The sequence below is a fragment of the Streptomyces sp. NPDC002324 genome (assembly GCF_053593335.1).
In genome coordinates this window covers 57245-112448 of sequence record NZ_JBSFCF010000029.1, presented here as the reverse complement: position 1 = coordinate 112448, position 55204 = coordinate 57245, and the positions used below count along the sequence as shown (strand labels likewise).

The 55204-nt window shown below is 64.1% G+C and carries 58 protein-coding genes, 12 tRNA genes and 2 pseudogenes (2 of these 72 cut by a window edge); 31 read left to right on the top strand and 41 right to left on the bottom strand.

Annotated elements, in window-relative coordinates:
• From ACWCRJ_RS31165 to ACWCRJ_RS31005, 33 genes are all read right to left on the bottom strand, one after another.
• On the bottom strand, positions 1-908 hold the 5' portion of the coding sequence (locus ACWCRJ_RS31165; protein ID WP_450942429.1) for a peptidoglycan-binding protein. The gene continues 4 nt to the left of window position 1, outside the view; the window shows 908 of its 912 coding nt (coding positions 1-908); the start codon lies at positions 906-908; the stop codon falls past the left edge of the window.
• On the bottom strand, positions 901-1194 hold the full coding sequence (locus tag ACWCRJ_RS31160; RefSeq protein WP_450942428.1) for a hypothetical protein: 294 nt from the start codon (positions 1192-1194) through the stop codon (positions 901-903). The genes ACWCRJ_RS31165 and ACWCRJ_RS31160 overlap by 8 nt, the downstream gene beginning before the upstream one ends.
• A gap of 70 nt (positions 1195-1264) precedes the next feature.
• Positions 1265-3418: a glycosyl hydrolase family 28-related protein gene (locus ACWCRJ_RS31155; protein WP_450942427.1), complete on the bottom strand. Its 2154-nt coding sequence runs from the start codon at positions 3416-3418 to the stop codon at positions 1265-1267.
• A 245-nt stretch (positions 3419-3663) separates the two neighbouring features.
• Complete coding sequence (locus ACWCRJ_RS31150) at positions 3664-4731, bottom strand: hypothetical protein (RefSeq protein WP_450942426.1); 1068 nt, start codon at positions 4729-4731, stop codon at positions 3664-3666.
• A gap of 6 nt (positions 4732-4737) precedes the next feature.
• Positions 4738-5970: a siphovirus ReqiPepy6 Gp37-like family protein gene (locus ACWCRJ_RS31145; RefSeq protein WP_450942425.1), complete on the bottom strand. Its 1233-nt coding sequence runs from the start codon at positions 5968-5970 to the stop codon at positions 4738-4740.
• Positions 5971-5996: 26 nt separating this feature from the next.
• Positions 5997-6902 carry a phage tail domain-containing protein gene (locus ACWCRJ_RS31140; RefSeq protein WP_450942424.1) on the bottom strand — a complete coding sequence of 302 codons (906 nt, stop codon included), beginning with the start codon at positions 6900-6902 and terminating at the stop codon, positions 5997-5999.
• 102 nt (positions 6903-7004) lie between these two features.
• Positions 7005-11645, bottom strand: a complete 4641-nt coding sequence (locus ACWCRJ_RS31135; protein ID WP_450942423.1) for a transglycosylase SLT domain-containing protein — start codon at positions 11643-11645, stop codon at positions 7005-7007.
• A gap of 8 nt (positions 11646-11653) precedes the next feature.
• On the bottom strand, positions 11654-11893 hold the full coding sequence (locus ACWCRJ_RS31130; protein ID WP_450942422.1) for a hypothetical protein: 240 nt from the start codon (positions 11891-11893) through the stop codon (positions 11654-11656).
• Between the two features lie 173 nt (positions 11894-12066).
• Positions 12067-12372: a hypothetical protein gene (locus tag ACWCRJ_RS31125; protein WP_450942421.1), complete on the bottom strand. Its 306-nt coding sequence runs from the start codon at positions 12370-12372 to the stop codon at positions 12067-12069.
• 69 nt (positions 12373-12441) lie between these two features.
• The gene (locus ACWCRJ_RS31120) at positions 12442-13032 is read right to left on the bottom strand and encodes a phage tail tube protein (RefSeq protein ID WP_450942420.1); all 591 of its coding nucleotides are present in this window, start codon (positions 13030-13032) and stop codon (positions 12442-12444) included.
• 56 nt (positions 13033-13088) lie between these two features.
• The gene (locus ACWCRJ_RS31115) at positions 13089-13475 is read right to left on the bottom strand and encodes a hypothetical protein (RefSeq protein ID WP_450942419.1); all 387 of its coding nucleotides are present in this window, start codon (positions 13473-13475) and stop codon (positions 13089-13091) included.
• Positions 13472-13834 (bottom strand): hypothetical protein, encoded by a 363-nt coding sequence (locus tag ACWCRJ_RS31110; protein ID WP_450942418.1) that lies wholly within the window; start codon positions 13832-13834, stop codon positions 13472-13474. The genes ACWCRJ_RS31115 and ACWCRJ_RS31110 overlap by 4 nt, the downstream gene beginning before the upstream one ends.
• The gene (locus tag ACWCRJ_RS31105; RefSeq protein ID WP_450942417.1) at positions 13831-14148 is read right to left on the bottom strand and encodes a hypothetical protein; all 318 of its coding nucleotides are present in this window, start codon (positions 14146-14148) and stop codon (positions 13831-13833) included. Before ACWCRJ_RS31105 ends, ACWCRJ_RS31110 begins: the two co-directional genes overlap by 4 nt.
• Positions 14141-14713, bottom strand: a complete 573-nt coding sequence (locus ACWCRJ_RS31100; RefSeq protein WP_450942416.1) for a phage gp6-like head-tail connector protein — start codon at positions 14711-14713, stop codon at positions 14141-14143. The genes ACWCRJ_RS31105 and ACWCRJ_RS31100 overlap by 8 nt, the downstream gene beginning before the upstream one ends.
• Positions 14714-14748: 35 nt before the next feature.
• Positions 14749-15789: a hypothetical protein gene (locus ACWCRJ_RS31095; protein ID WP_450942415.1), complete on the bottom strand. Its 1041-nt coding sequence runs from the start codon at positions 15787-15789 to the stop codon at positions 14749-14751.
• Positions 15790-15806: 17 nt separating this feature from the next.
• Positions 15807-16400: a hypothetical protein gene (locus tag ACWCRJ_RS31090; RefSeq protein ID WP_450942414.1), complete on the bottom strand. Its 594-nt coding sequence runs from the start codon at positions 16398-16400 to the stop codon at positions 15807-15809.
• Between the two features lie 68 nt (positions 16401-16468).
• The gene (locus tag ACWCRJ_RS31085) at positions 16469-17893 is read right to left on the bottom strand and encodes a phage portal protein (RefSeq protein WP_450942413.1); all 1425 of its coding nucleotides are present in this window, start codon (positions 17891-17893) and stop codon (positions 16469-16471) included.
• A 3-nt stretch (positions 17894-17896) separates the two neighbouring features.
• Positions 17897-19459, bottom strand: a complete 1563-nt coding sequence (locus ACWCRJ_RS31080) for a hypothetical protein (RefSeq protein WP_450942412.1) — start codon at positions 19457-19459, stop codon at positions 17897-17899.
• 14 nt (positions 19460-19473) lie between these two features.
• Positions 19474-19899: a phage terminase small subunit gene (locus ACWCRJ_RS31075; protein WP_450942411.1), complete on the bottom strand. Its 426-nt coding sequence runs from the start codon at positions 19897-19899 to the stop codon at positions 19474-19476.
• Entirely contained in the window at positions 19896-20057 is a 162-nt protein-coding gene (locus tag ACWCRJ_RS31070; protein WP_450942410.1) for a hypothetical protein, read from the bottom strand. Before ACWCRJ_RS31070 ends, ACWCRJ_RS31075 begins: the two co-directional genes overlap by 4 nt.
• Before the next feature lie 57 nt (positions 20058-20114).
• Positions 20115-20190: transfer RNA gene (locus tag ACWCRJ_RS31065), tRNA-Pro, on the bottom strand.
• 153 nt (positions 20191-20343) lie between these two features.
• A tRNA-Trp gene (locus tag ACWCRJ_RS31060) sits at positions 20344-20416 on the bottom strand.
• 63 nt (positions 20417-20479) lie between these two features.
• Positions 20480-20552 (bottom strand) — tRNA-Lys (locus tag ACWCRJ_RS31055).
• A gap of 4 nt (positions 20553-20556) precedes the next feature.
• Positions 20557-20629, bottom strand: a tRNA-Met gene (locus ACWCRJ_RS31050).
• 4 nt (positions 20630-20633) lie between these two features.
• Positions 20634-20705, bottom strand: a tRNA-Gln gene (locus ACWCRJ_RS31045).
• 1 nt (position 20706) lies between these two features.
• Positions 20707-20781: transfer RNA gene (locus tag ACWCRJ_RS31040), tRNA-Asn, on the bottom strand.
• A 5-nt stretch (positions 20782-20786) separates the two neighbouring features.
• Positions 20787-20859: transfer RNA gene (locus ACWCRJ_RS31035), tRNA-Val, on the bottom strand.
• A 1-nt stretch (position 20860) separates the two neighbouring features.
• Positions 20861-20931 (bottom strand) — tRNA-Ala (locus ACWCRJ_RS31030).
• Positions 20932-21013: 82 nt separating this feature from the next.
• Positions 21014-21086: transfer RNA gene (locus tag ACWCRJ_RS31025), tRNA-Asp, on the bottom strand.
• Positions 21087-21090: 4 nt separating this feature from the next.
• Positions 21091-21163: transfer RNA gene (locus ACWCRJ_RS31020), tRNA-Glu, on the bottom strand.
• Between the two features lie 57 nt (positions 21164-21220).
• A tRNA-Ile gene (locus ACWCRJ_RS31015) sits at positions 21221-21295 on the bottom strand.
• An 89-nt stretch (positions 21296-21384) separates the two neighbouring features.
• Positions 21385-21458, bottom strand: a tRNA-Phe gene (locus ACWCRJ_RS31010).
• Entirely contained in the window at positions 21459-21800 is a 342-nt protein-coding gene (locus ACWCRJ_RS31005) for an HNH endonuclease (protein WP_450942409.1), read from the bottom strand. It abuts the tRNA gene before it with no gap.
• 485 nt (positions 21801-22285) lie between these two features.
• Between ACWCRJ_RS31005 and ACWCRJ_RS31000 the strand changes: the two genes are divergently transcribed.
• The 23 genes and pseudogenes from ACWCRJ_RS31000 to ACWCRJ_RS30890 all read left to right on the top strand — a co-directional run bounded on the left by ACWCRJ_RS31000 (position 22286) and on the right by ACWCRJ_RS30890 (position 37437).
• Complete coding sequence (locus tag ACWCRJ_RS31000; RefSeq protein ID WP_450942408.1) at positions 22286-22777, top strand: hypothetical protein; 492 nt, start codon at positions 22286-22288, stop codon at positions 22775-22777.
• Positions 22778-23342: 565 nt separating this feature from the next.
• Positions 23343-24140 carry a RecB family exonuclease gene (locus ACWCRJ_RS30995; protein WP_450942407.1) on the top strand — a complete coding sequence of 266 codons (798 nt, stop codon included), beginning with the start codon at positions 23343-23345 and terminating at the stop codon, positions 24138-24140.
• Positions 24141-24271: 131 nt separating this feature from the next.
• Entirely contained in the window at positions 24272-25105 is an 834-nt protein-coding gene (locus ACWCRJ_RS30990; RefSeq protein WP_450942406.1) for an AAA family ATPase, read from the top strand.
• 37 nt (positions 25106-25142) lie between these two features.
• Entirely contained in the window at positions 25143-25490 is a 348-nt protein-coding gene (locus ACWCRJ_RS30985) for a hypothetical protein (RefSeq protein ID WP_450942405.1), read from the top strand.
• Positions 25490-25924 carry an endonuclease VII domain-containing protein gene (locus ACWCRJ_RS30980; protein WP_450942404.1) on the top strand — a complete coding sequence of 145 codons (435 nt, stop codon included), beginning with the start codon at positions 25490-25492 and terminating at the stop codon, positions 25922-25924. The genes ACWCRJ_RS30985 and ACWCRJ_RS30980 overlap by 1 nt, the downstream gene beginning before the upstream one ends.
• A complete protein-coding gene (locus ACWCRJ_RS30975) occupies positions 25917-26198 on the top strand; it encodes a hypothetical protein (protein ID WP_450942403.1) in 282 nt (93 codons plus the stop codon). The genes ACWCRJ_RS30980 and ACWCRJ_RS30975 overlap by 8 nt, the downstream gene beginning before the upstream one ends.
• 48 nt (positions 26199-26246) lie before the next feature.
• Positions 26247-26555, top strand: a complete 309-nt coding sequence (locus tag ACWCRJ_RS30970; RefSeq protein WP_450942402.1) for a hypothetical protein — start codon at positions 26247-26249, stop codon at positions 26553-26555.
• A gap of 123 nt (positions 26556-26678) precedes the next feature.
• Positions 26679-26888 (top strand): annotated as a pseudogene (locus ACWCRJ_RS30965) (hypothetical protein); the annotation flags it as partial.
• A gap of 16 nt (positions 26889-26904) precedes the next feature.
• Positions 26905-27603 (top strand): topoisomerase, encoded by a 699-nt coding sequence (locus tag ACWCRJ_RS30960; protein ID WP_450942401.1) that lies wholly within the window; start codon positions 26905-26907, stop codon positions 27601-27603.
• Positions 27600-28010: a DUF3310 domain-containing protein gene (locus ACWCRJ_RS30955; RefSeq protein ID WP_450942400.1), complete on the top strand. Its 411-nt coding sequence runs from the start codon at positions 27600-27602 to the stop codon at positions 28008-28010. The genes ACWCRJ_RS30960 and ACWCRJ_RS30955 overlap by 4 nt, the downstream gene beginning before the upstream one ends.
• A complete protein-coding gene (locus ACWCRJ_RS30950; RefSeq protein WP_450942399.1) occupies positions 28007-28273 on the top strand; it encodes a hypothetical protein in 267 nt (88 codons plus the stop codon). Before ACWCRJ_RS30955 ends, ACWCRJ_RS30950 begins: the two co-directional genes overlap by 4 nt.
• Position 28274: 1 nt before the next feature.
• On the top strand, positions 28275-28652 hold the full coding sequence (locus ACWCRJ_RS30945; protein WP_450942398.1) for a hypothetical protein: 378 nt from the start codon (positions 28275-28277) through the stop codon (positions 28650-28652).
• Entirely contained in the window at positions 28649-29458 is an 810-nt protein-coding gene (locus ACWCRJ_RS30940; RefSeq protein ID WP_450942397.1) for a metallophosphoesterase, read from the top strand. The genes ACWCRJ_RS30945 and ACWCRJ_RS30940 overlap by 4 nt, the downstream gene beginning before the upstream one ends.
• The gene (locus tag ACWCRJ_RS30935; RefSeq protein WP_450942396.1) at positions 29455-30006 is read left to right on the top strand and encodes a hypothetical protein; all 552 of its coding nucleotides are present in this window, start codon (positions 29455-29457) and stop codon (positions 30004-30006) included. The genes ACWCRJ_RS30940 and ACWCRJ_RS30935 overlap by 4 nt, the downstream gene beginning before the upstream one ends.
• On the top strand, positions 30003-31997 hold the full coding sequence (gene nrdJ / locus ACWCRJ_RS30930) for a ribonucleoside-triphosphate reductase, adenosylcobalamin-dependent (protein WP_450942395.1): 1995 nt from the start codon (positions 30003-30005) through the stop codon (positions 31995-31997). Before ACWCRJ_RS30935 ends, nrdJ begins: the two co-directional genes overlap by 4 nt.
• Positions 31998-32059: 62 nt before the next feature.
• The gene (locus ACWCRJ_RS30925) at positions 32060-32578 is read left to right on the top strand and encodes a hypothetical protein (protein ID WP_450942394.1); all 519 of its coding nucleotides are present in this window, start codon (positions 32060-32062) and stop codon (positions 32576-32578) included.
• A gap of 73 nt (positions 32579-32651) precedes the next feature.
• Positions 32652-33359, top strand: coding sequence for an FAD-dependent thymidylate synthase (thyX, locus tag ACWCRJ_RS30920; protein ID WP_450942393.1), 708 nt, complete (start codon positions 32652-32654; stop codon positions 33357-33359).
• A 237-nt stretch (positions 33360-33596) separates the two neighbouring features.
• Positions 33597-34004 carry a hypothetical protein gene (locus ACWCRJ_RS30915; protein WP_450942392.1) on the top strand — a complete coding sequence of 136 codons (408 nt, stop codon included), beginning with the start codon at positions 33597-33599 and terminating at the stop codon, positions 34002-34004.
• 14 nt (positions 34005-34018) lie between these two features.
• Positions 34019-35827, top strand: a complete 1809-nt coding sequence (locus ACWCRJ_RS30910; RefSeq protein ID WP_450942391.1) for a DNA polymerase — start codon at positions 34019-34021, stop codon at positions 35825-35827.
• A gap of 9 nt (positions 35828-35836) precedes the next feature.
• On the top strand, positions 35837-36115 hold the full coding sequence (locus ACWCRJ_RS30905) for a hypothetical protein (RefSeq protein ID WP_450942390.1): 279 nt from the start codon (positions 35837-35839) through the stop codon (positions 36113-36115).
• Positions 36112-36483 (top strand): SLOG family protein, encoded by a 372-nt coding sequence (locus ACWCRJ_RS30900; RefSeq protein WP_450942456.1) that lies wholly within the window; start codon positions 36112-36114, stop codon positions 36481-36483. The genes ACWCRJ_RS30905 and ACWCRJ_RS30900 overlap by 4 nt, the downstream gene beginning before the upstream one ends.
• 326 nt (positions 36484-36809) lie before the next feature.
• Positions 36810-36983, top strand: a complete 174-nt coding sequence (locus tag ACWCRJ_RS30895) for a hypothetical protein (protein WP_450942458.1) — start codon at positions 36810-36812, stop codon at positions 36981-36983.
• A complete protein-coding gene (locus ACWCRJ_RS30890; RefSeq protein ID WP_450942455.1) occupies positions 36931-37437 on the top strand; it encodes a deoxycytidylate deaminase in 507 nt (168 codons plus the stop codon). Before ACWCRJ_RS30895 ends, ACWCRJ_RS30890 begins: the two co-directional genes overlap by 53 nt.
• Before the next feature lie 62 nt (positions 37438-37499).
• Here ACWCRJ_RS30890 and ACWCRJ_RS30885 read toward each other — a convergent pair whose 3' ends face one another.
• Positions 37500-39146, bottom strand: a complete 1647-nt coding sequence (locus ACWCRJ_RS30885; protein ID WP_450942389.1) for a recombinase family protein — start codon at positions 39144-39146, stop codon at positions 37500-37502.
• 68 nt (positions 39147-39214) lie between these two features.
• On the opposite strand from ACWCRJ_RS30885, the pseudogene ACWCRJ_RS30880 reads away from it, so the two are divergent.
• A pseudogene (locus tag ACWCRJ_RS30880) lies at positions 39215-39703 on the top strand (CBS domain-containing protein); the annotation flags it as partial.
• Positions 39704-40336: 633 nt separating this feature from the next.
• On the opposite strand, the gene ACWCRJ_RS30875 reads toward ACWCRJ_RS30880, so the two are convergent.
• Complete coding sequence (locus ACWCRJ_RS30875) at positions 40337-40780, bottom strand: hypothetical protein (RefSeq protein ID WP_450942454.1); 444 nt, start codon at positions 40778-40780, stop codon at positions 40337-40339.
• A gap of 296 nt (positions 40781-41076) precedes the next feature.
• On the opposite strand from ACWCRJ_RS30875, the gene ACWCRJ_RS30870 reads away from it, so the two are divergent.
• The 3 genes from ACWCRJ_RS30870 to ACWCRJ_RS30860 all read left to right on the top strand — a co-directional run bounded on the left by ACWCRJ_RS30870 (position 41077) and on the right by ACWCRJ_RS30860 (position 44228).
• Entirely contained in the window at positions 41077-42687 is a 1611-nt protein-coding gene (locus ACWCRJ_RS30870; RefSeq protein ID WP_450942388.1) for an aromatic amino acid ammonia-lyase, read from the top strand.
• Complete coding sequence (locus ACWCRJ_RS30865) at positions 42687-43547, top strand: MurR/RpiR family transcriptional regulator (protein WP_450942387.1); 861 nt, start codon at positions 42687-42689, stop codon at positions 43545-43547. Before ACWCRJ_RS30870 ends, ACWCRJ_RS30865 begins: the two co-directional genes overlap by 1 nt.
• Positions 43548-43661: 114 nt before the next feature.
• Positions 43662-44228, top strand: a complete 567-nt coding sequence (locus tag ACWCRJ_RS30860) for a hypothetical protein (protein ID WP_450942386.1) — start codon at positions 43662-43664, stop codon at positions 44226-44228.
• Between the two features lie 86 nt (positions 44229-44314).
• On the opposite strand, the gene ACWCRJ_RS30855 is transcribed toward ACWCRJ_RS30860, so the two are convergent.
• From ACWCRJ_RS30855 to ACWCRJ_RS30830, 6 genes are all read right to left on the bottom strand, one after another.
• A complete protein-coding gene (locus ACWCRJ_RS30855) occupies positions 44315-45040 on the bottom strand; it encodes a lipoprotein (RefSeq protein ID WP_450942385.1) in 726 nt (241 codons plus the stop codon).
• 182 nt (positions 45041-45222) lie between these two features.
• Entirely contained in the window at positions 45223-45597 is a 375-nt protein-coding gene (locus tag ACWCRJ_RS30850; protein WP_037692964.1) for a roadblock/LC7 domain-containing protein, read from the bottom strand.
• A 14-nt stretch (positions 45598-45611) separates the two neighbouring features.
• Positions 45612-46214, bottom strand: a complete 603-nt coding sequence (locus ACWCRJ_RS30845) for a roadblock/LC7 domain-containing protein (RefSeq protein ID WP_450942384.1) — start codon at positions 46212-46214, stop codon at positions 45612-45614.
• A gap of 37 nt (positions 46215-46251) precedes the next feature.
• On the bottom strand, positions 46252-47310 hold the full coding sequence (locus ACWCRJ_RS30840) for a hypothetical protein (RefSeq protein WP_450942383.1): 1059 nt from the start codon (positions 47308-47310) through the stop codon (positions 46252-46254).
• Positions 47307-47705: a hypothetical protein gene (locus ACWCRJ_RS30835; RefSeq protein WP_037692967.1), complete on the bottom strand. Its 399-nt coding sequence runs from the start codon at positions 47703-47705 to the stop codon at positions 47307-47309. The genes ACWCRJ_RS30840 and ACWCRJ_RS30835 overlap by 4 nt, the downstream gene beginning before the upstream one ends.
• A 382-nt stretch (positions 47706-48087) precedes the next feature.
• Positions 48088-49581: a diaminopimelate decarboxylase gene (locus tag ACWCRJ_RS30830; RefSeq protein ID WP_450942382.1), complete on the bottom strand. Its 1494-nt coding sequence runs from the start codon at positions 49579-49581 to the stop codon at positions 48088-48090.
• A 156-nt stretch (positions 49582-49737) separates the two neighbouring features.
• Between ACWCRJ_RS30830 and hutU the strand changes: the two genes are divergently transcribed.
• The 4 genes in view from hutU to hutI are tightly spaced (each overlapping or abutting the next) and all read left to right on the top strand, a layout consistent with a single transcriptional unit that may run on beyond the window.
• On the top strand, positions 49738-51402 hold the full coding sequence (gene hutU / locus ACWCRJ_RS30825; protein WP_450942381.1) for a urocanate hydratase: 1665 nt from the start codon (positions 49738-49740) through the stop codon (positions 51400-51402).
• The gene (locus ACWCRJ_RS30820) at positions 51399-52703 is read left to right on the top strand and encodes an allantoate amidohydrolase (RefSeq protein WP_450942380.1); all 1305 of its coding nucleotides are present in this window, start codon (positions 51399-51401) and stop codon (positions 52701-52703) included. Before hutU ends, ACWCRJ_RS30820 begins: the two co-directional genes overlap by 4 nt.
• Positions 52700-54049 (top strand): formimidoylglutamate deiminase, encoded by a 1350-nt coding sequence (locus tag ACWCRJ_RS30815; RefSeq protein WP_450942379.1) that lies wholly within the window; start codon positions 52700-52702, stop codon positions 54047-54049. Before ACWCRJ_RS30820 ends, ACWCRJ_RS30815 begins: the two co-directional genes overlap by 4 nt.
• Positions 54046-55204, top strand: partial view of an imidazolonepropionase gene (gene hutI / locus ACWCRJ_RS30810; RefSeq protein ID WP_450942378.1) — the 5' portion only. 149 nt of this gene lie beyond the right edge of the window; only the first 1159 of its 1308 coding nucleotides appear in the window; the start codon lies at positions 54046-54048; its stop codon lies beyond the right edge, outside the window. Before ACWCRJ_RS30815 ends, hutI begins: the two co-directional genes overlap by 4 nt.

Below are 55204 nucleotides of genomic sequence, written 5' to 3'. Positions count from 1 at the left end.
TTGAAAAGCATCTTCCAAGTGAGCGGACCGGGGTAACCGTCTGCATCACTCTTCAGTTCCTTGTGGGCAAGCTGGAATGCCTTCACGGCAGCACGGTCAACAGCAGTCCACTGAGGGCCTGGGCCCTGCTTGTAGAACTTGCCGTAACCCTTCTTGACGAGCTGCTTCCCGAGCATGGTCACGTACTGGTTCTTGGCGCCAGCACGGAAGTAGTAGCGACCAGGGAAAGCCGGAATCGTAATCTTCGGCGGGGTAGGGGGATTTGCAGGGTTCGAAGGCTTGGACGGCTTGGACCCGCCAGGCTTGCCCTTGGAAATGGTCGCCTTAATGTCCTTCCGGACAGCGTCCATGTCCATCATCTTCCCAGGGGCATAACCGGGGTCCCACTTCCCAGGGCTGCCCCACTCGCCGTGACCAATGACGCTGTTCTCGCTCCAATTGTGGAAGTCGCAGACAGCCGCAGCCAGGAGGCGAAGGGTCTCGTACTGGGCATCGGACATCTTGTGAGAGCCCGAGTACCAGATTTCCACGCCATAGAAGCGAGCGTTTCCATCAGTGTTGCTCTCGTCGTCCTGAGGAATGGGCTTGTCCTTGATAACGGCATCAAGAACGTCGTCATCTCCAGCACCCGCGTGATTCGCGCGGCCCCAGCCGACAAGGTGAATAGTGCCGTCCTGGGCCAAACCGAACTGGCAGAGAGGGCCTGGAAGGCCAGTGATGCCCGCGTACAGAAGCTCTCGCTGATCCTTCGCGTCAGAGCCCGTGTGGTGCACCATCAGGCCGTGCACGGGCCCCCACTTGCCCATGTGGTTACGGTTGTGGGTCTTCCAATCCTTGTACTCCTTGAACGGAATACCAAACTTCTTGAGCTGCGCAACAATCTGCGCTGGAGTCATGGGGTTAGCCATCAGCATCCTCCGTGAGGTTCGTTGCAAGCCGAATAGCGGCAAGGCGGGTGGGGTCGAGAGAGGTGAGGAGCGCGACGAGACGAGCGTTATCCCGCTCGATATGGGTCAGTCGCTCCTTGATTTCCTTGAGGTCGTTTTCTAGGCGCTCAGCGCGGGCCTTCTGGGCTTCCGCCTCTTCCTTCCAGACCCGTGCTGTATTCGTACGGAAGGCGGCGAGAATGACGGCCAGGGCGGCAGCGATAGCCGCACACGTACCGCCGAGGGCATAAATCTGTGATGGGCTCACGCGAACCCCTTTCCGGGCATACAAAAGGGCCCCTAAGTGGGGCCCTCGTGCAGTCGTGCAGTGGCGGGGGTTAGGCGATAGCAGCCCAACGAGCAGACGCGTTTACATTGGCAGCGCTGAGGTTGACGCTTGCAGGCAGCGACGTGAGACCCGTGCTGTAGTCCAGGAACCGGCCCGCGTTAATGGCAAGTCCGACGTTGAGCGCGGAGCCCGAGGCGCCTCCCCCTCGCATGAAGGACGGAGGTGTGGAGCCATTCGTGAGGACTCCCACGTAATACGTTCCGGCTGCCAGACTTTTGGGTGCAATCGAAACGTTCTTGGTGCCTGTCGAGTTGAATACCGCGCTCTGATCCGCGCTCTCGGAAACCTTGGTCCCGTTCGCGTCGTACAGACCCACGAGGCTTTGACCGGCTGTAAGGCCCGCTCCGCCCGAAGTCACCGTGACGTAAACCGAGTTGACGGTTGCGGCAGAGCGAAGAACTACCTTGCTCAGGTAGAGGACTCCGGACGTATTGACTGTGCCAGTGCTCCCGCACGTTGCCGGGTCCTGAGTCCATGCCTTCAGGTTGTGTTCATGGGCCTGCCAATCCAGGCTTGTCAGATTCGCGAGACTGACCACTCGGCCCGAGGCGTCGCGAGTCTTGAGAACGCCACCCTCCGAGTACAGGAGGATGCCATTGGTCGGGTTGGTGCTTGGGATCGTGTCCGCGTTCTTGAGGGCGATAACAGGGCCTGCGGACCCACCAAGACCAGGGCCAGCAGTGCCGACCGTCAGAGGGCCAGCGATGACACCAGACTTCGCCTGGATGGGCCCGAGCTGGGCCAGGAGCGAATTGCGATCCTCGGCAAAGTTGTTGCCGGCGACCGTGGAGACGTTGACGCCAATCACGATCCGCTCGTTGGTGCCGTCGTCGTAGAGGCCCTGAGTCGCGCCGTGGAGGTAGGCGCCATCGAGGAGCACGTCACGTGCTCCAGAGAGCCGCACGCCGTACTGAGGGCTGGTGTTGGCCGTGCTCTGGTCGTCGGTGCCGACGTAGCAGCCGAGCCCGGTGACGATGACGGGGGCCCGGTTGGACAGGGCGAGGCCCGCGTAGCCTCCACCACCAGGACCACCGTTCCGCCCGTCACGGCGGGTGCTCAGGGCATTGATGATGAAGGGGCCGTTGCCCGTGGCATCGATGCGGACGCCATCCCAGCCGTTTCGGTCGGTCGAGCACGCCGACATGGTCATGGAGCCCGAGCCAGGCCAGTTACCCCACGCACCCGTGAAGTAGAAGCCGTAACCACCGCACCACTCAGCACGGCAAGCCTCAATGATCGTGTTCGCGGAGTTCACCAAGCGGAATCCGGAAGCGAAACACCCAATGACCTGAACATCAATCAGGGAAAGGTCGGTCTGTCGCTCGAAAGAGATTCCGTTCGCCTGGCAATTGTCCACGATCACAGAGTGAAGGCGCCAGGAGTAGGGCCACTCGTCCCCGGCGTTGCTGCCCGTGATGATGCCGTTGTTCGGCATCTTGCGAATGCAGACGTCTCGCATTACGACGTTTTGGACATTGCCCTTGGAATAGATGCCGTCCAGGCTCCCTGTTGTCACCTTGGAGCCGTCGAGCATCAGATTCAAAATGCGCTGTTCGCCATTGATCGCCGGATGCGTGCCGTCAGCCTCACCAATAATCTGAATCATGGCGCCACTCGTCATCGACTGAGCAGCCTGGATATAGCAAGGAAAGTCCTCGTTGACCATCCCAGGGCCGACCATGAGGTTCGAGTGGGAACCCATGAGGGTGACACCCCTCGGAAGGTCGAGAGGAGCGGAGATCAGGTAAATGCCCTTGGGGAAGTAGACGACTCCGCCGATGCCGGCTGCGTTGATCGCTGCCTGAATGGCCGTGGTGTCGTCGGCCGATCCGTCGCCCTCTGCGCCGAAGGCGTCGGCCCGGACGTTGAGCCAGTCGACCATCTGAGGAGACCGAGCCCCGGTTGGAAGCTGGCTCTCGGGTACGAGCCCGAGGGCGTCAAGGGTTGCCAGGCCGTTTGCGGCCCCCCTCTGCGCTGCCAGCTCAGCAAGCGCAGCAGCCTTGCTGCCGTGCGGGTCATCTGCCTGCACGTGAGCGCTGAACCGATCGCCAACGTCCGTGGCGAGCATGGCTATTCGCGGTCCGCCGAAGTCGGCGTACAGCCGCTCAGCCCCTCCGTCAGGGCCGTAGAAGGAGGGGATCATGCCGTCTTCGTCGGCAACGAGCTGGGTGATAGGGGCGCCACTCAGGTCCGTGAGGTCAGTGATCTGGGACGCCCCTTCAGAGGAGCCGTCCCACAGGGTCCCTGTCGCCCCCGGTACACGAGCACCGGAAACGTCCTCAGCTACGTCAGCCGCAGTGCCACCGAACAGAAGTCGAGCCATAAAGAATCCCCCTGAAAACAAGAAAGCCCCCAAACGGGGGCTGTGCTGGTAGTTCTGTGCGGTGGTTAAACGGCCGCGGCCTCGTAGACGCCGGATATGGTCAGGAATCCCTTTCGCGGGAAGTACGAGATGCCGTCAAGTCCCCATCCCGGCTTGTAGTCCGGGTTCGGGATGTAGAGGAACATGGTGGATGTGCTTGCCCCCCGGTTTGTCTTCGCGGTGATATCCACGAAGTTCGGAAGGTTCGGAGAGGCACCAGTTCCGTTGTTGTCCATATGCCCTTGGAAGACCTGACCAGTAGCGCCGTTAGCTGGTACGGGCAAGGTCACGCCGTAGGTCCAGTTATCGCCTGTCACCTTGAGGTCGGACGTTGATGTACTGGCGATGTAGACCGAGAACCAGACCATATTGGGGGCGATCCAGCGCCAACGACCAGTACGAGTAGCCGGGTTGCCGATGTTCACCATGCTGGGGGTGTAGGTCTTCGACTTCCCGAAGTGGCGAGTAACGACATACCCGTCTCGGCCGTTGAATGCCTCGAACTGGGTGTCACCGCCGTTGTTGTCCATGTCGTAAACGAACGCTCCCCGAGGCAGCAGGGCCGCACTCGGCTGGGCATTCCAGGGGAAAGCGACGCGTGAAGGCATGTTGAAGGGCATACGGCCACTGATAGTGATAGAGGCATTGTTGGCCGCTGCGTCGACCTCGTAAAGAGGCATTTCCCAGAGCCCTCCAGCCTGCCGGCGGGGAGTCGGGGCAACGGGCGTTGCCGCAGCCGTACCAGTCACAATGGCGAGGTTCACAGCCGACTTGGCCATGTCCGCCTGAAGAACGATCAGGTCCTTGCGCGGCTTGGTGGTGCTGTTGTTGGGGATCGTCACCGACTGCTGAGCAGTGAGGCTGTAGTAGAAGCCCCCAACCCAAGCCTTGCCGGGGGAAATCTGTACTGTACGACCGTTCACAATCGTTGCGTTGAACGGCAGTGAGGTATTGCCATAGGTGCTGGCAGTGAGCTGGAAATCAACTCGGTCTCCACCCCACATGTTCGCCATCACTTGCCACTGGGCCTGAGAGACGATCTGTGATCCACCGTTGGCGTTGGCCTCGTTGAACGGGTAACTGATCTCAGCCACGGGTCATCACATCCTTGACTCAAGGCGGCGTAGCTTCCGCTGCATTTCATAAACGGTCTTGTAGAGGTTGAGCGGGTCACCCGTCCCCTGCTGGCCGATCTTCGGGGAAACGTCCTGAACATTGCCCCCGTCATCAACGGACACAACGACCTCGCGCACGATGTCGGAATACTCAGTGCCGTCAACGGCAACGGTCACCTTGTCGCCCACGAAATAGTGCTTTCCGAAAGCGCAGTCGGCAGTGTCGATCGGGTAAATCTGGAAGTTGCCATTTTGCTCGCCCTCGGTCAGGGCGTCAGTTGCGGCTTCTTCGAGAGCCGTCTTGGCTGCCTCAACGTCGTCAGCCGTCATAGTGGCATCAGACTTCACAGGGTTACCCGTGGCCTTATCCACCTTGAGCTGAATGTCTCGGCGGTCTAGGAAAGCCTCGGCCTGAATTCCCCACTCAGACTCAGATGCGGAGTCCACTTTTTGGTAGTAGTACCGATCAAGGCTCTCGCCGGCACAGCCGACGATGACCCGAGTGACCTTGGGGGCACTCAGAGTCCAAATGTATTCCCGCAGATTCCCCAGCTCGGGGGAGAATCGGACTTCCTTGGACCGGTCACGAGGCGAGAAGATGTCGAGATCAATCTTTTGAGTGTTGGCGTTGTAGAGGAAGCGGTAGCCAAAGTTTCGCTTCTCGTACCATTCCTCAATCTTTGATCCGATGGACTCGAAACGGAGCGAGTCAACGAGCGAGGCCCAAGGCACCGTTAGCGGGTTGGTCGGCCTCGTCCCAAAGTTCACGCCATTGATCTGGCGGTCTGCTAGGGCTGCTGAGCCGAAGGCTTTGTGAAGCTCATCCCAGATGGCATCGGGCGCGTACGTGGTCCGTACAAAGCGACTCGGCAAACGGGCCTCGTACTGCTTGCCAACGGCCTTAGCAGGGTCCGGGAAAGCCAGCCGCCTATACGCAAGCGTGTTGTGGCACTTCCCTGCAATGTAGAGGCTTCCTGGCCCAGTGTGCTGGAGCTTGGTCCAATACTTCTGGAAGGTCTCGACCTGACCCGACAAGAGCGGCTTGGAAACACCATCCTGCCAAATGGCGATGCCTCCGCCCTTCTCGATGAGCTGAGACTGAGGCGTGCCGTCCTTGATTAGGAGCTGCCAAGCGCCTTCTTGGCAGAGCCTTACTGTGAAGTCGAGCGAGAGCCATTCATCAATCTCGCCGATGCGCTTCAAGTTCTTGTCGAACACCTCAACTCGGTAGCCCAAGAGTCCCCCTATACGAAAGATGCGTACCGGGGCTGGAAGGTGAGGACGACTGCCGCCTTGCCTGATCCGGTTACTACAGAAACGGTTGCGTGGGTGTCGCCAGGCTCGACCGACCAGAACATTGGGTTGGTGCCGAGCTTGGACCAGTAATTGACGCTTAGATCGTCCTTCACGGTCTTCTTGCCAGGTCGTGTATCGATCGTGAGAACTCGGCCCGAGGCCACGAGATCGGAGCCATCAGAGGGTGGAGAAGCCTTAACGGTTTCCCCGTCCGGGCTCGTGAGCGTGAATGACTTGATTGGGCCATAGAGCTTCCACACAGGCCAAGCCTCTATATCGCCAGGGTTCGAGATGATGAGGCTTTCACCAGGGCCGCCCATGACACCATCGCTGATACGCATGGGAAAGAAGGCCGCGGTGCTACTCAGAAGGGGGGCACCAACGCCGAAGTCCCAACGTATGGACTCCGAACGATCCTGGTAAAACCAGGGGTCCATTGCCGTAAAGGTGAGCCCGTACTTAGCCCAGGTGAACCCGGCTGCGTCGGTTGCCTCGGAACCCTCCATACCGCCCTTGTAATAGGCAGTGAGCTGACGAGTTCGGTTGTTCCCCTCAGTGAACTTGAGGAGGCAGTAACCGCGCTTGGGGTTAAGTGCCTGAAACAGCTTGCGCTTGAGCTGATTCACTGTCTGGCGATCAACGCCGTGGAGATAGACAGGGATCATGATCTCTCGCGCAGCAGCGCGAGCAGACCGGTAGATAGATCCGTCAAGGTTCGGGGAGTCGTCAGAGAAGAGACCGAATGGCGGCATATCCAAGCCCGTAGCTCCGGGCTGCATAAGGATTGATGGCCACTCACGGCCGTTGAACAGGGTCAGGGGGATTTCCTCCCCCTGACCGTTGTTCCCGACCACAGTAACGCTCGTCCGACCCCACTTGACCGGTGCCGGCGGAGCAGGCGTAATGACTACTGGCGCCGCCGGTCTGGCCCGTACCGGAATTGGCATGGAGCCTCCTTACAGGGTCGTGTAAAGGGCCTCCGCAGTTCTAAGAGCCCTCAGCACGGCCTGAGGCGTCGGCTCGGTGCGAGCCTCATGCACGTGGATTTCGTACTTCTTGCCGTTGAGAATCCCTTCGGTCTCCTCGTTGTCGAACACCCGCTCACCGCCGCCGAAGGCGACCAACTCACGGCCCTTCTCACCCACCATGGCGAGCCCTGGAGAAGCGGAAAGGGTGCCAGTTGCGTATCCGGTGTTTCCGGCAAGCATCGACTGCCAACGGGACCCGTAGCGATTCCTCGCGTAGTTGAGACCCGCGTAGATGTTGGCAAGAGGGTTGACCGACGTTCCGTAGAGGAAGGGGCCGGTCTTCTTGAACATCCCGGCATACGCCGCGAAGGTCGGGCCGATAACCTGCATAAGGCCAACGGACGGATGTCCCGCCTTCCAGTTGCTATCCCACTTATTGACGATGTTGGGATTACCACCGGACTCCATGCCGATTCGGTAAAGAACCGTAGGAAGTGCAGTAGCAGGAAGGTTGAGCATCGAAAGTGCCTGAGCAGCAACAGGAGCCCACTTCTGAGCCCCGGAACCCTTGCCCGGAGAAGCCATGTCGGCTCCGAAGTCAGGGACCTTAGCGTCAATCTTGGCGCCCTTGTCGAAATCGAACAGGCCCTTTGTGTTCGGCATGGCCTCCTGAGCATTGGCCATGAAGCCGTCAAAGACTCGACCTGCATAAGCAAGTGGTGCGTCCTTGACTTCCCTCACCGTGTCGACCATCCCAATCAGGTTGTTGTACGACCCGGAAACGATGTCTCCGATGTCCTCGAACAGCCCGGTGAATGTGTCGATCGGATTGGTTACGGTGTCCCAGATTGACCCTAGGGAATCCGTTACGCCGCCCGCCAAATTTTCCCAAACCTTGCTCAGGGTCTCCATCGAGAAGACGTGGCCCATGTACTTCTGACCACGATCGACAATGTTTCCACTGCCCTTCCAAACGTCGGACCAGAAGTAATCGCCAATCACGGGATTCAGGGCGCCGCCGAGAATTCCGGCGATCTGGCCTATACCTGAGGGGACCTTCTTGAGGAGCGAGTAAACGTCCTCGGTCATCCAGTCGTACATGCCCTTGAACTTGCTGGCACCTACGGCGCCACCGATGCCGGCGGAGTGGTCACCAGTCCGCAGAATTCCGCCCTGAACGCTTCCGCCGAGCGGGTCAGAAGACCCGTCCATCTTCATCGTCTTGAGCATCGACTGACCCACGGGCCAAATGTTCTGAAGCTCGATCAGTTCCTTGATCTGGTCAAGGTCGAACTTCCCTCCACCACCGCTACCACGAGCGTGACGGCTGATCTTTCCTCGGATAGCGAGAGCGTTCCAAGAATTGATCGTGTCAGAGCCGATAGCCTGAGTGACCTCAGGGCGAAGAACGGCCTCACCCGGCGACAGAATCGCCGGAATGTTGTCCACCCACGGGGCATAGCCCGGCATGACGCCGTACATCGAGACATCCGCCGGAGTGGCGATACCGCCACGAGCGTTGCCCTTGCCCTTCTTCGAACCACCAGAGGAACCGCCAGGAGCCCGCTTGGAGATGTTCCCGAGAGACGTGTCAAGGCCCTCGGCCTGGTCCTTGGCGTCCTTGAGTTCCTTTTCGAGATCCTTGACCTTGCTGGTGATGTCCTTCAGAGAACGGCCATTGAGCAGGCCGACACGACCCGCGAGCGAGCCCGCACCCGTGCCCTGACCCACCTTCTTGTAAGCGTCGTCCGCACCAGCAGTGAGCTTCTTGAACTCGCCGATGATGTCCGTCAGCCGACGCTTGTTGAGGTTCGCAGTACGGCCAGACGTAGACGACGACATGCCGCCATCACCGATCTGGTCCGCTGCCCTCTTGGCAGCGTCGCGAAGGTCGTTGATAGAGCTGGTGACTCCGTCGACCTTCTTGCCGTTCAGGTTGCCGACACGGGTGTTGTCGCTGGTGATCTGCTTGCCAGCGTCCTCCGCGGCCGTCTTGAGCCGAGAGAACTCCATGGTGACCGCGTTGAGGTTCTGGCCGTCGAGCGCGGTCACGTCGTTCTTGACCTTGCCCAGCTCCGAGACAGTGTCTCGGGCAGCCTTCTGCACCTTCTCTACTTCCTGCCGAAGCTGGTCAAGAGAAGTGGTGTTGGTCTGCTGAGCCTGAGTCTGGACGGAGTTCACGGCCTGGGCCGCTTGGCTGGCAGCACCCTGGACCGAGCCCGCTCCGCCGGCAAGGGCGGCACGGATCTGCCGCATACTCTCTCGGTCCGTCTCACGGAGCTGGTCACGCAACTCGTTCGCCGCATCACGTGCTTCCCTGATCTGGTCCTCAAGCTCACGCATACGCCGCTGTCCGTCAGCCTCACGGGAGTCACGGCCCATGAAGCCGTCCAGGATGCGCCTACCGGTCGTGCGGCTGTCTCCGTCGCGGTTGGTCGTCCGCTGCTGTCGGTAGGCGTCACGGCCTGCCTGACGGACCTCACGACGCGAACCGCCGTTGTCCCTGGCCTCGTTACGAGCGTCCCGAGCTGCACGCCGCTGACTGCGGATGTCCCGCTGACCCTCGAACGTGCGGACACCAGCTCGTGTCAGAGCGGCAGCAGGAGCGAAGGCACGGCCAACGAGCCCGACCGCCTTACCGATGACCTTGGACAGGAGTCCTACGGCCAGGATCAGGGGACCCCACTTGAGCAGGAACTCAGTGATCGGCCCTGCCAGTTCTCCTAGCCCAGACTCCTCAATCCAGGTGGCAGCACGGTCAATGGTGCTGATGAAAGTCTCGACACCGTCAAGGAAGAGTCCAAGGAAGTCATCGACCTTCGGCCCCCACTTCTCCGCAAGGGCCTGGACCTGATCCAGGATGCCGCCCTTACCAGCGATCTGGTTACCAAGCTCCGTGTACTGGTACTGACCGCCCTTGCCTTCCTCGACAAAGAGGTTGCCGAGTTCGAACGAAGCCCTTTCCTTCATCTGCTGGATACGGCCGGTGATTGTCTCGCTCGTCATCTTGGCCGCATAGCCCTTGGAGCCATCGCCCTTCTGAGTGCCCCCGTACTTCTCTGGGTTCCAGAAGTTGAGCATGGAATCCATGATTTGCTTACCGGTAACGCCTCCACCATCCTTGGCAGGCGTACCGATCACCTTCCACATTTCCGTGGAGTTCTTGAATCCAAGGAGCTGAGCAAGCTCAGCGGCAGGCATACCGGACGCGGCAGCAAGCTGCTTGACGTTCTTTGTTGGCGCCCGGTCCATATCCATGATCATGTCCATCGCGTACATAGCGCGCTGGAATTGCTGAGGGTTGAGGTTACCCGCTCGGGCCATCGAGTCACCGATAGCCATAATCAAGTCAGTGGTCTTACCAGCAGCCTGGTTGGCCGCACCTGTACGCGTAGCCGCGTTCGTGCTAAACCAACCCTTGTCAGTACCAGCAACCGAGCGAATCAGCTTCATCTGATACTCGTGCATGACATCGATCGAGAATGGCGTGTCAATCGCGTAGTTCTGGATTGCAGCCATCTGAGCCGCAGACACAGACTTAGAGACACCCGCAGAACTAAGACCGAGCTGACCGAGAAGACGCTTATCCGCATTCTCGACACCAATAGCCGTTAGTGCCGCGCCGGCACCAGCCAGCGGAACAAGGAAGCGGGTACTCAGGATGTTCGCGGCCTCGTTGATGGACATACCGACCTGGTCAAACCAGGTGCCCATACGACGCAGAGCCGTTCCAGTCTTGGTGAAGTAAGACTGAGTGGTCGTGTTGGTGGTGTTGATGTCCCGGTTGATATCCCGGATCTGGTCGCGAAGCTGAGTCATGTTCCGCTGGTGGGCGGTAATGCCATCCTGAAGCGTTGCACGCTGAGCAGCAGCCTGCTCCCGAAGAGACGCCACGATTGCAGAAGTAGCGGAACGCTGCTGCTGAATCTGGGCCTGAAGGTGCATCCGCTGATTCGCGGTCTGCTGCTGCATCTGAGTGCGATGCATAGCCGTCTGCTGCTGCATCTGCGCTACCTGAATACGCGTGGCCTCGCGCATCTCAGTCACCTGGACGCGGTTAGCCTCACGGAGAGCCTGAATACGCAGACGCTCTTGAGTCTGCTCAAACCGGGTCTTCTCACGCTCAATACGAGCGTGCTCGGTCTGAGTAGCCTTGAGGGCACGTCGCCGGTCCTTCTCAAGCCTCTCAGCCGCAGCAAGCCTCTGCCTGGCTGCCTGCTCCTCCAGACGCACAGTGTCACGGAGGGCATTCTTCGTTTCCTGTGAAGCCTTCTTGAGGGCCTTTGACTTCTTCTGCTCAAGCTCACGGAAGGCACGGAAACGGGCTGCCGCTTCCTCGCCGTACTCCTTGGTGATCTGCCGCTCAATGCGAGCAAGATCCTTGGCAGAGTCCTTCTTGGCCTTCTTCGTCTTCTCGTTGGCCTTCTTGGCCTGCTTCTCAACCTCAGCCGGCAGTGCCTCAAGACCCTTCTTGGCCCCGGCGGAAATGTCCTTAGCAGCCTTGGCCCCGAGCTTCTGCATCTCCGAAGAGACCTGTGACCGCAGTTCCTTGATGTCCTTCTCAAGAACCTTCGGAATGATCTCGATGTATCCCGTACCGACCTTGATTGGGCCGCGTCCTTCAGCCATGGAACCCCCTAGGCGCTGTTCAGCCGCCCAAAGAAGCTGTTGAGTTCCTGCGCATCGCTGAACTCGGGCTGTCGGTCGGGCTGCGGCTCCGGGTCACCGGGCCGTGGAATCGGTGGAGGAAGCTCAAGGTCTGTCGCGTCGGATTCATCGACGTTCGCCTTGAGGAAGAGGTAGTTCGAAAGCTCAAGCGCGTCAGAAATGCGCGCGAGCATGTAATCCTGCTCAGGCCACTTGGCTCGTTCGTCCATAGCCATAAGCAGAGTTGAGCGTCCGGGTTTGCTCATCAGAGAGTGAATGAGAACTCCGATACGCCGAAGAGAAAGCCGTCCGTGCCACAGGTCCAGTAGGTCAACACTGAAGAACTCCAAGAGGTCTGCCTCTAGTTCGTCAGGGAACTCCTGAATGACACGGACGACTGCCATCAGTTTCCCGAGTCGTCGTCACGCCCCTGTGCCTCAGACATCCGCTTGGCGAACTCGCTGAAGTCCTCGATGTCCGGGCGGGTCGCGAGATATGCGGCCCACTGGTCCTCGCCAAGGATGAGCTGAGTAGCAACCAGCTCGTCATCAGTCATCAGAACCTCAAGAGGGAACTTCCTCGGGTGAGGAATCTTGAACGTGAGGCCGCGGTGCTCGAATGTGGCAAAAGTCTTCTTGGCTTCAGCAGCCGCAGCAGCGACCTTCTTGGTGCCGTTCTTCTTGGGGCCAGACTTCTTCTGAGTGGACATTGGGTAACTCCTTGGGTGGGGTAAGAGAGAGTGCCGGGGGCGTAACCCCGCCCCGGCTCAGGGGACTACTTACGGGCCTTCAACGATGTCGTCGTTGGTGAGGACGTAACCGAGCTTGCCGGCGGAGTCCAGCGCCTCAATGGTCAGCTCGAACTTGCCGTTCTCAGTACGGCTGAGCTGGATAGCGCCTCGGTCCGAAATCATCGCGCGAGGGATAACCACGCGGTTCTTGATGGCGCCCTGGTTCCAGTCCACTACGAGGCTTATTTCCTTCAGCTCAGGAGTGGACGTGAGGTCGAGCTTGAAGACACCCGTACCAACGGGGGTCGGGTCTTCCGACATGATCTCGACCCACTCAGCACCCCAGAACAGCTCAGTCGTAACCTCGTTGGTCTCCTGAAGGGTTGCCTTCACGGAGAACGAAGCCGAAGTCACGTTGTAGAGAACTGCGGTAGCCGACTGCCACGCATTCACGGGCTGAGTCTCGATAGCGGGCGTCAGAGTGACCCCGCCCTCGTCGACGTAGCCGAGTGCCTTGTAGCCAGTAGGCGGGGTGTCGCCAGTGCCAAGAGTCACAGGCACCGTAAGGCTCTCGTTGGCAGGAGCCACGTAGATGGAACCGTTCGGCGCGAACCGAATCTTCTTAGCGTCATTGGCCATGGGGCCTCCTGAGGGCATAAAAAAGCCCCCAACGGGGGGCCTACAGAGGTTGGGGGTTAGACGGCGGTGTAGAAGACCGCTACTTGTCCGCAGTAAACGTGCTCGCGGGAGGAGTCGTCAGGGTCGTACTTCGGAGAATCGATCTCCTCAACGTCCAGGACGAGAGCACCGCCAACGGCAGTGTCAGGAAGCTCCTCTAGAAACCTCTCGCGTACGAGAAGGACGAGATCGACGGCTTCCTTGCGGTCCATCGAGTAAGCGGCGTACTCCACGTCAATCCGGTCCATGCGGTCCCGCACAACACGGAATCCGCCCATGTGCTCTAGGTACACGGCGGTCTCGCCGGTGACGTGGTTGGTGAGGTCACCCAGTACCGAGCCGTCAGGTATCTCCGGGACGGATTCGAGATAGGTGACCAGGAACTCTATGGGGTCAATCCTCATTCCACCCTCATCTTCAGAAGGGCGCCCTTGAGGTACCTACGGCCCTTGACCCTTCGGCCTCGGGGACTGGTGAACCCACGCTCTTGCAGCATCGCGTGACGAACCTTGGGGTCGTCCTCGATCACGACGTTGCCGAACCAGCCTTGGCGGTCGAGCTGCACATACGCCTCAAGGTTCTTCTTGATCGCGTTCCAAGGCAGAGCACTGTGACCACGCCTTGGAGCATCGGTAATGGCCCTGCGCAGCAGCTCACCAGTGCGCTTGGCTACCAGCTCCTTCACGTCCGGCAGGGACAGCACTTCACGCTGCCAGTTCCGGTGAAGAACAAGCCGGGTACGGACGCTCTTGGGCTCGGTCATCTCACGGCCCTCCAGATGGAGAGCTTCAGGTGCCGGCGGGACGTGTAGCCCCACCGCTCAGGCTCCCCGTCCACCTCGTACATGTGGCCGTTGAGGCTCACTCGATCTCCGGAAGAGACAGCAGCCGAGTAGGGGAGGAACGCGGTAAGCCGTTCCTGAGACTGGTCACGTGCTGGGGAGTAGGACTCATATGCCTTGTCCGGCTGGACACTGGCGAGCCCTTCCCAGACCTTCACGGCCTGGTCCCAGTCGGGACGACTGGTGTACGCGTTCTTGAGCTTGGGCGCCCGCCAGACCTCAACAGGGTCAGTCATAGACAGCACGGGGCCCCCTCAGGTCGAGGACGGGGCCCTCCTTGCGGAGCGTCAGGGTGCCAATGCCCCGGCGCCACCGCCCTTGGCGGAGGCTGGTCCTGGTGGCGGTTGAGAGCGTCTGCGCCGAGCTGGCACCCGTGAACGTCACCTCGACCTCACCGACTCGCTCACTCTCCACACCAGGGGAGAGCGCAAGCCAGCGGATCACCTCTGAACAGGCAATGGCCTTGAGTGAAGCGGGAGACACCTCGTAGCCCCATGAGGCCGTGAGGGTCACCGCGGATTCGCCCCACCCAACCGCACGGGTCAGCTGACGGCCGTTGAAGGTGTAGTCACTGACCGCCTGGCCGTCCTGGTGGACAGCCGACACGGTGAGGAAGGACTGATACCGGGCGGGGACGTAGAGGACACAGCCACCCTCCGGGTAGAGGGTGATGCTCTGGCCGCTCCGCCTGTCCATGTCGCGACCGCAGTAGTCCTCAATGAGGCCCGTCACGTCAGCCAGGAAGGCCGACACACGGTCTGTTTCATCTGCGGCGATGGGCCGCCCAATACGGGCGGCCACATCGTCAACGGTAGCCAGAGGCAACAGGGGCCTCCTTACGCCGCGTTGTGCGTCGAGATCAGAGTCTCAACGCTCTGAGCAACAACAAGCTGCTCCGGGCGGATTACCTTCGCGTCGTAGATGACACGGCTCTTGATGGCGTTGGTGAACTTCGCCTCTGGCTGGTACGCCTGCATCTCCGCGAACGGAACGATCAGCGAAACCGCAGCAGTGGAGCCCATGAACATGTCCACCGAAGAGAAGTCGGTGTGACGGTTCTTGACCAGCTTCTCAGTGCTCCGAGTGTGGGAACCGAGGGTGTTCGCAACGCGCACCGGGACACCAAGGATGGTGCCGATAACGCCCGTTGGCATAACCGCGCCACCACCGAAGTGCGAGGCGTCGATGAACTTCGGGTCACGCAGAAGCGCAGAGCGCAGCTTCGGAGAGATGAACAGGAAGCGATCCTGTGGAGCACCCTTGATGTCGAGCTTTTCCAGCATCGACACAACGAAGTCGTAAACCGAGATGTCGATACCCGCCGAGAAGTCCCCGTCAACGACCTTGTCAATGGAGCCGTGCAGAGCGGGCAGGCCGGAAACGGTCGCGTTCCGGTCCTCAGCGCCGTTCAGGTCCTTGCCGGCCACAGCCGCAAGGATGGTCTTCGCAATGAGCGAATCCATGGTGTTCGCCAGAGTGCGAGCACGCTGCTTGACCAGGTTCGACATGAGGTCAATACCGGTCTTGGTCTGGAGCTGGTGAAGGTTGTCAAGCTCCAGGTGGAAGCTCGAACCCTTGGCAACGGTCATCTTGATGTACTCAAGTGCCGCGTGGTCCGCCGTACCGATGGAACCGTACGCCTTGACGATTCCCTTATCCGTCACGGTGTCAACGAAGTGCGGGATTCGCACAACGTCGCCCTCACGCCGGAACTCGCCCTCATACTGGCGATTCACGATCTCCGGGGAACCGAGTACAAGATTGTCGTCCAGATCCTCAAGGAGCTGAGAGACCCAAATCTCGGGGATGAAATGGCCGCCTGCGGCCTGAAGTGCACCGGCACCAGCGTTGTTACCGGCCTGAGTCGTAAAAGTCAATGTGGTACCTCTTTAGGTCAGAGGTCCCCCTTCATCAGTGCATCGAGCTTGCCCGCCTTACGGGCAGCGGAAATTTCCTGGGGGGACATTCGAGAAAGGGCGTCACGGCCGATCTGTCCGGCTGCGTAGGAACCGGAATCGCCCTGACGGCCAAGGCCAATCCCCTGGGCAAATTCGGGGGCATTGGACGGCTTGGGAAGGGACCCCACGAATGCCTTGATTGCCTCGGCGTTCACTCCTCCGTCAGCACCGATAAAGGCACTGGTGTTGAGGAATTCCGGGCTCGGCAGGGTCACGCCGGCAGTCGCCGCCTGCACACGAAGCTCTGCATCGACCAGTCGAGTACCGACCTCGGAGAGAGCCGCGTTGCGCGCCTCTTCCTTAGCCTTCTCAATGGCCTTCTCTGCGTCCGTCATGGACGCTTCCTTGAGCTTCTGAAGCTCCGCGCTGGTGTCGTTCCAACGCTTCTCGTTGGTGCGAGAAAGGTTCTTCCACTTCTCCACCTCGGCCTGAAGCGTTTCCGCGTCAGGAGTCGCAGGAGGAGTTACCGGAGGAACCGGAGGGGTTGCAGGGGTCTGCGGGGTGTTCTGATCGTTCGTGGTGTCGTCCATTGGGAGCCTTCCATTTCGGTGGCATCAAAAAAGGCCCCCATTTCGGGAGCCGTCCTTTGCTGATTGGGTCATGCAGCCTTGCGGGCTGCGTTCCCCGAGTTGCCCTGTGGGGCCTTACGAGCTTGCTTCTCGTTGGCCTTAGGATCGTTGGGCTGTTCCGGCTGAGGGGCCGGGTACTTCTCCGCCAACTCCATTGCGTCCTTGGCGTCTTGCTCCCGCATTGAGCGGAAGCGCTCGATCTGCTGTGGGGTATAACCCGCATCAAGAAGGAGCTGATCTCTGGGGGCACCAAGCAATTGGCGCTTGAGGAGAGCGTCCATGTGCTGTGCTTCGGTTCTGTTCTCGGGATCACGCCAGATGACCTCAGCCCCGAAGGCATCGGCTCTCTTGTCGTCCATTACCCGGAAGGCCAGGCGCATTACGCGCTCCCAAGCCTCACCGAAATGCAACATGCGCTCTCGCGTCTTGGCTATCAGTCCAGCCTCAGCAGAGGTGATGGACTCGCCAGACGGAGCCGTACCGCCGTTCAGAAGGAAGTAATGGAACGGGATACGGGAAATTGAGGCCATATGCTGAACCAGCATGTTGACCAAGTTCACGTAGTTCTTGAGGTCAGCAGCCTCGAATTGGCCAAATTTCACATCGGGTGATTCAGCCTGAAGGAGCTTGTCCACTGCGACCTTGTAAGGCTCGACAGGTCGGCCCTGCTCGTCCTCCTGGATCTCAAGACCAGTGACGTACCGCTGTGGCCATGCCGCGTACTCAGAGGCCACGAGGGCGTCAGCCACGGTCTTATTGATCGCGTCAGCAAGGGGGATGATGACCCCAAGGTCCGAGATGAACGGACCAGTGAGGCGGGACCTGTTCGGGATCGGGATGACGGGAGGTTCGCCAAGCGGGTTGGGAGTCTCCTTGTAGTCACCCCAAGCCCCTGTGAGGCCGGTTCCCGTGTAGACGTGGCCGTTCCACCAGAGAGTGACGAACTCCCTGCCCCAGTCGTCCGTGTAGAACTTGGCTGCGGCCTCGATGTCCCAGCGACTTCCGGGCCGGTACTGGACCACCACGTTCTCAGCGCTCTCGATGCTGATAGTCGGCTGGCCGGCAGCGTCAGCCCAAACGATGGCGTACGAGACTCCGTGAACCATGGCGTCCAGGTGGGCCGCGTTCGACTCTGCGTCCAGGTGGTTGCGCTGCCAGATTTCGCGGGCGTCCTTGTCTCCGCCAGGCTCATCCGTCATTTGGAAACCGTCGATGAACATTCGCTCATTGACGCTATCGACGATGAGACCGCAGAAGTTGTCTGACCAGCCCTCAAAGAGACGGCCGAACTCGCTCTGATACTTGGCCTGAGCGAACACCATCTTCTGATGCTTGCCGTCGTAGTAATCCGAGCAGAAACGCAGGTAAGTGCGTCGCCTGAGGAGTTTGCTGTGTAGCCAGTCGACCCAGCCCGAAGGCGTGTTGGGTGGAGACCCAACTTCGATATCAGCCAATGGCTACCACCCCACTACTCGTGACCTCCGGATTTGCATACGGCCATCAGCAATGGCGTCTGCTCTCGCCTCCAGGGCGAGCACGGCGCATACGGCAAGGTCGATCTTCCTTTTGGATCTCGGGCTGTCCTTCTGAATGAGGAGGCCCTGAGGCACCTCACGGGTCACGGCATTAAGAACGTGCCGTGTAAGGCGCGGGTCTCCGTCGTGCTTCAAGTCGCCTACCATTGCGGCAGTGCGGAAACGTTCGACGGCTTGGACCATGCGTGTTGGCTTGTTGGTCCAGAACTCAAAGACGTAGTCCTCGCCATGTTCAATGGACCAGCGGCCGATGTTCTCTTGCCAGTAAGGCGGGTCACCGTAGAACCACTCAACGCGGTACGTCTTGAAGGCCGTATTCACGGCGGCCTCTACGGAGAGAACGTCAACTTCCCAGTCGTCGGGAGCGTGCTCAGGACGCTCCCAGACACCGAGGACGAACAGCTTGGCATCACGCAAGCGCGCTCCGACAAGGCCCGTAGCGTCACCGCGGATCGATCCGTCAAAGCCGATGGCTATTTGATCGCCCGGCTTGATTGGATCGTCTTCGTCCAGGCACGCATCCCACTCGGCCTTACTCATCCAGCCGTCGCTACTTTCAGCGATCTGGTTGAAGAAGAACCGGCAATAGGTGCTGTCTGGAGTCGTACGGTCAAAGAGGATCGTCCTCGTGAGACCTTCGATATCCGCCCACGAGGCGTCACCGTATGCCTCTATGAGGGCAGCACGAACCAAGGCTTCATCTCGGATGTCCTCAAGTTCAAGCGAACCCTCAAGGCAGTCGTACAACCAATATCCCTGAGAGACCATCTCACTCTCGTGAATGATCTGAGCAACGCTGTCCTCGTTAGGGTTGTACGCGTTCGTTGTCGAGACCCAGCGAGAGCCCGCCTTGGTGGTCTTTTCGATATTCCGCTTCAACGTCTGGAAGAAGTCTGGGCCCCCATTCGAAGAAACCCAGTGATGGCATTCGTCCATCAGGCAAAACGATGGTCGATTTCCTTCGTTGGTGCGGCCGGCAGTGGCCTTAGGTTTGATGCTTCCGGGCTTGCCAGACTTGAACTGGACGACCATCTTTCCGATATCCAGGCCGTAGATCGCTTCGGCTGGAGACTCCGAGAGCATTCCTCGGATCATGTCCATCGTCTGTTCCGTCTGGTCCAGGGCAGTAGCGCCAACCTGAACCACCGGAAGCGGGACGGACTTACCGACTGGAAGGCCGAAGGCGTCCCAGTGAGAGAAACGGCATGGGCCTAGGAATTCGACAATGGCGAGGGCCGCCAAGAGCGGCGTCTTTCCCCATCCCTTGGCGCGCCGAAGAGTGGCCGCGCTGTACTTCCACGTTCCATCCGGGTTGATGGCGTAGAACCACAGCACAAAGCGCAATTGCTCAGGCGTGAACTTCCACGACTCACCCGCCGTGTCTCCGTCAGGCTGGACAATGAACTTCTGAGCCCATCGGATGATGCCGTAACCAAGCGTCTCGTTCGGCTTTGGGACCCCTGCGGGCAGGTTGCCTGTCTGCAAGGATCACCGCCTATCTAGGAGCCGTTCAGCAGCTTGTAAAGCTCCTCGTCCATGTCGACTTCCGGAGGGGCCTCAGAGGGCACCGCGGATTCGTTCTCTTCCGTCTTGTCAAAGGTCATTCGGAGCCTGGCCCTGTCCTCGACAGTCGCGCCCCACTTGGCAACCCGCTGCCGGATCTCCCCGGCTAGTTTCAAGTCGCCCTTGAAAAGGCCGTCAACGAGCTTTGCCGTCAGCTCAAGCTCAGCCCAGTCGGTCTCAGTCCAAGCGGCTGTCTGTGGTGCAGTGCTCCACGTCCGCCAAAACCTCTTGGCTCCGGGAGTCGTGATCCCGAGCCCCTTCGGCAGCTCACGGCCGGGCTGGGGTTCAGCCGGCAACGTCTGTGCGTGCTCGTGGACGTTGCGACGCTGGGCGTTCTCCTTGGGTGCGGGACCCCTGGTCATCGGAGCTGCACCCCCGACACGTCCAGGTCGTACAGGTCCGCCAGGTCCTCAAGCTCAAAGATCGCGTCCTGACGCCAACTGGTCTTGCGCTGAGCCCGGTTGGGCTGGTCGGCAGCACGGAGGCGAGGGCCCTCGGGCTCCTCCTGGGCGTCGTACATTGGTGCACCACTTCCTTGAGGCAACAACAAAGAAGGCCCCTCCTCGGGGGCCTGGCATGGTCTAGTCGGCAGGTCTCGAACCTGCGGCCTCCGCATCCCAAATGCGGCGCTCTACCTACTGAGCTACGACCAGAGGAACCCACCACCAGGACCGAGCTGGTGTCTGTGGGCCTGCACCGATTTCCCCAGCGCTGTATGTCTGGGCCACCTCGTATATGTGCCACGGTGGTGTTGCCGCGTCATGACCGCGAGTCGGTCAGTCGGTCAGAGGAGACGGCAACCAATGCTGAGCCGGTTGGATTCGAACCAACATCCCCCGGTTTTGGAGACCGGTGCTCTCCCAATTGAGCTACGTCCCATTGTGCGAGAACCCTCTACACGAGGGCCGGGGAGTGTATGCCCCGCTCACGTCCCGCACTCCGTGAATCTGGTAGGACTCGAACCTACGGCCAGAGGATTAAGAGTCCCCCGCTCTACCAACTGAGCTACAGATCCAGAGTGGCGAGAGCCGGGCTCGAACCGGCGACCTCCGGGTTATGAGCCCGGCGCGCTACCAACTGCGCTATCCCGCTACAGCTCCCCGTCAAGGACTCGAACCCCAACTTCCGGGTCCAGGGCCCGGCGTGCTGCCAATTGCACTAACAGGGAATGGCTGACATGGCTGGACTCGAACCAGCAACCCGAGCATTAACAGTGCCCTGCTCTGCCATTGAGCTACACGTCATTGAGTTGGCCCGGTCGGACTTGAACCGACAACACCCGCCTTGTAAGGGCGGTGCTCTTCCCATTGAGCTACGCGCCAGTGGATCGTGTCGGATTTGAACCGCGACTTCTCCTTGCAAGGGAGACGTGTTACCGCTACACCACACAACCCGAGTTCCGGACGGTCATAACGCGTAGCCGGTTACGCGGACGGGCGAGTTTAGACGTAGGAGTGTTGCCGTCATCACTCCTAGCGCTTCCTACCGGATTCGAACCGGCAGCCTTCCGCTCGACAGGCGGGCGCTCTGGCCGTTGAGCTAAGGAAGCATGAGGCGCGTTACGGGATTCGAACCCGCGTCGCCTCCCGGAAAGGGAGGAGTTCTAGACCGCTGAACTAAACGCGCGTCTCCTCCATCACCTGATCAGGGCGAGTTTCAGAGACAGGGGAGCTACCCCATCTGTTGACCATCCAGGATTTGAACCTAGGACCCCCGCCTTATCAGGGCGGTGCTCTAACCAGGCTGAGCTAATGGCCAAAGAACAGGTGCACGCCAGGTAAGTCGTGCTTTAAGCCCTCACCAAAGGGTGCCTGTCTCTCCCGTGTTAACGCGGCACGGGCACCTCGTCGACCCCACTGGATTCGAACCAGTGACCTCCGGGATTTCACTCCGGTGCTCTACGCGACTGAGCTAGAGGCCGTTACCGCTGCCGGCGGTCCTGTGCCGTCTTCTCTCGGTGGCACGTGCGACAGAGGGTCTGTGCGTTGTCGAGCGTCCAGGTTCCGCCCTGGGCGATGGGGACGATGTGGTCGACCTCCAGTGCCTCACGCTCACCGCAGTGGACACATGCGAACCCATCACGAGCGAGAGCCCGTGGCCTGATGCGGCGGTCCCATACTCGGCGGGCTGTATCCCGGAGCTGGTTCCTCGCGCTGGTCCTGGACCAAGGCCGCTCAGCGGGAGCGTGTGTGTCGCACCTGCCCTGACGTGTGGTTCTCTGTGTGCAACCGCCTACGAGGCAGATGGATGCAGCACGAGGCATGGCCACCACCCCTCTTCGGTCGTACGTTCGAACAGCTTCGGACAGGTTGGTAATGCTTATGTCAACACGCTTGGTGGTGGCCCCGGAGGCTTCTAGTCTGGCGCCGGGGCCACCTGCCCCGCCTGGCTCTCTACCTGGGCTGACCGCCAGCAGGGAGACTCAACAGAGGGGGAAGACCTTCTGAACAGGAACTAGACGGACTACATCAATCCGATTCCTGGAACAGAGCTTCGTTACTTACAGTAGTATTAGAGTCACTGAATCAACAGCATCAGTTGTCTTCAACTCTCACTGTGTATGTACGTGTCCTCTCGGCCTGGATCGGACACCAAGTGACCCGCCTGAGACCTAGATCACACCAGTATCAAAGTGCGGTGTGTAGTGGCTGGTGGGCCCGCTAGAGTAAGCACGCTCTCCATGCTTCTACCCGCTGGAGGTTGCCCAGTGTTAAGCGACAGGCCCGACTGACCAATAGAGGATGGGAAATGAGAAAGCCGATTCTCCCCGGCGATACTGAGCTTCTGAAGCTCGAAGAGGCTGGGCTCACCCATTCCGAAATTGGTAAGCGGTACGGCGTTAGTCGGCAGGCCGTCACGAAGCGGTTCAACGCCATGGGGAAGTACGTCCGTGCGGCATATCGAGACGCGACGGCTGTACTGCCCTGGGATCTGGCCAGCCACCCGGCGAGAGACTCACTCAGGAAAGATGAGTCATTCATGGGCCTCAGGGCCTTCGTGCGCGAGCAGATGGGCGCCGAGGTCTCGGAGAGGTCGGCCCTGGCGCTGCGGACCTTCCACAACCACATCAAGGCTGGAGAGGTTCTAGACCTGGACCCTGTCCAGGGTGCTTGCTGGGTCCGACGCGAGGACGAGCGGGACGGATCACTCGTCATCCGATGGCCCGAGGGCGTTCCAAGGGACGAGCGGACTGCCCTCCTCCACTACACCCCAGCTCAGAGCGGTGCTACCGCTGAGTAGTTGAGGACGCAAGGACCGCAAGCGCGCAAGGCCCGAAGCAGGTATGACCTGCACGGGCCTTTTTTGGTTGTATTGAGTAGATAACGCTTTCCTGTGATCCAGGCCACATCAATTTTCACATTTGCTTCACGCGTTCACAGGCGTACGCTCGTGGTCACGGACGGTCGTTCGTACGGACGTTCGAGCAAGGAGCGGGGAACGGGGAAAGGCGTGGTGCTCATGATCACGGGGGCGGCCTGCCGGTGGCAGACGCATGAGGAGCTGCGGTCAGCCATCGCGCGGGCTCGGGTCGTACAGCGGGCGGAGGTCTACACATCGGATGCCCTGCGCATCCTGCGAGTGGCGACATTGACGGCCGGGTCGTACTTCATCGTCACGGAGTCGGATGCGATGTGCGATGAGGACTACACGGCGCTTCATGGGATCGAAGCCGAGATGATGGCGCCCTGGCGTAATCGGGTTGTGGAATCGGACTACTACGGTCACCCTCACAAACGGTTTCCGTTGTCCAGCAAGTTCGGGGTACACGTAGTGCATCCCGAGTTCCAACCCGAATGGAAGGCCCATGGTCGACCGATTTTCGGTAGTGGCAGGCATGACACGTTCTGTCAGTCAAGCCGAGCAGTACCTAGACAAGTGTCCAAAGCAGTATGAGCTACAGCGAATAGAGCGGGTCCGTCCTCGCCCCGCTGCCTGGTCTCATCAAGGATCGGCATTCCATGCCGCCATCGAGACCTACGAGGAAGGCGGGAGAAGGCTCACCGCGGATCAGGTCGCGGATCTCTTCCACGACGATTACACGAGGCGGGTCAATGGGAGCCTCAAGGAAGAGTCGAACCTTGACCACTGGATGACCGCCGGCACCGATGGGCAGTCGGACATTGAGGCCCGGTACGTCCTCGGGATGGAGCAGACGAGGGCCTACGTCAGGTGGGCCGAGGAGCACAAGCCCTCCATCTGGAAGGACCCCGCCGGCAAGCCCGGCATCGAAACGCACTTGACGGCTGACATCGGTGGTGTCACTGTCCAGGGCTACGTGGACCAGCTCCTAGACCGGCCTGACGGCTCGGTCAGGGTGCGGGACCTCAAGACTGGTTCAACGAAGAGCCGGTTCCAGCTCCAGACGTACGGCGTCCTGGCGCGCAAGGTTCTGGGGGTGGAAGTCAATGACGCAGATTGGTACATGGCGAAGACGGGTGGCTTGTCTCGGCCTGTGGACCTGACGGGAGTCTCTGAGGACGAAGTTGCAGAGCGTTTCGTCAAGATGGATCAGGGCGTGAAGGCTGGGGATTTCCCTGCCAAGCCGGGATTTCACTGTAGATTTTGTGATGTCTCCCACGCCTGTTCCTTTCGCCGCAGGTAAAAGACTGTTGCTCAGGTGAGTGGCATGTGCATAGTCTCTAACTAGCAAGACGCGCCCCATCCGGGGCCTTTTTAAGGCTTCGTAAGTTGCCTGCCGGGTGGGGCGGGTGGCGCGGAAAGGAAGGTGAGCCGTTGTTCTCCCTTGCGCAATCGGTGAGGATTCGGGGGGCCGCTGGCGAGCCGATTCCGCACACGTTCAAGTCCCTGAGGCGGCTAGAGGTCGAGTTCCGACGTTCGGAGCTGTCCCTTGTCGTCGCGGGGCCTGGTACGGGTAAAAGTCTCTTCGCGCTGTTCCTTGCGATGACGGCCAATGTCCCTGTGCTCTACTTCTCCGCTGACTCAAGCTCCGCAACTCAGGTATCCAGGGCTACGGCCATGCTTACCGGAGAGGACTCCAAAACCGTCAAGCGGGCCTTGACGGAGGGGGATTTCTCGGAGTATGAAACGGCTCTAGGAAAGCGCTGGTGGACGAGGTTCAACTTCTCCGCTAGGCCGACACAGCAGGAGATTGAAATTCATCTCCTGTGCTATCTGGAGGTCTACGGGTGTACGCCTCATCTGCTCGTGGTGGACAACGTGACGAACGTCGACACTGGAGTTGTGGGAGACGCGGAGAGCTTCACTTTCGGGCTGGAGGGCCTGTGCGAATATCTCGACGACATGGCGAGGGCGACAAGCGCTCATGTGCTCGGTCTCCACCATGTGACAGGTGAACACTCGGATGGCCTCAAGCCCATCCCGCTCAGCGGCGTAAAAGGCAAGGTACACCGCGTACCGTCGCTCATCCTGACCATTCACAAAGAGGTTGACGGAATGAACTCCCGCATCCTTCATGTGAGTCCGGTCAAAAATCGAGAGGGATTCGAGGACTCCTCTGGGGGGACCTTCGCGAGCTTCCGACTCAATCGCGCAAACCTGCGTTTGGAGGAGCTTGACGAGGAGCTTCCGGAATCTTTCGCTAGCTAATAAGTTGCCTGCCGGGTATGAAAGGCGTACCTTGAAAATGGAAAGCGTTGCAGCAGTTCAGAGCATCAGGGGCGGATTCAAGGCTGAGCGTGAGTTCGGCTTCGCGCTTCAGGGTCGGTTCCCTGGTCTGGATCTGTCGGAGGTGGATACCGAGGGTGTTGCCATGGTGATTCAAATTGGTGACGCGAAGCGGCTGAACCTGCACCAGCTTTCCAGGGTCCTCGTGGGGGCCGCCAAGGGGGGAGTGAAGACCGCAGTCATCAACTTCCCTGGTAGGGGGCTGAGCACGGCAATCCCGCTGTTCAACCTCTTCGCCATGGTGGACGAGACCGCCCGACTCAAGGAACTCCGGAAGCTGGAGGCGGCCATCAGGACGGGGGTCTAATGGCCGAACCCCGCAAGGGATTTCGGGAGTGCACGAAGTGCGGGAAGAACAGAGCTGAGAGGTTCTACACACCTCGGGGGAAGGTCTGTTCTTCCTGCCGCAAGACCAGTCGCCGGCAGGCGTCGCGCAATGCGCGACTCCAAGCAACCTACGGGTTGTCTGCCGAGGACTATCAGCGCCTCTTCGAGGCGCAAGGGGGCAAATGCGCGATCTGCCTAGAAACGCGTAAGACAAATTTGGCCGTGGACCACTGTCACAAGACAGAGGCGGTTCGCGGCCTTCTTTGTGCCCGCTGCAACAGCCAGCTCCTAGCACGGGGGGCTAGGGACCGGCCAGAGGTATTGCGGCGGGCCGCCGATTACCTAGAGGACTTTCCGGCTTGGAAAATCCTCGGACCTCGCTACACATACGACAAGGGGAATGACGATGGCTGAGGCGAAGAGCACCACCATTGAGAAGCAGGTAACCGAGAAGAAGCAGGTTCCGGCCATCACACTGACTCTCTCCATCGAGGAGGCCGAGGCGCTTCAGGCGCTCGTGGGCCGCGTCTCTGGAAGTACCTACGCCTCCCCGCGCAAGCACACGGACGCCATTTACATTGCGCTCGACCGAGCGGGCGTGAGCACCTACGCCAAGCCGGTCAGCCGGCAGATCGAGGGTTCCCTTCGCTGGCTGGTTGAGCCCAAGGCGAAGTCCCCCCGCTTCTAGAGCGACGACAAGTCAGTTACACCCCAACTAACACCCCAAGGAATCAAAATGGCTGAGGCCAAGCGCACGATCATCGAGCAGGAAGTCACCGAGACCAAGAAGGTGCCGGCGGTCACTCTGACGCTCACCGTCGAGGAAGCAGAAACGCTGATGGCGGTTGGTGCCAAGGTCGGCGGTGACCGTTACACCAGTCCCCGCAAGCACTACGAGGCGGTTACCAAGGCTCTGCGCAACGCTGGTGTACGCGACTTCACGGCGAGCGGTCCGCACCCGTACAAGCACCTGGAGCCGTACTCGCCGGGCGTGAACTTCAGCGAGAAGCCGACTCGGAACAGCAGCTCTGCGTTTCGCTTCTGATGAGCGACGCGAACACAGGCTCTGCCTCGTCGTACTCCCGTCAGTGGCGCGGTAACTACCACATGTGGCAGGCCGCAGCCCGAAAGTACGAATTCCCGGTGACGCGCTACAAGGTGGGTCCCAATGGTGAGCGACAGCTCATCGAAACCACCGATCGCTAGAGTCCTCGCCCTTTACTACGGGTTTGAAACGAAGGCAACGAGGGGGCGAGTGAAAATCGCTTGCCCCCTCCCTTCACATCCGGACTCGAATCCTTCAGCGTCGGTGGATCTCGATAGAAACCGATGGAACTGCTTCGCCTGCAATCTAAGCGAAGACAGCTATGCCGTGATCATGAGGGAGGAAGGAATTGGCTTCCCTGAAGCCAAAGAACACGCACGTACCCAACTCGGTGGAGATAGCCAAGCGATATCACCAGAGCTACAAGGGGAGTCCGGCCGAGGAGTACGTAGCGGCTCGGGGGCTCGCCAAGGTCGCAAGCAGTTTCGGTCTGGGCTACGTCGGTTCGGCGATACCTGGTCATGAACGGTACGCGGGATACCTGGCCATCCCCTATATCCGCCCTGCCGGCGGAGATGACGGGGTTGCAACCGTTCGCTTCCGGTGCATCGCAGATGAGTGCGTGAAGGACTCTGACGGGACGTACTTCTTCCAGAAGGGCGAGAAGGAAAGGCACCAGGAGCACGGGAAGTACAGGAGCCTTCCGGGGGACCCTCCGAGGCTCTACAACACTTCGGCCCTGATCGAGCCCAGCCCGGTCCTGGTGGTGGTTGAGGGCGAGTTCGACACTCAGTCCTGGGCTCTGGCTGGAATCCCATCCGTGGGCGCCCCTGGCACTGGTACATGGCGCGACTACTGGACTCCCGCACTGCTGGGATACGAGACCGTTTTCCTCATTGCTGAGGATGATCCTGGCCTTGTCTTCATGGATGAGCTAGCGGCCGATATACCTAACGGCAAGGTCATCAAGATGACCGATAGCCGTGACTCCAATTCAGTCCTTCTCAACTTCGGCCCTGAGGCCCTGATGAAGCGGATCGGCCTGTGAACAAGGTAGGCGACAAGGTACTAATCCAGACTGGCGAATACTCCGGATATCGCGGGCGGATCGCCAGTGTCCAGAATCCTTCCCAAGCCTTCCCATACGCCTACTACGTGAAGGTGTTTGCTCCGGTTGTCCGCTACCTCTGGTTTGCGGAAGACGAAGTGAAGGCGGATCTCGTGAAGAGCGACCCGATAGGCCAGGCGGATTCCGTCAACCACCCGGCGCATTACACATGGCTTCCGAACGGCCTTGAGGTCATCGACCTCACGGAACACATGAACTTCAACCGGGGCAACGCAGTCAAGTACATCGCTCGTGCCGGACGGAAGTCCAAGACAACCGAGCTTGAAGACCTCAAGAAGGCCGCTTGGTACATCACTCGGGAAATCTCTCGACTGGAGAAGTCATGAAGCGCTTTGCTCTCGTTCTCGGGGCCGCTATCGCGGCCCTTTCTCTTTCCGCGTGCAGTGCAGTGACCGAGCAGTGGAATGACGCTCCGGTCCAGTACAAGGACGACGGCCCGGCGGTTATTCACTCCATGCCGGACGGCTTCGCCAACTTCGCCAGCAAGTGTGACGGCTTCGGCCATCGTGTTTTCACTACCAGGGGCGGCGAGTCCGGAAAATCCGTTGCCGTCATGGCAGATCCGAAGTGCTACAAGAAGGGCAAGTGAAGTGATCACCACCACTGACGCTCAGGTTATGGCGACGCTCAAGCAAGTTGTTTCCGAGCGCCCCGAGTACACGTACTCGGCCCCGGAATACATGGTGGTCGGGGAGGACGCCCCTGCGAGCTGTTTCTACGTGCACGTGGGCAAGGACGGTCAGTCCGTTAGCGCGGGCTGCGGAGTCGGTGAGGTGTTTCACCGCCTGGGGGTGCCTCTTGAAGAGATGCGCCGATACGAAGGCCAGACCTCGCTACAGATGATCAAGCACGTAATCAGTGGGGTCACCCGCGAGACAGCGAACAAGCTGCGGATATTCCAGGCGGAGCAGGATTCACAGCGTACTTGGGGTGAGTCCTACGTACGAGCGACGGGGGAGACCATTTGAAGCGTGTAGTCGTCGTCAGTGACCTTCAGGTTCCGTACCACGATCAGAAGTCCCTCAACAATCTCATCAGCTTCATCGGGGACTATCAGCCTGACGAGCTGTATCAGATCGGGGACCTGAACGACTATGAAACTCCCTCGCGCTGGAACGAGGGAACCCGATACGAGTATCAGCAGCAGGTCAAGACCGAGTCCGAGAAGACGAAGCGGGCTGTATTCGAGCCCATCAGGGCTGTGTACGACGGGCCCTTTGGGATCTTGGAAGGCAACCACGACCTTCGGCCGCGAACGTACCTGAGTGCCAAGGCTCCTGCCCTGGCCGAGTACGCAAGCGACTTCCACTTTTCCAAGCTGCTGGACTTCGACGGCTTCGGTATCTCGCTCACTCCACCGTTTCACCGGGTGGGCCCGGACACCGGACTCATCCACGGTCATGAGATCAAGGGCCTGTCGAGCATCGCGGGCACGACCGCCTACGGTCATGCCAGCAAGGCGACCATGAATCTCGTCATGGGCCACACTCACAGGCTCGGCGTCCGCCGGCACGGCCCTTCGCATCTCGGGGGAATGCGATGGGGCTTCGAGGTGGGGCACCTCATGGACCCAAGGAAGGCTCAATACCTTGGTCCTGGTGCAGTGGCCAACTGGCAAGCCGGTTTCGGCATTCTCTACGTCGGTGACCACGACGTATCCCCCTACCCCGTAGACATTCGTCGAGACGGCTCTTTCGTCGTGGAAGGCGAGCGCTACGGCAAGCTCGTTCGTGGCGCCGGGGGGCGCTTTGCAAAGAAGGGGGACACCACGTGACTGAGATCGACTGGGCTCACGTGGCGGAGATCGCAGACAAGACGGCTCGGTCAATCGCCTCAGCCTGGAGCGTGGTTGAGAAGGACGATGTGAAGCAAGCAATCCTGCTTCACGCCTACGAGCGCCGAACGCTGATCGAGGCCAACTACACCGACACCTTCCTTTGGCTGTTCGCCAAAAAGGCGGGAACGCAGTATGCCTCAAAGGAACGGGATGCGCGAGACGTTGAGGATGGGCGCTACTACTACACGCCCGACGAAGCGAAGTTGGCGCTAGCTACTTTCGTTTACAGCGACGAAGAGCTTGGCCAGATGCTCGGCAAAGAGGATGACCTTCTCTCCTGCCGGATCACAGACAACGTCGTCTCTGCCCGGCTCGATGCGTCCTTGGCACTCAACAGGCTCACCCAGAGCCAACGAGCCGTACTGATGCGGCGATACGTCTACGGAATCCCTCCGAAGGACGACACGGAGCGCAAGGCAAGCAACCGCGGCCTTGATGCCCTCGCCCGTCAGATGAACCGCGACCTACGAAAGGTGACTGCATGACTTTTCCAACCGACACGGCAAAGACCGTGTATGAGCGGACGTACTCCCGAGTGAAACCGAACGGCCAGCAGGAAACTTGGAAGGAGACCGTTGAGCGTGTCGTAGACGGCAACCTTGCCCTTGTCCCCGAGCGGTACGTAGAGGACGGGGAGCGGGCGGCGCTGCTCGACCTGATCGGCAGCTTCCGCGTGCTGCCGGCGGGACGGCACCTCAAGAGTTCGGGGGTCGCACCCTTCGCCCTGAACAACTGTTGGGCGGCAGGCTGGGACGCGAAGCGCCCTGAGGAACACTTCACGTTCGCGCTCCTCCGCCTGGCGGAGGGTGGGGGTGTCGGTGCCAACTACTCATCGAGGTACTTCGAAGGCTTCCCCGAGCTGGTCATCCCGGTAGAGGTTCACATCGTCTGCGATCCGGACCATGCGGACTTCCTCGACCTCGTTGAGGCTGGGCTGATCAGCACCGAGTACAGCCACGAGTGGACCGGGGCCTATCAGGTCCAGGACAGCCGCGAGGGCTGGGCTGAGGCCCTGGGCGACCTCATACGGACCGCCCACGACCCTCAGACGCGTCACGCAGCTCGGGTCTACGACGTGAGCCGTGTACGGGCTAAGGGAACGCCCCTGAAGGCGTTCGGGGGCACGGCCAGCGGTCCGGAGCCCTTCGGGCGGATGCTCAAGGCCGTGGGCCAGGTGCTCAAGGACGCACACGGGCGCCAGCTCCACGGCATCGACGCCATGCGGATTGACCACGAAATCGCTGAGTGCATCGTCTCTGGCGGCGTGCGTCGGTCGGCCCGCATGTCGATCATGCATTGGCGTGACCCGCTCATCTGGTCGTTCCTGCGGATCAAGGCGGAGGGAGGTCACTGGACGACCAACATCAGTGTGGAGATTGACGACGAATTCATTCGTCTTCTCCGCAAGATGTCGAGTCCGTCTATGCCGATCCTTCGGGAGATCGCTGCCGGAATGCTCAGGAATGGAGAGCCCGGAGTTTGGAATTCGAGTCTGACGGCAAAGGGGGAGGTTGACGGGACGTACACCACGAACCCTTGTGGCGAGGCAACATTGACTCCCTGGGAGCCCTGCAACCTCGGAAGTGTGAACCTCGGTGCGTTCGTGGACAATGACGGGGAGATAGACGACGAGGGCATTCGGAAGGCTCACAGGTATCTCACTCGGTATCTGATCCGGGCCACCTTCGCCAAGGTTGCTGACCCGAAGTCTGCTGAGGCTATCGCCAAATACCGGCGCATCGGTGTAGGGCATCTAGGGTTCGCTGACTTCCTGGTGAAGATCGGTGTGAAGTATTCCGAGGCGGCCAGGAAGGGTGTGGACTTTGAGCTAGACATCATGGCTCAGACAGTCACCTTTGCGGCTCGGGAGTATGCCAACGAGTTGCGGATTCCTGTCCCGATCAAGACGCGTGTGATCGCCCCTACGGGGACGACCAGCAAGCTCGCCGGCACCAGTGGCGAGGCAGTTCACGCGCCATTCGCAGGGTACTTCAAGCGCCGTATCCGCTTCTCTGACCTTGAGCCCTCTGAGAAGGCTCAGGTGGAGGAGTACCGGCGCAAGGGCTACCACGTGGAGCCCGACAAGAACGCGGCCAACACCTCTGTTGTCACCATTCCGACGAAGGACCCGCTTGTTGAGATCGGAGGCGAGAACTTCCAGCACGCTGGAGACCTCAGCCTTCGGGACATGCTGTCGGTCCAGGCGCTCTATCAAGAGCACTGGGCGGATCAGGCGGTGTCGTACACGGTGAACATTGACCCCAACGCATATTCGGTTGACGATCTCGTTGAGGCTCTGGTGCCCTTTCTCCCGAGGCTCAAAGGGACCACGGTATTTCCGGAGCTTTCCTTTGAGCAGCCGCCTTACGAGCGGATCACCAAGGAAGAGTACGAGGAGCTTGCGAAAGCCGTAGGCATCGAGACCTCAGACACCTCTTACGACGAAATGTGCGCCTCGGGCGCTTGCCCGATCTAGGGCCCTCTTCATGCCCAGAAAGTTGCCTGCCGGGTAACGCAGACCCAACCGGAGTGAGCTGCATGAGCTTCCCGAACCCGTTCGATGGCCCCTCTCCCTGGGGCGAACAGGAAACTCCAAAGGAGACCACGCCTATGACCCAGAACGCTGTGACCGCTTCCACTGCGAACAAGTTCAAGATCGGCCTGACCTTCAAGGCCGCAGCCGGATACGACGCCGAATGGATCACTCCGACCGTCTACGGAGAGACCGCCGAAGAGGTGGCAGTCAACGCAGTGGACGTGATGAAGGCCCTTGCCGACAAGGGCGTCATCGACCTTGCTGCACTTGCGGCAAAGAAGGTGCGGGAGACCCACCAGCCGACCGCCGGCAAGGGGGGCAACTCGGCACCCAAGACCTTCCAGGGCGGCAAGGTCCAGACACAGAGCGCCCCGGCGCCGGATAACGACTCCTGCTCCCACGGCCGGACTCTGCGGGAGGGGCAGGGCGCCAAGGGCGCTTGGGCCGCGCTGTTCTGCAACGCGCCGAAGGGCTCGCAGTGTGACCCGCTCTGGCGGCAGAAGGACGGCTCTTTCTCGTAAGGGCTGACCGCTCGTACAAGGCACCTCAGGGGGCCGGGGATTCCTCGGCCCCCTTTCCTTTTGGAGTCATTCAATGGCGGACATCTCCATGCGGTCTGACGTAACCGTGAAGCTGGTCAACGTATCGGCCAGTGACGCAATGGTTGCAAAGGCTGCACGAGTCTCGACCATCGGCAAGCAGTCGACTGCTGACGGTCTGCCGACCGAGGGTCTTATCAACTTCCTGATGCGAGACAGGCACGGGAGCCCTTTCGAGCACAACTCATTCACCTTCCTTGTAGAGGCCCCGATCTTCGTTGCCCGCGAGCACATGAGGCACAGGGCGGGGTGGAGCTACAACGAGGAATCCGGAAGGTACAAGGAACTAGAGGGCGTCTTCTACAAGCCTGCGGCTGAAAGGAACCTCGTTCAGGTCGGCAAGGCGGGCGCCTATCGGTTCGAGCCTGGGAATGAGGCACAGAAGCACGTGGTTGAGCGTGACTTCTACTCGGCCTATGCATGGGCCTTCCAGCACTACACAGGGATGCTCAACCGTGGCATTGCCCGTGAAGTGGCTCGGATGGTTCTCCCGGTCGGCATCTTCACGTCGTACTACGCGACGTGCAATGCGCGGTCCCTCATGCATTTCCTGAGTCTCCGAACCATCTCCGAGGATGCCCAATACCCCTCGTTCCCTCAGCGGGAAATTGAGATGGTCGCAGAGAGGATGGAACGCGAGTTCCACATGTCGATGCCTCACACCCATGCCGCCTTCATCAAGCACGGTCGCGTAGCGCCGTAAAGGGGGTACGGGGGGATCAGGAAACTACTTGACCTCTATTGCTGCCAGGGGGGAGCAAGTAAGGGGTACCGCGACGCGGGCTTTGAGGTGGTGGGCGTTGACATTGCTCCGCAACCTCGTTACCCGTACGAGTTCCTACGGGCCGAAGCGATTCAATTCCTACTCACATATGGGCATCGATTCGACCTCATCCACGCTTCTCCGCCGTGTCAGCTCTACAGCAAGACACAGCGAATCATGCAGAACGAGCACCCGGACCTTTTGGGCCCTACTCGCGACGCTCTTAACGCCGTGGGCGTGCCTTGGGTGATTGAGAACGTGATGGGGGCCGAACCGGAGATGCATGACCCTGTGCTCTTGTGTGGCGCGTACTTCGGACTCAACACCTATCGCCATCGACTCTTTGAGTCGGGCGGGTGGGAGTTGAAGGAACCACACCACCCGGAGCACATAAGGCGCCAAACCAAGATGGGGCGCCGCCGAAAGCCCGACGAGATGGGAATTTACGTTGGGAACTTCATTGGCGTGGACGGCGCCAAAGAAGACCTAGGTGTTCCTTGGATGTCCCGCGAAGGGATTCGTGAGTGCATCCCGCCTGCCTACACGGAATATGTAGGAAAGGCGTTCCTTGAACAACTTCAGTAGACGGGGGAGGTCTCATGAAGCAGCTCGCTTATCGGCTCAAGGGTCAGCCGATCTCGATTCGCGTTGTCGAGTCTGAGGGGGACCTCTCTGCGTTTGAGGAGTTCATCTCTCGGCATCGAATCCTTGGGTTCGACACGGAGACAACCGGACTTGACTGGTGGGCCCCTGACTTCAGGTGCCGGCTGGCCCAGTTCGGTACGGGCTCAGAGACATGGGTAATCCCCGTGGATCTGGGCCCGGTCTTTGCCGAAGCCGTCCGCCGAGCCCTGCGCCGCCTTGAATGGCTCGTTGCCCATAACGGCACGTACGACCTTCACGTGGTCGAGCAGACCCTTGGAATCCCCATGGAGGAGCTTGCTCCGAAGATGTGGGACACCAGCCTTCTCGCGCACCTCGTTGACCCGAGGGCCGTGAAGGAGCGCGGTCCTGGTCTGAAGCTGGAGGAGCTGACCAAGTTCTACATCTGCGAAGAGACCGCAGATGAGGTCAAGGGCTCGATGACGTCCATTGCCAAGAGATACAAGACGACCAAAGAGAAGATTTGGAAGCTGGTAGAGCTGTTTGACCCGGACTTCTTGCTCTACGCAGGAATGGACCCGGCCCTTGCCTATCGGCTCTTCCAGATCCTCTATCGTCTCGTACCGTACCGCTCCAAAGAGCGGGGACTCATAGGCTGGGAACACCGACTCTCCCACGTCACGGCCAAACTTGAGCGAACTGGTTACATCATCGATGTTGAGTACGCCGAGATGCGGTGTGCTGAGCTGCTGGATGAACAGCAAAATTGGGAAGCAGTCGCGCACTCCTTTGGTGTCGAGAACCCCAACTCCAACCAGCAGCTCATTGAGGTGTTCCAGTCCCTCGGGGTGAAGCTCACGAAGCGAACCAAGCCGAGTAAGAATCACCCCAAGGGCCAATTGGCCATGGATGACGATGTTCTGTCTGGGCTGAAGCACCCTCTTGCCGATGCGGTAATCAAGTCGCGCAAGGCTGGGAAGTGGCGTAAGACGTGGTTTGAGAGAGCGCTGAACGGGCGAGGCCCCGATAACCGGGTACACGCGTCGATCAATTCTCTCCAGGCTCGAACGTCTCGTATGAGCATTTCCGGGAGCATCCCGGCACAGACATTCCCCTCGGGTGATGGCTATGTCCGAAACATGTTCTTGGCTGACGAAGGTCACGTCAGTTGCTCAATCGACTTCGGCAACATGGAGCTTCGTTACCTGGCGGCATTCTCTCGTGATCCCACGATGTTGGACGCCTTCCTCAATGGAAGGGACCTGCACCAGATCACGGCGGACGCTGCCGGCGTTCCCCGCAAGATCGGCAAGATGGCCAACTTCTTGACGGTCTATGGGGGCGGGTGGGGTGCTCTCATGGAGCAGGCCCATATTGACGAGGAAACCGCGAGGAAGGTACTCGACGCCTTCGCCGCTACATATCCGGGGGTTGGTGCCTTCGGTAGGCGACTGGCCGATGAAGCTCGTAAGACGGGCTTTGTCTACACGGCTACTGGGCGACGGCTGCCGGTTGACCCTGGCAAGTGGTTCAGGGCCTTGAATTACTTCATCCAGGGTGGAAGCCGTGACGTAACAGCTCGGGCCCTGCTGAAGCTCGACGCTGCGGGGTTCACCCCGTACATGCGCCTTCCGATTCACGACGAGATCGTTTTCTCGTTCCCGGAGAAGGAAGCGCGTGACATGGCGCGAGATGCCGCCAAGATCATGGAGTTCCCTGTTCAGGGTCTCCTCATTCCGGCTGATGCGGAAATTGGTGGACGCTCCTGGGGGAGCGTTCTGGAACTTGAAGAAAGCAAGCACTAGGGGGATTTGATGAGCGAGAACGAGAACCAGAACGAGCCGGGCGAGATCGAAGCCGCGGGCTCGTTCGAGGAGCTGATTTCCGGCATCGAGTCGCAGATGAACGCCGCCCGTCTGCACAAGCAGGGCGCCTATGCCGTCACTGCTGCCCGCATCTCCGGGACTGTCCTCACTGAGGCCATGGCGTCCGGTGTTCCTCACGACCTCGCAAAGGAGATGGCGGGCGACACGTGGAACACCATCATGGGCCTGTCTCCCGTTGAGTACGTACAGACTGACGCGGAAGTCTGAGGCTTCTCGTAACCGGCTCCCGCACATGGACTGACGCAGCCCTCTTGGAGGGTGTCATAGGTGAGGTGCTGTGGCTCGGCAGGTATAGGCCCCGTGACGTTCTACTCGTTCATGGGGCCTGTCCTCGGGGGGCTGATGCCCTAGCCGACCGTTTTGCCCACGAGATCGGAATGAGCGTCTGCCGACACCCAGCCGAATGGGGTGCCTATGGCAAGCGAGCGGGGTTCCTCCGCAACGCGGAGATGGTCAGTGCTGGGGCTGATCTCTGTTTCGCCTTCATCAGGGACGGCAGTGCGGGCGCCTCTATGACCGCAGACCTTGCCGTCAAGTCAGGGATACCAACTCACATCTTTACCCAGGGGGATTGATGGCTTCCGAGATGGAAGAGCGCTGTGAGCCGTGGAGAGACGGACTGAAAGGACTGCCGTATGCCTCTATCGTTCCTGATCGCAGTCCAGTGCTGAAGTACCACAATGGGCTTCATAGGGCAAAGTCTGCTGTCGCCTATGAGCGCCCTTCTCGCTACAACTCTCTAACCCGAGAGTTCGAATATCGGGGTGTACGGGGCGGTGAGGTCTACGAACGTGACGGGAACTCTTGGCGCCTCCTTCATCGAGTTGAGGCGGGGACTCTGCCTGAAGACCTTCCTTGGAGGGGTGGGGAATGATCGATATCGAAGACATGGAGATGGACTGTGAGTGAGGCTCTTCGGGCGTTCCTCACGGAACTGTCAGACCTGACAACGAAGTACGGGTTCGTCATTGAGGGCGACGGAACGAGCGATGGATATACGGGGTTCGCAGTTGTCCGGGGGAATGGAGTCAGGCGAGACCTCGTCCATGACGGAGAGCGGTACGACGCCTACTGAGCGCCCGTCCTGGGACGTGTGGGCGCTCGGCATAGCTGACGCTGTGGCACCTCGGGGGGACTGCACCAGATCACGTGTTGGTGCGGTCCTCCTGGACCGTAGGCGCCGTGTAGTCATGTCGGGGATGAACGGGACTGTCCCCGGCGAGAGAGGTTGTCTAGCGGGCGCCTGTCCACGAGGACGGCTGACGTACGAGCAGGTCCCCGCCGGCAGCGATTACGGGAACTGCATTGCGATCCATGCGGAAGAGAACTTGTTGATCAACGCCAGGCGTGAAGACCTGGAAGGCGGCACGGTCTATGTAACCCGTGCCCCGTGCTACCGGTGCTTGCCTCGCCTCAAAGCGGCAGGGGTCTTCCGGGTGGTCTGGCGTACGGAAACGGGCTGGGAAGCCAAGGTGTTGGACTGGGGGAAGTATGACTCTGGAGGAATGGGTAAGGCGGGAGCTGGATAAGCTCCCGCCCTTCTCGGAGGAACAGGACCGAGACCTTCGTCAGATCCTCGGTCTCTCGGACATCACTTCCGGGGAATGACCCTCAACAGGTTGGGATCGAAAGGCGCCTTCCTGGAGCGTCCTTCCGGAAGCGGCATGATGATGACGGCCCGGAGGATCTTCCCTATAGCCATCCTCTTCTGAGTGAGGTCCATGGGGGGAATCTTCTTCTTCGGGTCCCCGTACCACCGTGACCGATCCCATCCATTGAAGGCATTTGTCTCGGCAACCGCTACGGCGTGCTCTTCCCGGTCTTGCTCAAGCCCCTTGATTTTGTCGTCAAGGCCGGGAAGTAGCTCATAGAACGAGTCATCATCAATGCCACCCTCCATCCACTTGGATGTGAGGGCCTTTTTCTTTTCCTTGATTTGCTTCAGAAGTTCCGCGCCCTCCCAAGGTGTCTCCTTCTTAGGGACAGTCTTGTACCGGGCTTCCAGAGCAGCTACAACCAAAGCCTCAAGGTGTGCGTCCACTTCTTTTCCGTTCCGGGCGACGCCACCACACCCAAGCTCGTTGCACACGTACTCATGCATGTCAGGGTCTTTCTTGGTGGGGCGACGGGTTCCCCCAATCTTGGTGTGGCACATGACGTCAACGGGAATGTTCCCGCAGCGGAGGTACCCGCTGAACAGGTATTTGCGTGCTCGACCCTCAGGCGGACCAGGGTTCTTCCCCCCGCCGTTGGTCAATCTGCTTCCTGTTCTAGCGCCCCTCTGCTTCGAGAGGTTGCAGATGTATCGCCACTCTTCCGGGGTACCGATGGTTTCCCACTGGCCGACAACGGGGTTTCCCTCCTTGTCGACTACCAGCTTTCCGTGAATCTGTCGGTAGCCATAGTTTGTGGCATTGGTGAGATACTGGCGGACGGTTTCGCCGCTCCAATCCGCTCCACTGGCACCCACTACGCCGCGCTCACGAAGTCGCAGGGCAATGGTTTTCCATGCCGCGCCTTCCATAGCCCATTTCTTCATTTCTACGGCCCAATAGCCCTCTTCGGGGTCAAGTTTCTCGTTGACCTTCCGACCCTTGAGAGGGTCCTGAGGCAGGTACCCAAAGCGTCGACGGCCACCGGGCGTGGTGCCGTCCTGTGCCCTGCGGTTGATGTTGCGAGTGATGCGCTCCTTGGTCTTGGTGACTTCTCCCTCAGAGACACCGGAGTTGACCAGGCCCACGATGTTCCCGCCGACGCTGGCAATGTCGTACTCCTTGCCTCGCTCAACGAAGATCCCATCTCCAGCCGTGATCACGGCCCGGCGAAACCGGATGTAGTCCTCAGGGAGGCGCCACACACGCTCGTGCTCGGTCGCGACGATGGCGCGGACAGGGAACCCCTCCGGGACCTTGCGGTGAAGGAGCGCCTTCGTCATCTCCAGGAAGGCGGGCCGGACAACCTCCGGGTCAGCCGCAGTGATGTTGTTGTCTTCGTAGAAGCGGACGATGGCGATGTTGTGGGCCGCGCCGGACTCCTCGTTGCCCTCGTGCTGGTGGCGGACGCCCCGGCCCTTCTCCTTCGACAGGGCTTGCGTGGCCGACCGAACCGCCTGGTCCCCACTGATGCGGGCGTAGTCGAGGCCGGGCACCCTGCCGTCTAGCCACTCCTCGAACGTCATGCCCTGCTGGATTGCCCGCACAAGCTCCGGGTTGAGGTAGCTCTTCGAGCTGCCCGCCATCGTTCCTCCCCTTGGTCTGCTACCCATAGGTTGCCTGCCGGGTGCCCCGGCAGGCAACTTACTTGTCCTACGGTTCACAGATTGACTTAGACGAGTGGATGGCCGACTACGGCTTCCTGGAGGACGAGGGGCCGAGCGCGCGCGTCGCCGACGTCCTGAACGACAAGGTGCACGGCGCCATCCCCTCCCTCGTCCACATGCACCCGGACGAGACGGTCGGCCAGGCCATCGAGGTGCTGCGCGAGTACGGCGTCTCGCAGATGCCGATCGTGAAGCCCGGCGCCGGTCACCCGGACGTCATGGCCGCCGAGGTGGTCGGGTCCGTCGTCGAACGGGAGCTGCTGGACGCCCTGTTCACCCAGCGCGCCTCGCTCGACGACCCGCTGGAGAAGCACATGTCGGCACCGCTGCCGCAGGTCGGCTCCGGTGAGCCGGTGGGCGACCTGATGACCGTGCTCGGCAGGGCGGACGCGGCGATCGTGCTGGTCGAGGGCAAGCCGACCGGTGTCGTCAGCCGGCAGGACCTGCTCGCGTTCCTCGCCAAGGGCGGGGTGTAGCGGCCGGAGTGGCGTTCGGCGGACGTGCCGGACACCGAACGTGCCGGAGCCGGACGCGGGACGTGCCGGACGCCGGACGTGCCGAACGCCGAACGGGCCGGAGTCGAACGCGGGACGTGCCGGACGCGGGACGTGCCGGAGCCGGACGCGGGACGTGCCGGACGCCGGACGTGCCGGACGCGGGACGTGCCGGACACCGAACGTGCCGGAGTCGAACGCGGGACGTGCCGGACGCCGGACGTGCCGAACGCGGGACGTGCCGGAGGCCGGACGCGGCGACGAAATGCCCGCAAAGGGCCCCCTGTGTCGAAAATTGTTGCGAGGCGGGGGTTTGACTTCGCAGAAGTGGTACGAGCGCGTCACGTCCGCGCAGCACTCGCTTAACACGGGTCCGGCACATTGGTGGATGTCGGCAGGGCGGGAGCGGCTCCCCGCCCCGGCCGACGACCGAAACGGCGTCAAGGACCTCCGGAGCGGCTCCCGGACCTCCATGGACGCCACGGACGCGTAAGCCCGGTCCTGACCCGGCCCGCGTCCCCCGCGGGGACCGCCGTCGTCCCGCCCCCCGTCACACGGGGGTGCGGCGGTCCCCGCGCAGATCTCTTCCGGACTCTTCCGGAAACCTCGTGCGGGTCACCCCTCCCAGTCCGTGTCGCCGCTCTTTCCCCCGCGCCGGCGCAGGGCCGACGAACCGCGCAGCGCCCAGGCCAGGTTCACGCCCACGATGCCCGCCCAGGTGACGAAGAGGCCGCGCAGGTCGGCCACGCCGCCGCCGATGCCGGACAGGGGGATGGCGACGACGAGCGAGACGACGCCGAAGCCGTAGCGCTCGCCCCAGCCGTCGGTCGACGTCGACTTGGGAGCGCTGCTGCCCCGGGCCACCACCATCTGCTGCTCGGCGACCTGACGCCGGACCCGGCGCTCCACCGCCCCGTCGATGCGCTGGTCGACCTTCTCCAGGAACGAGTCGACGAGCGCGGACTCGTAGTCCTCGCCCAGCTCCCGGCGGGCGTGCAGGGTGGCGGAGAGTTCCTTCTTTAGCTCGGTGTCCCCGAGCCGGGTGTCACGAGCATCCATACCGGTCATGCTCTTCACGGTAGGGAGCCGGGGGGTGCCTGGCACTGGGGTTAGCCCCCCTGTTGGCGCACCGGTATGCCTGCGTGGCCCCGGCCCGCCCTCCCGGCGCGGTCGTCGCTCTCGCCCGTCCCTGCCCGCCCCTTCCTGTGCCGGGTTCCAGGTGGTGCCCGGCGATCACCGCCCGGCATTCCCTGCCCGGCATCTCTTGCCCCGCCTGTATAGCCTCATGCAGAGTTCTCAGTGTCTGAATATCCGGTGTCTGAGCGCCCGGTGTCCGTACGGGGCTGGAGGCTGCGGTGAAGTCCTCTCCGATCGTGGGCGCGTCGGACGCCCCCGCCGTCGCCGTGGCGGCCGTTCCGGCCGGTCTCGTCGTCCTCGACGGGCATGCCGTCGGGGTCGCCGACATCGTCCGGCTCGCCGACGGGAGCGCGCGGCCCGTGCCCGGCAGTGAGGCGATGCGCCGGGTCGAGGAGTCCTGGGACGCGGCCCGGCAGATCGCGGCGACCGGACGGGTGTACGGCCGCTCCACCGGCGTCGGCGCCAACCGCAGCGAGGACGTGCCCACCGAGGCCGCCGCCGAACACGGTCTGCGGCTGTTGCGCAGTCACGCCGGGGCCATCGGGGAGGAACTGCCCGCCCGGCAGGTCCGGGCCATGCTCGCCGTCCGCGCCAACCAGCTGCTCGCGGGCGGCGCCGGGCTGCGGCCGAGCGTGGTCACGTCGCTCTGCGAGGCGCTGGAGAGCGGGGCGTACCCCGTGGTGAACGAGTTCGGTTCCGTCGGGACGGGGGACATCGCGGCGCTGGCCCAGATGGGGCTGGCACTGGCGGGGGAGCACCCGTGGCGCGGGCCGGGGGTGGGCGGGGCACGGGCGGGCGGGGCGGCCGGGGCGCGGTTCGAGGCCGGCTCCGGGGTGCCCGAGGCGCAGCCGCTCGACAACAACGACGCCCTCGCGCTGATCAGCAGCAACGCGCTCACCCTCGGACAGGCCGCGCTCGCGCTCCACGAGTTGCGGGGCCTGATCGCCGCCACGCAGGTCGTCGCCGCGCTGTCGCTGCTCGCCGTCGACGGCTCGCACGAGGCGTACGCGGCGCCCGTGCACGTCGCGCGCGCCCACCGGGGGTCGCGCGAAGTGGCCCGGCGCATGCGGGAGCTGATCGGGGCGTCCGACCGGCCCACGCCCCCGCTGGGCCGTATCCAGGACCCGTACGGCTTCCGGTGCCTGCCGCAGATCCACGGGCCCGCGCTGGACGCGGCGGACGCGCTGGAGGGCGTCCTGGAGATCGAGATCAACGCGGCGGCGGAGAACCCCCTGATCTGCCCCGAGGACATGGCCGCCTACCACCACGGCGGCTTCTACCAGGCCCAACTCGCCCTCGCCCTGGACCACTTCAGACTCGCCGTCACACAGGTGGCGCGGCTGTCGACCTCCCGGCTCTCCTCGCTCAACGAGCCCGCGTACACCCGGCTGCGCCCCTTCCTCGCCGACCACGAGCCCGCCTCCTCGGGCGTGATGATCCTGGAGTACGCCGCCGGAGCCGCCCTCGGTGATCTGCGGGCCTTCTCCGCGCCCGCGTCGCTCGGGCACGCTGTACTCTCCCGGGGCGTCGAGGAACAGGCCAGCTTCGCCTCGCTCGCCGCCCGGCAGACGCTGCGGGCGTGCGGCGCGTACCGGCTGGTCGTCGGCTGTGAACTGGTCGCCGCGGTGCGGGCGTTGCGCCAACGGGACCTGCGGCCGGATCCCGCACTGCCCGTCGGACGGGCGCTGGAACTGGCCGAGACCGTGCTCGACGCGGACCCGGCCGACCGGCCGCTGACGGCGGACGTGAGCGCGGCGGCCGTACTGCTCGACCGGTTCACCGAGATCTGGACGGACGTCCAGGCGGATCCACCGAGGGGGAGCGCGTGATGAGCGCGGACAAGGGCAGCGGCGTGACGGACAGTCCCGCCGCGCGGCTGCAGGCGCTCTTCGAGGGCCACCGGCTGACGCCCACGCAGCGGCGCATCGCCCACAGCATGGTGCGGCGGGCGGCCGACGCGCCGTTCCTGTCCAGCGTCGAGCTGGCGGAGCTGGCCGGGGTCAGCCAGCCGTCCGTGACGCGCTTCGCGGTGGCGCTCGGCTTCGACGGCTACCCGGCGCTGCGCCGGCACCTGCGGGACGTCGCGCCCGCCGAGCCCACCCCGGACACCACCGCGTACAACGAGTACCAGCAGGCCGTCGAGGCCGAGATCGAGAACCTGCGGCATCTGGCCGAGGTGCTCGCCGACCCCGGGCCGGTCGCGCGGGCCGGGCGTCTGCTGGCCGCGTCCCGCCCGCTGCCGGTGCTCGGACTGCGGGCCGCGGCCTCCCAGGCGTACGGCTTCGGCTACTTCGCCGCCAAGGTCCACCCCGACGTACGGCTGCTGCACGAGGGCGGCAGCATGCTGCACGACCGTATCGACGCCGCCGTACGCGCGGGCGCGAGCGCCCTGCTCTGCTTCGCGCTGCCCCGGCATCCGCGCGAGGTCGTCGAGACCCTGGCCTACGCCAAGGAGGCGGGCCTCTTCGTCGTCACCGTCGCCGACTCCGCGTTCGCGCCCGTCGCCAAGGTCTCCGACCTGCTGCTGCCCGCCGCCGTCGGCACCGGGCTCGCCTTCGACACCGCCTGCGCCCCGATGCTGCTGGGCCGGGTGCTCCTGGAGGCCATGTGCGACGACCTGCCGGAGGCCCAGGCCCGGCTGGAGGAGTTCGACGCGAGGGCGGCGAGCAGGGGCCTGTTCGTCGAGTAGCCCTCCCGGCCGGGAGTGATCCGGCGATCCCGGATTCTCAGACGCGTTTCACGTTCGCCGGATAACGTGCCCGCCACTGTCGTACGACGTCGGGTTCACGGGAGGCGGGGAAGCGTGGCGCGCGGAGGGCAGGGGCTTGCTCGGGTGGCCGTGGTGGTGCGGGCCGGAGCGGCGCCGCTGTGGTGGCTGGGAGTGGTCGCGGCGGGGGCCGGGGTGGTGCCGCCGGGGCTGACCGGCCGGCGGATCGGTGTGCTGGCCGGGGCGGCGCTGTTCCTCGTCGCCGCCGGCGCGGTGGCGTGGGCCCGGCGCGGCCGGTATCTCGCGCCGGAGCGCGCGGCCGTGCGCGCCGGCAAGCACGACGTCCTCCAGGACCGTGCCGTGACCCTGCGCAACTGGCGCCGGGGTCACCGCTGGTGGCTGCTGCTCGCCTTCGCGCTCGCCCTCGGCTCGTCCTTCGCGCTCCCCGCGGCGGGCGGCCTGCTCCTCGCCGGACTCGGCACCGGCCTCCGCCTCAAGGCGGCCTGGCTCGGCCGCCGTGAACTCGCCGCGGACCGGCTCCACTGGGTCCCCGTGGACCGGCTGTCCGCACGGGGCGGCGGGCCCACGGGCAAGCGGGTGGGCGGATACCGGGTCACCGGACTCGGCGCGGGTGACGCGGCGCCCGGGGGCGGGCGGCGGTAGACCGCCCCGCCGGGCGCCCGCCCGGCCCGGGCCCGGGTGTCGGGACGCGCCGCGGCTCCGCCCGAAAAACCGCCCGGGGCGGCTCGTCAGCCGGTGCTCAGGGTCCGCCTGGCCAGCTCGTACGCCGGGAGCATCTCCTCGTGTTCCTGGGTGTCGAGGCCGCCGAGGTGGACGACGACGGGGCCCTTCGGGGTGACCGTGAGGAAGGCCCGCTCCTTCTTGGTCTCCTCCAGGGCCTCGCTGGTGTAGAGGTACTCGACCTCGGCGCCGGAGACGCCCGAGTCCGAGGAGAACGCGCGGTACTGGGCCTTGCTGGTATTGCCCTCGGCCGCCACGAACTCCTTGAGCAGCGCCTTGGCGTCCCCGCCCTTCGCGCCCGCCCCGCCGGTCCAGACGCGGATGAAACCGATGTTCCCGGCGGGCTTGGCGTCGATCTCGCACGCGGCGGTGAACGGGCCCTGGTGCAGGAGCCCCTCGGCCAGCTCGGCCGCCAGGTCGTCCTCCTCGGAGCCGCTCCCACCGTCGGGCGCCCCGGTCTCGACGGCCTCCGGCCGCCACTTCTCGGCGGTCTCGAAGGTGACCGGCAGTTCGCAGGCGGAACCGGCCGGGCCGACGCTGCCGCCGCTCTTGACGGCGTCCGCCGACGACTCCGCCCCCGCTCCCGCTTCGGACCCTGTGTCCGCCGACCTGCCGGCGCTCGCCGACGGCTTCCCGCCGCCGTCCCCCGCCGAGTCCGAGCACCCCGTCAGCACCCCGGCAAGCAGCGCCAACTGAGCCAGCGCCGTCCCCCGTACCGCTCTGCCCACTGTCATCCTCTTCTCCTGGTTCAGGGCGGACACGGTAACGGAGAGGGACGGGCGGTGTTCGCACGGGTGTGCGGGATGGGGTGAGGTCGGCCCAGGTGGTGGCGGCTCGTGGCCGCCGGGAACGTGCTCGGCGGCGCTCCCCGGGTGGGGTGCGCCGCCAGAGCCCGGAGTCGGCTGGGTCGGCCGGGTCAGACCTCCAACTCCGCCTCGATCCGCTTCAGCTGGTGCCGGGCCATCGCCAGGTTGGCCCGCTTGGCGTCGAGGACCAGGTAGAGGAAGAGGCCGTTGCCGCCGCGGCCGGTGATCAGTCGGATCAGGTGGTACGCGTCGGACAGGGTGATCAGGATGTCCTCGATCTCGCCCTTGAGGCCGAGGTGCTCCATGGTGCGCAGCTTGGCGCGGACGACGTCGGTGTTCCCGGCGGCGGCGACGGTGAGGTCGAACCCCTTGCTGCCGCCGATCGTGCCCAGCGCCATGCCGCTGGTGTAGTCGACCAGGGCGGCGCCGGTCGCGCCCTCGATGGACGCGAGGGCCTCTTTCAGCGCGGTCTCGGTGTTGGTCATGGTGTGTGGTCCTTTCAACTCTCAGTGGTGGTGGGTGCGTTGGGAGTGGTTCGGGGGGTGGCGCGTGGGGTGGTGGCACGGGGGGTGCGGCGGGGCATGGTCGACCTGACCGTGGCCTTGGCCGGTGCCGGGGACGAGGCGGCGGTCGTGGCCGCGCTCGTGCTCGTGCTCGTCGTCCGGGCCACCGCGCGGGCCGGGTTCCGGGTGACCGGCCGGGCTTCGGGCGTGGCCGCCTCGTCCGGCCGGGGCGCGGCGTCCATCAGCTCACCGATCCGGCCGCCGGCCCGGCGGCCCTCCAGGTGCAGCCGGCCCACGTTGACCCGGTCCTGGGCCAGCAGGGTCAGCACCGCGGAGGAGCCCGCCGCGTACGTCGCCACATAGCCGTGGTCGCCGCGCAGCAGCAGTTCGCGCAGCTCGCCCCGGCCGGCGGTGTCCGTCATCCGTACGGCGACACCGAGGGCGGCGGCGGTGAGCGCCGCCAGGCCCTCCGGCTCCACACCGGGGGTGTCGTGGGCCAGGACCAGCCCGTCCACGCTGGCCGCGAGGGCGCCGGTCAGCTGGGGTACACGAGCCCTCAACCGGTGCAGTTCGTCGAGGACTTCGGCCTCCGCGGCCATGAGCAGTCTCCTCTCGGCGGGACGCTCCCGCTGCCGCTCAAAGGGCCTCCAGCGCATCCCTGAGCCTTTGCAGTAGAGCCACGTCGGGGTCTGTGGTGGTGAGGGGCCAAGGTGGGGCGACGGGTGGGATCCCGCCGCCGGCCGCGGGTCCGGCAGCCGCGTGACGGCCGGGATCGATCGGTGAGGTGAGGTGGTCGGGGCCGGGCGGTGGGGCGAGGTGGTCCGGGCCGGCCGGTGGGGCGAGGCGGTCCGGGCCGGGCGGTGGGGCGAGGCGGTCCGGGCCGGGCGGCGTGGTGGCGTGGCCGGGGTGGGTGGCGGGGGAGTGCTCGGGGTGGCCGGTGCGGGTGCGGTGGTCCGGGTCGGCCGGCACCGGTGGGGTTCTCGCCGGGCTGTGCCGGGTCGCGGATATCAGCCCCGCTGCCGCCAGCCGCCGTACGTCCACGAGGGTGTGGAAGGCCGGGCGCCCCAGGGCGAGGGAGATCTCGGCGGCCGTGCGCAGGCCGTTCACCTGGCCGAGTACGGCTCCCTGGCGGGCCGGGACCGGGGGGACGTGCCGGTCCGCGGCCCTGGTCAGCGGGGCGTCGTCCGTCTCCGGGTCGGGCCAGATGCGGTGCAGCAGGTCACGGCGGCGCCGGGCCTCGCGCTCCACGGCGGCCACCGGCACCGGACGGATCGGCCCCAGCCAGTGCGCGGCCCCGTAACGGAAGCTGGCCGGCGCGCTGCTCGGGGCCAGCACGAAGTACGCCGCGTCGAAGAGGGCCCCCACGTGGCACAGCTCCAGCGCACCCCGCGCGACCCGGCCGCTGTCCACGAGGAAGCGCCCGACCCGCAGCCCGGCCCCGGCCGTGTCGACCGCCTCCCGCCAGCCGTCGCGGTCCAGGACGCCGCCGGTGGCGAGCAGCACGTCGAGACCCGGGGAGCGGGGGCTCTCGGCGTGCACGACCTCCCCCTCGGAGAGGTACAGCGAGCCGGTCTCGCGCAGCAGTACGCCGGTGGCGCGCTCGGCGGCGAGACGGCTCAGCATCGGGGAGACGGCCTGCCGGAAGTGCTCGCCGCGCACGGGCAGCGGGGGCGCCGGTGTGGTGATCACGCTCATGCCAGCACCAGCCGTCCCGCCATCTCGCCGAGCCGGATCCGGGCCAGCGCGAGGTTGCCGTCCGAACGGGCCAGCCACAGGTGCAGGAACACACTGCTGTCGAACGTCGTCCGCACGAACCGCAGCACGTGGTACGTGTCCCGGTTGCTGACGATCAGGTCCTCGACCGGCAGATCCGCCCCGGACCAGTCCGAGCCCTCCTCCGGAGCGAACGCCCGGTGCTCCGCCGCGAGCCGCGCCAGTTCCGCCGCCTCCGCCGCGGTCGTCTCGTGGTCACCGCCGGGTGCCTCCCCGACCGTGCCCAGCGCCAGTCCGCTGGTCCAGTCGACCACCGCGGCGCCCAGGGCACCGGGCAGCCTCATGGCCTCCACCAGACACTCGTCGATTCCGGGCACCGTGGCTCCCCTCCTGCCTGCGGTTCGGCTGAGTGACGCAGACGCTACGCAACGTGTGCGCGAGGGGTGAGCGATCTGGCATTTTCCAGCGGAACATGCGGAAGGGCGACTAAGGTAGGCCGACTTGCCTGCTTTTCACCGCTGTTGGGAGCCGGGCGGTACGCCGGTGCGCTGAGGTGCGCCTATGCGGCAGGCCCGCATGCGGGGCGCGGACGAGGCGCCGGGTGTCCCTCATTCTGGGGGGCGTGAGGGGCGTACGAGTGGGTGCGCGACTCCCGGCCGGGCACCCCCGGGCGATCCAGGGGTGCGGGGGACCGCGCGACCGGCCACGACCGGCCCGCGCGGTTGCCGCACCACGGTCATCCCAGCCGGCGGTCGCCGGTCAGAGCCCCAGCAGCCCCGACCTCTCCGCTCCGCCAGCCTCGGCCACGATCTGCTCGACGGTCTGCGCCCGGCGCACCACCGCGAACCGCGTCTCCCCCTCCCCGGGCTCCCCGGGGGCGTACCCGTAGATCCCGGGCCGGGGCAGGGAGTTGTACGCGTAGTGGTGCGCGAAGTAGTACGCGCCGGTGTCCAGCGCGGCCGCGTAGTCACCCGGCTCGAACAACGGCAGCGAGCGCCCCTCGGCCAGCAGGTCCCCCGCGAAACAGGCGGGCCCCGCCACGTCCTGCACCGCCACCGGCCCGGTCTTCACCCGGCCCTTCGCGTCGTACGCGGCGATCCGCAGCGGCCAGGACCCGGGCGCGTACACCGTCCGCGTCGCCACCTGCACCCCGGCGTGCGTGACCGCGATGGCGCGCCCGCCGGCGCGCTTGGTGTACTCGACGCGGGCGACGATCGTCCCGTGCTTGGCGAGCAGTGACCTCCCGAACTCGGTCACCAGCCCGTACCGCCCGTCGAACAGCCCCGGCACCGCCTCCGCCAGCAGCCGTGCGTACTGCTCGTACGTCGGTGTCGCCGCCTCCGACGCGAAGTTCACCGGCAGCCCGCCGCCGATGTCGATCGTGTCGATCTGCCGCCGCCCGATCCGCCGGTTGATCTCCTCCGCCAGTTCGTACGTCTCGGTGATCCCCCGTGTCATCAGCGACAGCGGCATCCCCTGGGATCCGCTGTGCGCGTGCAGCCGGCTCAGCCAGGGCCGGTCCAGACACGCCTGGACGACCCACTCCCGGGCGCCCTCGTCCCGGAGCGCCACGCCGAACTTGGAGGTGGCCGTCGCCGTGGACAGCGCGTCGATCGCGCCCGAGCCGACCTGCGGGTTCACCCGGATGCCGACGGGGGAGCGGGTGGGGGCCGACCGGACGAGCGCGTCGATCCGGTCCAGCTCCTGCGGATTGTCCGCGTTGACCGCGATGCCCAGCGCCAGCGCCTCCCGCAGCTCGGCCGGGGTCTTGGCGGGCGAGTCCAGCACGGTGTGCCGGGGCGACACCCCGGCCGCCCGCGCCAGGGCCAGTTCCCCGGCACTGGCCACCTCCGCGCCGATGCCCGCCTCGCGCAGCAGCCGCAGCACGGGCACCAGCGGCGTCGCCTTCACCGCGAACGCGTGCAGCACGGGCGTCCCGGGCGCCGTCACCGCGTCGAACGCCCTGCGCAGCGCTCCCGCCGAGGCCCGGATCCCGGTGACGTCGAGGAGCGCGACGACCGGGGTGCCGGGGGAGAGCAGCCCCTGCTCCACGGCCGCCCGCACGGCCTCGTCCCGCCGGGCGGCCCGCTCGCCGTCGGTGTCGAACAGTCGCAATGTGGGCTCGCCGTCCCCGTTCTGCCCGTCGATGCGCTCCTCCTGTGCCTCGCTCCGGTGCCGGGGGCGGTCCCCGGCGGCCCCCTCGTGCCGGGTGGTGGGCCTCTCCCCGCCGGTCCCGTTCGTCACGTCTCCCATCCCGTCCCCCGCTGTCGTGTCGTCGTCCGAGCCCAGAGGGCCACTGTCTCCAGCCAAACACCCCTGGCGTGCCGTCGCTGGTCCTACGGCTGTATTGACTAGCTCTATTCAGCAAGTCAGGATGTGAATAGTTGCTGTATAGCGAGGAGGCAGACCGTGTCAGGACCCCGCCCCGTTCGAGCGCCGCGCGGTACGGAACTCAGCACCCTGGGCTGGCAGCAGGAAGCCGCCCTGCGCATGCTGCAGAACAACCTCGACCCCGAGGTCGCCGAGCACCCCGACAAGCTCGTCGTCTACGGCGGCACGGGCAAGGCCGCCCGCGACTGGCGCTCCTTCGACGCCATGGTCCGCACCCTGCGGACCCTCAAGCAGGACGAGACCATGCTCGTCCAGTCGGGCCGCCCCGTCGGTGTCATGCAGACCCACGAGTGGGCGCCCCGTGTCCTCATCGCCAACTCCAACCTCGTCGGCGACTGGGCCAACTGGGAGGAGTTCCGCCGGCTGGAACAGCTCGGGCTGACCATGTACGGCCAGATGACCGCCGGTTCCTGGATCTACATCGGCACCCAGGGCATCCTCCAGGGCACCTACGAGACCTTCGCCGCCGTGGCCGCCAAGAAGTTCGGCGGCACCCTCGCCGGGACGATCACCCTCACCGCCGGCCTCGGCGGCATGGGCGGAGCCCAGCCCCTCGCGGTGACCATGAACGACGGCGTCGCGATCTGTATCGACTGCGACCCCCGTGCCATCGAGCGCCGCATCGAGCACCGCTACCTCGACGTGAAGGCCGACTCGCTCGACCACGCCCTCCAGCTGGCCGTCGAGGCCCGTGACGCACGCCGTCCGCTGTCCATCGGTGTCCTCGGCAACGCGGCCGACCTCGTCCCCCAGCTCCTCGCGATGGGCGCACCCGTCGACATCGTCACCGACCAGACCTCCGCCCACGACCCGCTGTCCTACCTCCCCACGGGCCTGGACTTCGACGACATGGCGTCCTACGCGGCGAAGGACCCGGCCGGGTTCACCACCCGCGCGCGTGAGTCGATGGCCCGGCACGTCGAGGCCATGGTCGGCTTCCAGGACGCCGGCGCCGAGGTCTTCGACTACGGCAACTCCATCCGCGGCGAGGCCCAACTCGCGGGATACGAGCGGGCGTTCGCCTTCCCCGGCTTCGTCCCCGCCTACATCCGGCCCCTCTTCTGCGAGGGCAAGGGCCCCTTCCGCTGGGCCGCCCTCTCCGGCGACCCCGCCGACATCGCCAAGACCGACCGGGCGCTCCTGGACCTGTTCCCGGAGAACGAGTCCCTCCACCGCTGGATCAGGATGGCCGGCGAGCGCGTCCACTTCCAGGGCCTGCCGGCCCGCATCTGCTGGCTCGGCTACGGCGAGCGGGACAAGGCCGGCGAGCGGTTCAACGACATGGTGGCCTCCGGTGAACTCGCGGCCCCGCTGGTCATCGGCCGCGACCACCTCGACTCCGGTTCCGTCGCCTCCCCCTACCGCGAGACCGAGGCCATGCTCGACGGCTCCGACGCGATCGCCGACTGGCCGCTGCTGAACGCCATGGTCAACGTCGCCTCCGGCGCGTCCTGGGTGTCGATCCACCACGGCGGCGGCGTCGGCATGGGCCGCTCCCTCCACGCCGGGCAGGTCACGGTCGCCGACGGCACGAAGCTGGGCGGCGAGAAGCTCCGCCGGGTGCTCACCAACGACCCCGGGATGGGCGTGATCCGGCACGTCGACGCGGGCTACGACATCGCCGAGTCCGTCGCCGACGACCGGGGCGTACGTGTGCCGATGCGCGAGGGTGAGGACGCGTGACCCAGCGCGCAGGGGGGCGCGGCGGCAGCACCCCGACGGGGACCGACGCCGAGCGCTCCCCCCGGCCCGTCACCGGTGGCGCCTCCTTCCACGAGATGTGGCGCGACCTCGGGCCCATCGGCCGGCACCCCGGCTCCGGCGGCTACCGCCGCTTCGCCTGGACCGCCGCCGACGCCGACTGCCGGGCCTGGTTCGAGGAGCAGGCCCGGGACCGGGGACTCCACCACGAGGTCGACCGGAACGGCAACCAGTGGGCCTGGCTCGGCGACCCCGCCGCCGGGGACGCCGTGGTCACCGGGTCGCACCTCGACTCCGTGCCCGACGGCGGGGCCTTCGACGGGCCCCTCGGCGTCGTGTCCTCCTTCGCCGCGCTCGACGAACTCCGCGCCCGGGGCGCCCGGTTCGACAAACCGCTCGCCATCGTCAACTTCGGTGACGAGGAGGGCGCGCGCTTCGGGCTGGCCTGCGTCGGCTCACGGCTGGCCACCGGGCAGCTGACCGCCGAGCAGGCGGGACGGCTGACCGACGGGGACGGCGTCACGCTGCCCCGGGCGATGGAGGCCGCCGGCTACGACCCGGACGGCATCGGGCCCGATCCCGAACGCCTCGCGCTGATCGGGGCCTTCGTCGAACTCCACGTCGAGCAGGGGCGGGCCCTGGACCTGTCCGGGGACGCCGTCGGGATCGCCAGCGCGATCTGGCCGCACGGGCGGTGGCGGTTCGACTTCCGGGGCGAGGCGAACCACGCCGGGACCACCCGCCTCGTCGACCGCCGTGATCCCATGCTGTCGTACGCGGAGACCGTCCTCGCGGCCCGCCGGGAGGCACGGCTGGCCGGCGCCGTCGCCACCTTCGGCAAGATCTCCGTCGAGCCGAACGGCGTCAACGCCATCCCCTCCCTCGTGCGCGGCTGGCTCGACTCCCGCGCCGAGGACCAGGCGACACTGGACACGGTCGTCGGCGCCATCGAGGAGGCGGCCCGCGACTACGCCCAGGAGCACGGGATCGAACTGGACGTCGTCCGGGAGTCCTTCACGCCCGTCGTCGAGTTCGAACACGCGCTGCGCGACGAGATCGCCCGCATCCTGGGCCGGGACACGGCCGATCTGAAGGTGCCGGTGCTCGGAACCGGAGCCGGACACGACGCCGGGATCCTCTCCGGGACCGTCCCGACCGCCATGCTGTTCGTGCGCAACCCGACAGGCGTCTCGCACTCCCCGGCCGAGCACGCCGCCGAGGACGACTGCCTGGCCGGGGTGACCGCGCTCGCCGACGTACTGGAAGGGCTGGCCCGCAGGTGACGGAGACGACCTACTGGCTCGAACACGCCTGGCTCGGCACGAACGTCGAGCCGGGCGTCACCCTCACGGTGACCACCGGCGGCTCCGACGGCCGCATCACCGCCGTGCGTACCGGGACGCCCACCCCGCCCCCGGGCGCGGTCGTCCTGCGCGGCCTCACCCTGCCCGGCCTCGCCAACGCCCACAGCCACGCCTTCCACCGGGCCCTGCGCGGCACCGTCCAGGTCGGCTCGGGCACCTTCTGGACCTGGCGCGAGGTCATGTACCGGGTGGCGGACCGGCTGACCCCGGACACCTACCACGCCCTCGCGCGGGCCGTGTACGCGGAGATGGCGCTGGCCGGGATCACGGCGGTGGGCGAGTTCCACTACGTGCACCACGCCCCCGGCGGCACCCCGTACGCCGACCCGAACGCCATGGGTGAGGCCCTCGTCCAGGCGGCCGCCGAGGCGGGCATCCGGATCACCCTCCTCGACACCGCCTACCTCTCCGCCGGCTTCGGCAAGGCGCCCGACCACCACCAGCTCCGCTTCTCCGACGGCACGGCGGAGGCCTGGGCGGAACGCTGTTCAGTTCTCAAGGACCGGGATCACGCGCGGATCGGCGCTGCCGTGCACTCCGTACGAGCCGTGCCCGCCGGGCAGTTGGCGACCGTGGCGCGCTGGGCCGAGGAGCGGCGGGCCCCGCTGCATGTGCACCTGTCGGAGCAGACGGCGGAGAACGACGCCTGCCACGCGGCACACGGCCGCACCCCCGCCCAGCTCCTCGCCGACCACGGTGTGCTGGGCCCCCGCACGACGGGCGTCCACAACACCCACCTCACCGACGAGGACATCGCCCTCCTCGGCGACAGCGGCACCGGCACCTGTATGTGCCCCACGACCGAACGGGACCTCGCGGACGGCATCGGACCGGCCGTCGCCCTGCAACGCGCGGGCTCCCCGCTCTCCCTCGGCTCCGACAGCCACGCCGTCATTGACCTGCTCGAAGAGGCGCGGGCTATGGAGCTGAACGAGCGGCTGCGCACCCGTACGCGCGGTCACTGGACGGCGGCGGCCCTCCTGCGGGCGGCCTCGGCCGACGGCCACGCGGCGATCGGCTGGGACGACGCCGGCGCCCTGGAGACGGGCGCGCTCGCCGACTTCACCACGATCGCGCTCGACTCGGTCAGGACAGCGGGGCCGCTGCCACGGCTGGGCGCGGAGACGGCGGTATTCGCCGCGTCGGCAGCGGACGTGTCGCACACGGTGGTGGGAGGTCGGCACGTCGTACGGGACGGGGCGCACGCGCTCGTACCGGATGTGCCGAAAGCCCTCGCCGACGCCGTCGCGGCACTGCGCGGATGAAACCCGCCCGACCATCCGAGCGCCCGGCCCCCGGACCCGACCTCGACCCCGACCCCGAACCGACCGCCGACCAGGCAACCAAGGACGCCATGAGCAGCCCGACGACCGACAGCCCCGCCCACTCGGCGAGCACCGCCAGCACGCTCATCACCAACATCGCTGCCCTGGTCACCAACGACCCCTCCCTCGGCGACGGTTCCCCTCTCGGACTGATCCAGGACGCGGCCGTCGTCATCGACGGCGACCGCATCGCGTGGACCGGTGATCAGAGCAAAGCACCCGCCACTGACAATCGGGTCGACGCCGGTGGACGGGCGGTGATCCCGGGCTTCGTGGACTCCCACTCCCACCTCGTCTTCGCGGGCGACCGGACCGCCGAGTTCAACGCCCGCATGTCCGGCCGGGCCTACAGCGCGGGTGGCATCCGTACGACCGTCGCCGCCACCCGCGCCGCCACCGACGAGGAACTGGAGGCCAACCTCACCCGTTACCTCCGCGAGGCCCTCCGCCAGGGCACGACCACCTTCGAGACCAAGTCGGGCTACGGCCTGACCGTCGAGGACGAGGCGCGGGCACTGCGCATCGCCGCCCGGCACACGGACGAGGTGACGTACCTCGGCGCCCACATCGTCTCCCCCGACCACGCCGAGGACCCCGCCGCCTACGTCGCCCTCGTCACCGGCGAGATGCTCGACGCCTGCGCGCCGCACGCCCGTTGGATCGACGTCTTCTGCGAGAAGGGCGCCTTCGACGGCGACCAGGCCCGCGCGATCCTCACGGCGGGCCGGGCCAGGGGCCTGCACCCGCGCATCCACGCCAACCAGCTGTCGTACGGCCCCGGCGTCCAGCTCGCCGTGGAACTGGACGCGGCGAGCGCGGACCACTGCACCCACCTCACCGACGCCGACGTGGACGCCCTCGCGCACGGCCGGACGGTCGCCACCCTCCTCCCGGGCGCCGAGTTCTCCACCCGCGCCGAGTGGCCGGACGCGCGCCGGCTCCTCGACGCGGGCGTCACCGTCGCCCTCTCCACGGACTGCAACCCGGGGTCGTCCTTCACCTCGTCCGTCCCCTTCTGCGTCGCCCTCGCCGTAAGGGACATGGGGATGACACCGGACGAGGCCGTCTGGTCGGCCACGGCGGGGGGCGCGCGGG

Bases quoted from the DNA above. Each gene is read 5' to 3' on its own strand.
- ACWCRJ_RS31110 (WP_450942418.1), bottom strand. From the start codon at position 13,834: ATGACCGAGCCCAAGAGCGTCCGTACCCGGCTTGTTCTTCACCGGAAC.
- ACWCRJ_RS31135 (WP_450942423.1), bottom strand. From the start codon at position 11,645: ATGGCTGAAGGACGCGGCCCAATCAAGGTCGGTACGGGATACATCGAG.
- ACWCRJ_RS30915 (WP_450942392.1), top strand. From the start codon at position 33,597: ATGCAGAACGAGCACCCGGACCTTTTGGGCCCTACTCGCGACGCTCTT.
- ACWCRJ_RS30890 (WP_450942455.1), top strand. From the start codon at position 36,931: ATGGAGTCAGGCGAGACCTCGTCCATGACGGAGAGCGGTACGACGCCT.
- ACWCRJ_RS30970 (WP_450942402.1), top strand. From the start codon at position 26,247: ATGGCTGAGGCCAAGCGCACGATCATCGAGCAGGAAGTCACCGAGACC.
- ACWCRJ_RS31075 (WP_450942411.1), bottom strand. From the start codon at position 19,899: ATGACCAGGGGTCCCGCACCCAAGGAGAACGCCCAGCGTCGCAACGTC.
- ACWCRJ_RS30975 (WP_450942403.1), top strand. From the start codon at position 25,917: ATGGCTGAGGCGAAGAGCACCACCATTGAGAAGCAGGTAACCGAGAAG.
- thyX (WP_450942393.1), top strand. From the start codon at position 32,652: ATGGCGGACATCTCCATGCGGTCTGACGTAACCGTGAAGCTGGTCAAC.
- ACWCRJ_RS30850 (WP_037692964.1), bottom strand. From the start codon at position 45,597: ATGACCAACACCGAGACCGCGCTGAAAGAGGCCCTCGCGTCCATCGAG.
- ACWCRJ_RS31105 (WP_450942417.1), bottom strand. From the start codon at position 14,148: ATGACTGACCCTGTTGAGGTCTGGCGGGCGCCCAAGCTCAAGAACGCG.
- ACWCRJ_RS31125 (WP_450942421.1), bottom strand. From the start codon at position 12,372: ATGTCCACTCAGAAGAAGTCTGGCCCCAAGAAGAACGGCACCAAGAAG.
- ACWCRJ_RS31115 (WP_450942419.1), bottom strand. From the start codon at position 13,475: ATGAGGATTGACCCCATAGAGTTCCTGGTCACCTATCTCGAATCCGTC.
- ACWCRJ_RS30855 (WP_450942385.1), bottom strand. From the start codon at position 45,040: ATGACAGTGGGCAGAGCGGTACGGGGGACGGCGCTGGCTCAGTTGGCG.
- ACWCRJ_RS31005 (WP_450942409.1), bottom strand. From the start codon at position 21,800: ATGCCTCGTGCTGCATCCATCTGCCTCGTAGGCGGTTGCACACAGAGA.
- ACWCRJ_RS30875 (WP_450942454.1), bottom strand. From the start codon at position 40,780: ATGGATGCTCGTGACACCCGGCTCGGGGACACCGAGCTAAAGAAGGAA.
- ACWCRJ_RS31130 (WP_450942422.1), bottom strand. From the start codon at position 11,893: ATGGACGAACGAGCCAAGTGGCCTGAGCAGGATTACATGCTCGCGCGC.
- ACWCRJ_RS30995 (WP_450942407.1), top strand. From the start codon at position 23,343: ATGGTCGACCGATTTTCGGTAGTGGCAGGCATGACACGTTCTGTCAGT.
- ACWCRJ_RS30925 (WP_450942394.1), top strand. From the start codon at position 32,060: ATGAGCTTCCCGAACCCGTTCGATGGCCCCTCTCCCTGGGGCGAACAG.
- ACWCRJ_RS30845 (WP_450942384.1), bottom strand. From the start codon at position 46,214: ATGGCCGCGGAGGCCGAAGTCCTCGACGAACTGCACCGGTTGAGGGCT.
- ACWCRJ_RS30865 (WP_450942387.1), top strand. From the start codon at position 42,687: ATGAGCGCGGACAAGGGCAGCGGCGTGACGGACAGTCCCGCCGCGCGG.
- ACWCRJ_RS30985 (WP_450942405.1), top strand. From the start codon at position 25,143: ATGGAAAGCGTTGCAGCAGTTCAGAGCATCAGGGGCGGATTCAAGGCT.
- ACWCRJ_RS31120 (WP_450942420.1), bottom strand. From the start codon at position 13,032: ATGGCCAATGACGCTAAGAAGATTCGGTTCGCGCCGAACGGTTCCATC.
- ACWCRJ_RS30980 (WP_450942404.1), top strand. From the start codon at position 25,490: ATGGCCGAACCCCGCAAGGGATTTCGGGAGTGCACGAAGTGCGGGAAG.
- ACWCRJ_RS30885 (WP_450942389.1), bottom strand. From the start codon at position 39,146: ATGGCGGGCAGCTCGAAGAGCTACCTCAACCCGGAGCTTGTGCGGGCA.
- ACWCRJ_RS31000 (WP_450942408.1), top strand. From the start codon at position 22,286: ATGAGAAAGCCGATTCTCCCCGGCGATACTGAGCTTCTGAAGCTCGAA.
- ACWCRJ_RS30910 (WP_450942391.1), top strand. From the start codon at position 34,019: ATGAAGCAGCTCGCTTATCGGCTCAAGGGTCAGCCGATCTCGATTCGC.
- nrdJ (WP_450942395.1), top strand. From the start codon at position 30,003: ATGACTTTTCCAACCGACACGGCAAAGACCGTGTATGAGCGGACGTAC.
- ACWCRJ_RS31155 (WP_450942427.1), bottom strand. From the start codon at position 3,418: ATGATCCCCTCCTTCTACGGCCCTGACGGAGGGGCTGAGCGGCTGTAC.
- ACWCRJ_RS30840 (WP_450942383.1), bottom strand. From the start codon at position 47,310: ATGAGCGTGATCACCACACCGGCGCCCCCGCTGCCCGTGCGCGGCGAG.
- ACWCRJ_RS31070 (WP_450942410.1), bottom strand. From the start codon at position 20,057: ATGTACGACGCCCAGGAGGAGCCCGAGGGCCCTCGCCTCCGTGCTGCC.
- ACWCRJ_RS30950 (WP_450942399.1), top strand. From the start codon at position 28,007: ATGAAGCGCTTTGCTCTCGTTCTCGGGGCCGCTATCGCGGCCCTTTCT.
- ACWCRJ_RS30830 (WP_450942382.1), bottom strand. From the start codon at position 49,581: ATGGGAGACGTGACGAACGGGACCGGCGGGGAGAGGCCCACCACCCGG.
- ACWCRJ_RS31090 (WP_450942414.1), bottom strand. From the start codon at position 16,400: ATGGACGACACCACGAACGATCAGAACACCCCGCAGACCCCTGCAACC.
- ACWCRJ_RS30905 (WP_450942390.1), top strand. From the start codon at position 35,837: ATGAGCGAGAACGAGAACCAGAACGAGCCGGGCGAGATCGAAGCCGCG.